General features: G+C 67.1%; 43 protein-coding genes and 3 pseudogenes (1 of these 46 running past the window's edge). 28 read left to right on the top strand and 18 right to left on the bottom strand.

Translation table 11 applies throughout. The features are described 5' to 3' along the window. On the top strand, window positions 1–1,970 hold the 3' portion of the coding sequence (locus OHA58_RS00230) for a glycogen debranching protein (RefSeq protein WP_405474983.1). The gene continues 88 nt to the left of window position 1, outside the view; the window shows 1,970 of its 2,058 coding nt (coding positions 89–2,058); the start codon falls outside the window, past its left edge; its stop codon occupies window positions 1,968–1,970. A 61-nt stretch (window positions 1,971–2,031) separates the two neighbouring features. Here the strand turns inward: OHA58_RS00230 and OHA58_RS00225 are convergent, their stop codons facing one another. Next, window positions 2,032–2,361 (bottom strand): STAS domain-containing protein, encoded by a 330-nt coding sequence (locus OHA58_RS00225; protein WP_405474980.1) that lies wholly within the window; start codon window positions 2,359–2,361, stop codon window positions 2,032–2,034. A gap of 122 nt (window positions 2,362–2,483) precedes the next feature. On the opposite strand from OHA58_RS00225, the gene OHA58_RS00220 reads away from it, so the two are divergent. From OHA58_RS00220 to OHA58_RS00200, 5 genes are all read left to right on the top strand, one after another. Then, window positions 2,484–3,395 carry a LysR family transcriptional regulator gene (locus OHA58_RS00220; protein WP_405474977.1) on the top strand — a complete coding sequence of 304 codons (912 nt, stop codon included), beginning with the start codon at window positions 2,484–2,486 and terminating at the stop codon, window positions 3,393–3,395. Window positions 3,396–3,651: 256 nt separating this feature from the next. Further along, window positions 3,652–5,127 carry an FAD-dependent monooxygenase gene (locus OHA58_RS00215; protein WP_405474975.1) on the top strand — a complete coding sequence of 492 codons (1,476 nt, stop codon included), beginning with the start codon at window positions 3,652–3,654 and terminating at the stop codon, window positions 5,125–5,127. 32 nt (window positions 5,128–5,159) lie between these two features. Next, window positions 5,160–5,648 carry a VOC family protein gene (locus tag OHA58_RS00210; protein WP_405474974.1) on the top strand — a complete coding sequence of 163 codons (489 nt, stop codon included), beginning with the start codon at window positions 5,160–5,162 and terminating at the stop codon, window positions 5,646–5,648. A gap of 32 nt (window positions 5,649–5,680) precedes the next feature. After that, on the top strand, window positions 5,681–6,757 hold the full coding sequence (locus OHA58_RS00205; protein WP_405474971.1) for an aldo/keto reductase: 1,077 nt from the start codon (window positions 5,681–5,683) through the stop codon (window positions 6,755–6,757). 257 nt (window positions 6,758–7,014) lie between these two features. Further along, window positions 7,015–8,106, top strand: a complete 1,092-nt coding sequence (locus OHA58_RS00200) for an IS701 family transposase (protein ID WP_405474969.1) — start codon at window positions 7,015–7,017, stop codon at window positions 8,104–8,106. A gap of 353 nt (window positions 8,107–8,459) precedes the next feature. Here the strand turns inward: OHA58_RS00200 and OHA58_RS00195 are convergent, their stop codons facing one another. Continuing rightward, window positions 8,460–9,311, bottom strand: coding sequence for an NAD(P)H-binding protein (locus OHA58_RS00195; RefSeq protein ID WP_405474967.1), 852 nt, complete (start codon window positions 9,309–9,311; stop codon window positions 8,460–8,462). A 152-nt stretch (window positions 9,312–9,463) separates the two neighbouring features. Here OHA58_RS00195 and OHA58_RS00190 point away from each other — a divergent pair, with 152 nt between their 5' ends. Then, on the top strand, window positions 9,464–10,657 hold the full coding sequence (locus tag OHA58_RS00190) for an RNA-guided endonuclease InsQ/TnpB family protein (RefSeq protein WP_405474964.1): 1,194 nt from the start codon (window positions 9,464–9,466) through the stop codon (window positions 10,655–10,657). Between the two features lie 55 nt (window positions 10,658–10,712). Here OHA58_RS00190 and OHA58_RS00185 read toward each other — a convergent pair whose 3' ends face one another. Then, window positions 10,713–11,573, bottom strand: coding sequence for a ScbA/BarX family gamma-butyrolactone biosynthesis protein (locus tag OHA58_RS00185; RefSeq protein WP_405474961.1), 861 nt, complete (start codon window positions 11,571–11,573; stop codon window positions 10,713–10,715). Window positions 11,574–11,776: 203 nt separating this feature from the next. On the opposite strand from OHA58_RS00185, the gene OHA58_RS00180 reads away from it, so the two are divergent. After that, the gene (locus tag OHA58_RS00180) at window positions 11,777–12,445 is read left to right on the top strand and encodes a ScbR family autoregulator-binding transcription factor (RefSeq protein WP_405474959.1); all 669 of its coding nucleotides are present in this window, start codon (window positions 11,777–11,779) and stop codon (window positions 12,443–12,445) included. A gap of 35 nt (window positions 12,446–12,480) precedes the next feature. Here OHA58_RS00180 and OHA58_RS00175 read toward each other — a convergent pair whose 3' ends face one another. Both OHA58_RS00175 and OHA58_RS00170 read right to left on the bottom strand, forming a co-directional pair. After that, window positions 12,481–13,953: an FAD-dependent monooxygenase gene (locus OHA58_RS00175; protein WP_405474956.1), complete on the bottom strand. Its 1,473-nt coding sequence runs from the start codon at window positions 13,951–13,953 to the stop codon at window positions 12,481–12,483. Between the two features lie 874 nt (window positions 13,954–14,827). Next, window positions 14,828–16,042 (bottom strand): IS701 family transposase, encoded by a 1,215-nt coding sequence (locus OHA58_RS00170; RefSeq protein ID WP_405474953.1) that lies wholly within the window; start codon window positions 16,040–16,042, stop codon window positions 14,828–14,830. A gap of 309 nt (window positions 16,043–16,351) precedes the next feature. Between OHA58_RS00170 and OHA58_RS00165 the strand changes: the two genes are divergently transcribed. The 4 genes from OHA58_RS00165 (at window position 16,352) to OHA58_RS00150 (ending at window position 21,556) form a co-directional block, all read left to right on the top strand. Then, entirely contained in the window at window positions 16,352–17,842 is a 1,491-nt protein-coding gene (locus OHA58_RS00165; RefSeq protein ID WP_405474951.1) for an ankyrin repeat domain-containing protein, read from the top strand. Window positions 17,843–17,870: 28 nt separating this feature from the next. Beyond that, window positions 17,871–18,179: a muconolactone Delta-isomerase family protein gene (locus tag OHA58_RS00160; RefSeq protein WP_405474948.1), complete on the top strand. Its 309-nt coding sequence runs from the start codon at window positions 17,871–17,873 to the stop codon at window positions 18,177–18,179. Between the two features lie 74 nt (window positions 18,180–18,253). Continuing rightward, a complete protein-coding gene (locus tag OHA58_RS00155; protein ID WP_405474946.1) occupies window positions 18,254–18,907 on the top strand; it encodes an EthD family reductase in 654 nt (217 codons plus the stop codon). 150 nt (window positions 18,908–19,057) lie between these two features. Continuing rightward, window positions 19,058–21,556, top strand: coding sequence for a sugar phosphate nucleotidyltransferase (locus tag OHA58_RS00150; RefSeq protein WP_405474943.1), 2,499 nt, complete (start codon window positions 19,058–19,060; stop codon window positions 21,554–21,556). 405 nt (window positions 21,557–21,961) lie between these two features. Here OHA58_RS00150 and OHA58_RS00145 read toward each other — a convergent pair whose 3' ends face one another. From OHA58_RS00145 to OHA58_RS00135, 3 genes are all read right to left on the bottom strand, one after another. Continuing rightward, window positions 21,962–22,273, bottom strand: a complete 312-nt coding sequence (locus OHA58_RS00145; protein WP_405474941.1) for a helix-turn-helix domain-containing protein — start codon at window positions 22,271–22,273, stop codon at window positions 21,962–21,964. 34 nt (window positions 22,274–22,307) lie between these two features. Beyond that, the gene (locus tag OHA58_RS00140; protein WP_405484653.1) at window positions 22,308–22,898 is read right to left on the bottom strand and encodes a short chain dehydrogenase; all 591 of its coding nucleotides are present in this window, start codon (window positions 22,896–22,898) and stop codon (window positions 22,308–22,310) included. Window positions 22,899–23,151: 253 nt separating this feature from the next. Beyond that, entirely contained in the window at window positions 23,152–23,565 is a 414-nt protein-coding gene (locus OHA58_RS00135) for a nuclear transport factor 2 family protein (RefSeq protein ID WP_405474939.1), read from the bottom strand. A gap of 399 nt (window positions 23,566–23,964) precedes the next feature. On the opposite strand from OHA58_RS00135, the pseudogene OHA58_RS00130 reads away from it, so the two are divergent. Both OHA58_RS00130 and OHA58_RS00125 read left to right on the top strand, forming a co-directional pair. Further along, a pseudogene (locus OHA58_RS00130) lies at window positions 23,965–24,272 on the top strand (transposase); the annotation flags it as partial. A 465-nt stretch (window positions 24,273–24,737) separates the two neighbouring features. Beyond that, complete coding sequence (locus tag OHA58_RS00125; protein WP_405474937.1) at window positions 24,738–25,850, top strand: MBL fold metallo-hydrolase; 1,113 nt, start codon at window positions 24,738–24,740, stop codon at window positions 25,848–25,850. Between the two features lie 334 nt (window positions 25,851–26,184). Here OHA58_RS00125 and OHA58_RS00120 read toward each other — a convergent pair whose 3' ends face one another. After that, window positions 26,185–26,550 (bottom strand): hypothetical protein, encoded by a 366-nt coding sequence (locus OHA58_RS00120; protein WP_405474935.1) that lies wholly within the window; start codon window positions 26,548–26,550, stop codon window positions 26,185–26,187. Window positions 26,551–27,023: 473 nt separating this feature from the next. Here OHA58_RS00120 and OHA58_RS00115 point away from each other — a divergent pair, with 473 nt between their 5' ends. Next, window positions 27,024–27,332, top strand: coding sequence for a hypothetical protein (locus OHA58_RS00115; RefSeq protein ID WP_405474933.1), 309 nt, complete (start codon window positions 27,024–27,026; stop codon window positions 27,330–27,332). Between the two features lie 17 nt (window positions 27,333–27,349). On the opposite strand, the gene OHA58_RS00110 is transcribed toward OHA58_RS00115, so the two are convergent. Further along, window positions 27,350–28,522: a hypothetical protein gene (locus OHA58_RS00110; RefSeq protein WP_405474931.1), complete on the bottom strand. Its 1,173-nt coding sequence runs from the start codon at window positions 28,520–28,522 to the stop codon at window positions 27,350–27,352. An 809-nt stretch (window positions 28,523–29,331) separates the two neighbouring features. Here OHA58_RS00110 and OHA58_RS00105 point away from each other — a divergent pair. The 3 genes and pseudogenes from OHA58_RS00105 (at window position 29,332) to OHA58_RS00095 (ending at window position 31,800) form a co-directional block, all read left to right on the top strand. After that, window positions 29,332–31,017 carry a hypothetical protein gene (locus OHA58_RS00105; protein ID WP_405474929.1) on the top strand — a complete coding sequence of 562 codons (1,686 nt, stop codon included), beginning with the start codon at window positions 29,332–29,334 and terminating at the stop codon, window positions 31,015–31,017. A 229-nt stretch (window positions 31,018–31,246) separates the two neighbouring features. Continuing rightward, window positions 31,247–31,360: pseudogene (locus OHA58_RS00100) on the top strand (transposase); the annotation flags it as partial. Between the two features lie 26 nt (window positions 31,361–31,386). Further along, window positions 31,387–31,800, top strand: coding sequence for a transposase (locus OHA58_RS00095; RefSeq protein WP_405474927.1), 414 nt, complete (start codon window positions 31,387–31,389; stop codon window positions 31,798–31,800). Here the strand turns inward: OHA58_RS00095 and OHA58_RS00090 are convergent. Then, complete coding sequence (locus tag OHA58_RS00090) at window positions 31,777–32,394, bottom strand: transposase (RefSeq protein ID WP_405474925.1); 618 nt, start codon at window positions 32,392–32,394, stop codon at window positions 31,777–31,779. The two genes, OHA58_RS00095 and OHA58_RS00090, sit on opposite strands and share 24 nt — an antisense overlap. Before the next feature lie 24 nt (window positions 32,395–32,418). On the opposite strand from OHA58_RS00090, the pseudogene OHA58_RS00085 reads away from it, so the two are divergent. Then, window positions 32,419–32,700, top strand: a pseudogene (locus OHA58_RS00085) (transposase); the annotation flags it as partial. 7 nt (window positions 32,701–32,707) lie between these two features. On the opposite strand, the gene OHA58_RS00080 reads toward OHA58_RS00085, so the two are convergent. Next, window positions 32,708–33,139 (bottom strand): DUF6281 family protein, encoded by a 432-nt coding sequence (locus tag OHA58_RS00080; RefSeq protein ID WP_405474922.1) that lies wholly within the window; start codon window positions 33,137–33,139, stop codon window positions 32,708–32,710. A 177-nt stretch (window positions 33,140–33,316) separates the two neighbouring features. Continuing rightward, window positions 33,317–34,927, bottom strand: a complete 1,611-nt coding sequence (locus OHA58_RS00075; RefSeq protein ID WP_405474920.1) for a hypothetical protein — start codon at window positions 34,925–34,927, stop codon at window positions 33,317–33,319. Between the two features lie 720 nt (window positions 34,928–35,647). On the opposite strand from OHA58_RS00075, the gene OHA58_RS00070 reads away from it, so the two are divergent. Further along, window positions 35,648–38,080 (top strand): AAA family ATPase, encoded by a 2,433-nt coding sequence (locus tag OHA58_RS00070; RefSeq protein WP_405474917.1) that lies wholly within the window; start codon window positions 35,648–35,650, stop codon window positions 38,078–38,080. On the opposite strand, the gene OHA58_RS00065 is transcribed toward OHA58_RS00070, so the two are convergent. Continuing rightward, complete coding sequence (locus OHA58_RS00065) at window positions 38,063–39,016, bottom strand: IS481 family transposase (RefSeq protein ID WP_405474915.1); 954 nt, start codon at window positions 39,014–39,016, stop codon at window positions 38,063–38,065. The two genes, OHA58_RS00070 and OHA58_RS00065, sit on opposite strands and share 18 nt — an antisense overlap. A 155-nt stretch (window positions 39,017–39,171) precedes the next feature. Here OHA58_RS00065 and OHA58_RS00060 point away from each other — a divergent pair, with 155 nt between their 5' ends. Further along, window positions 39,172–40,488: an ATP-binding domain-containing protein gene (locus OHA58_RS00060; RefSeq protein WP_405474912.1), complete on the top strand. Its 1,317-nt coding sequence runs from the start codon at window positions 39,172–39,174 to the stop codon at window positions 40,486–40,488. 546 nt (window positions 40,489–41,034) lie between these two features. On the opposite strand, the gene OHA58_RS00055 is transcribed toward OHA58_RS00060, so the two are convergent. Both OHA58_RS00055 and OHA58_RS00050 read right to left on the bottom strand, forming a co-directional pair. Continuing rightward, window positions 41,035–42,981, bottom strand: coding sequence for a hypothetical protein (locus tag OHA58_RS00055; RefSeq protein ID WP_405474909.1), 1,947 nt, complete (start codon window positions 42,979–42,981; stop codon window positions 41,035–41,037). Window positions 42,982–43,259: 278 nt separating this feature from the next. Next, the gene (locus OHA58_RS00050; protein ID WP_405474907.1) at window positions 43,260–44,261 is read right to left on the bottom strand and encodes a YecA family protein; all 1,002 of its coding nucleotides are present in this window, start codon (window positions 44,259–44,261) and stop codon (window positions 43,260–43,262) included. 836 nt (window positions 44,262–45,097) lie between these two features. Here OHA58_RS00050 and OHA58_RS00045 point away from each other — a divergent pair. From OHA58_RS00045 to OHA58_RS00015, 7 genes are all read left to right on the top strand, one after another. Further along, entirely contained in the window at window positions 45,098–46,999 is a 1,902-nt protein-coding gene (locus OHA58_RS00045; RefSeq protein ID WP_405474904.1) for an ATP-binding protein, read from the top strand. A 74-nt stretch (window positions 47,000–47,073) separates the two neighbouring features. Beyond that, window positions 47,074–48,243 (top strand): exonuclease SbcCD subunit D, encoded by a 1,170-nt coding sequence (locus OHA58_RS00040; RefSeq protein ID WP_405474901.1) that lies wholly within the window; start codon window positions 47,074–47,076, stop codon window positions 48,241–48,243. 37 nt (window positions 48,244–48,280) lie between these two features. After that, window positions 48,281–51,634, top strand: coding sequence for an AAA family ATPase (locus tag OHA58_RS00035; RefSeq protein ID WP_405474900.1), 3,354 nt, complete (start codon window positions 48,281–48,283; stop codon window positions 51,632–51,634). Between the two features lie 23 nt (window positions 51,635–51,657). Beyond that, complete coding sequence (locus OHA58_RS00030; RefSeq protein WP_405474898.1) at window positions 51,658–52,665, top strand: hypothetical protein; 1,008 nt, start codon at window positions 51,658–51,660, stop codon at window positions 52,663–52,665. Between the two features lie 161 nt (window positions 52,666–52,826). Beyond that, on the top strand, window positions 52,827–53,054 hold the full coding sequence (locus OHA58_RS00025) for a DEAD/DEAH box helicase family protein (protein WP_405484651.1): 228 nt from the start codon (window positions 52,827–52,829) through the stop codon (window positions 53,052–53,054). Between the two features lie 150 nt (window positions 53,055–53,204). Continuing rightward, the gene (locus OHA58_RS00020; protein ID WP_405474895.1) at window positions 53,205–53,585 is read left to right on the top strand and encodes a hypothetical protein; all 381 of its coding nucleotides are present in this window, start codon (window positions 53,205–53,207) and stop codon (window positions 53,583–53,585) included. Continuing rightward, the gene (locus tag OHA58_RS00015; RefSeq protein WP_405484649.1) at window positions 53,489–53,791 is read left to right on the top strand and encodes a helicase associated domain-containing protein; all 303 of its coding nucleotides are present in this window, start codon (window positions 53,489–53,491) and stop codon (window positions 53,789–53,791) included. The genes OHA58_RS00020 and OHA58_RS00015 overlap by 97 nt, the downstream gene beginning before the upstream one ends. Window positions 53,792–53,858: 67 nt before the next feature. On the opposite strand, the gene OHA58_RS00010 is transcribed toward OHA58_RS00015, so the two are convergent. Continuing rightward, the gene (locus tag OHA58_RS00010) at window positions 53,859–56,510 is read right to left on the bottom strand and encodes a Helicase associated domain protein (protein WP_405474893.1); all 2,652 of its coding nucleotides are present in this window, start codon (window positions 56,508–56,510) and stop codon (window positions 53,859–53,861) included. Continuing rightward, entirely contained in the window at window positions 56,507–57,070 is a 564-nt protein-coding gene (locus tag OHA58_RS00005) for a hypothetical protein (RefSeq protein ID WP_405474891.1), read from the bottom strand. Before OHA58_RS00005 ends, OHA58_RS00010 begins: the two co-directional genes overlap by 4 nt. Window positions 57,071–57,671 lie beyond the last annotated feature (601 nt).

The raw sequence follows: 57,671 nt of genomic DNA, 5'->3' as shown, positions 1-57,671 counted from the left end.
TCCCCGACGGCATCAACTTCGCCGTCAACTCCTCGACCGCCACCGGCATGCAACTCGTCCTCATGGATGCAGCCGACGGTGCAATCGTCGCTGAGATCGACTTCCCCGACCACCTGCGGGTCGGGACGGTCTTCGCGATGACCGTGCACGGCATCGATCCGGCCCGGTTCCACTACGGATACCGGGTCGCAACCGGCGATCACCTGTCACCTGTGATCCTCGACCCGTACGCCCACGAGCTGGGCGGCAGGGGTGCCTGGGGTGAGCGGCCCTCCTACCGCTCAGCCATCCCCTCAGACACCTTCGACTGGCACGGCGAGAACAGACCACACATCGCGGCAGACGATCTCGTCGTCTACGAACTGCATGTCCGCGGCTACACCCGGCACGCATCGGCCGCCGTGGCCCATCCGGGAACCTACGCAGCACTCACCGAGAAGATCCCCTACCTGACCGCACTCGGCGTCAACTGCATCGAACTGCTCCCCGTGTTCGAGTTCGACGAATCCGACAACACCTACACCTCACCCGACACCGGCGAACCCCTTCGCAACTTCTGGGGGTACAACAGCGTCGCCTTCTTCGCCCCCAAAGCCGGTTACGCCGGCGACCAGCAGCTGGGCGGGGCGCAGAAGGAACTCAAAGCCATGATCAAGGAGTTTCACCGCGCCGGGATCGAAGTCATCCTGGATGTCGTCTTCAACCACACCGCTGAAGGCGATCACCGCGGGCCCACGCTGTCGCTGCGAGCCCTGGACGAACAGGCCTACTACCTGCTCACCCCCGACGGTGCCCCGAAAAACCTCACCCGCACGGGCAATACCGTCAACTGCAACCACCCACTGACCAGGGCATTCATACTCCACTGCCTCCGTCACTGGGCGACTGCCTATCACGTCGACGGCTTCCGGTTCGACATGGCATCCATCCTGACGCGCGGCACCGACGCAGAGATCCTCCCCAACCCTCCTCTCGTCGAGGCCATCGCCAACGACCCCGTCCTGGCCCACTGCAAACTCATCGCGGAGGCCACCGACGCGGCCGGCACCTACCAGGTCGGGACCTTCCCGCACCACAACCGGTGGGGTGAGTGGAACATGCGCTATCGCGACGCAATCCGTCGCTTCCTGCTCGGACGCCCAGGATCCGCAGCCGAGTTCGCGACCCGGCTCGTCGGCTCACCCGACCTGTACGCCGGCCGCACAGCGGCCCCATCCATCAACTACATCACCTGCCACGACGGCCTCACCCTGGCCGACTGGACCGCCTACGACCAACGCCACAACGAGGCCAACGGAGAAGGAGGCCTCGACGGCATCCCCGACGAGGAGAGCTGGAACTGCGGAGCGGAAGGCCCCACGACCGACCCCACCGTGCAGCAACTGCGCGAGCGACAAGCCCGCAACGCGCTCCTCCTTCTCTCCTGCAGCCAGGGCATCCCCATGCTCCTGGGCGGGGACGAGTTCGGCCGCACCCAACACGGCAACAACAACACCTACAGCCAGGACACACCACTGGGCTGGGTCGACTGGCAACGTGCCGACACCCACGCCGACCGCCTCCGTTTCACCAAGGCGTGCCTGGCACTTCGCAAACGCCACCCCGTCCTGCGCCGGCTCGAACACCCCGACAGCGAGCCCCGCGCCGGCTGGCACTACCCCCAGGTGAGCTGGCACGGCACCGACGTGGACGAGCCCGACTGGAGCGAGGACTCCACCCTGCTCGCTGCGCTGCTGTACGAGCAGGACCCGCAGAAAAACACCGACTGCATCTACCTCGCCGTCAACTCAGGCACCGCTGAGCAGTGTCTTCGACTGCCGAAACCGCCACCGGGCATGCACTGGCGGACCTTCACCGATACCGGAACGGGCGAGTTCCATCAGCCAGGACACGAGCCTGTCGTCCCGGCGGGCGAACGGCGTCTGGCAGCGCACGCGGCGCTCCTTCTCGTGGCCGGTCCCACGAGCTGACCCCCATCCCCGCCCCGCCCCGGCCCGGTACCGGGCGGGGCGATACCGCCAACACTTCGGCTCACACGCCGGCAGGCACAGGAGCATCGATGATCGTCATCGAGCGATCCAGACCAGCAAGCCCGAGACGGGAACGCAGCCCTGCAGAGGCCCCATCCACGGCGATCTCCGTCGTCGCCGGCAGCTGCTGCTGGGCAAAAGCCAGGCAGCGCAGCGCCGCAGGAGCCAGCGCCGTCGTGTCGTTGACGTCGATCACCAGGCGGCGTGGCGCCTGGGCCACAGCGGCATCAATCGCCCCGCGCAGTTCCGATACGTTGCGGTCCTCGGCCTGCCCGGCCAGCCGGATCACAGCGGTGGTGCCCTGAATACCAAAGGAGGCGTTGAAAGACATGAGGCCAATTCCTTTTCATGGAGAGGGTCCGACCCCGCCAAAGAGCGAGGGCCTGCCTGCCGATAAAAGGATCCTGCCCACCCTGCCCTTCCGTCCAATACCTCTTTCCATAGCCTGATTTCATGGATATCGACACGCGACTTCTTCGCTACTTCATGGCCGTTGCCGAGGAAGGGCACCTCACCAGAGCTGCTGAGCGGCTCTTCATCGCGCAGCCGTCCCTGACCAAGCAGATCAAGATCCTCGAAACCCAGTTGGGCGTGGACCTCTTCACCCGCAGCCGATCAGGCATGCAACTGACACAGGCGGGGACAGCCCTGCAGCACGAGACCCCACGGATCGTCGCTTCATGGGAGGAAGCGCTGCGCACGCTGCGCAGCGCTGCCCATCGTGCCGCGAGCGTGCTGCGCGTCGGGTTCGTGGCCAGCGCCGCGAACGAAAGCACCCCACGCATCATCGCGGAGTTCGCCCGCGCCCGCCCCGGCTGGCGCGTCGAGATGCGCCAGACCGAGTGGACCGACCCGACCGCGGGACTCGCGGCCGCAGACGTCGACGCGGGACTGCTGCGCCTGCCCTTTCCCGGACAGGAGGAACTGCAGGTCGAGACGCTCATCACGGAGCCGCGCTGGGTTGCCTTGTCCTCCTCGCACCCGCTGGCCGGCAAGGACGTCATCGACTTCACCGAACTGTTCGACGAACCGTTCGTGGCCACCCCGGAGGAGTCCGGCTGGTGGCGTGAGTACTGGCTTGCGTCGGACGAGCGCCAAGGCCACCCGGTCAGGATCGGCACGATCGCTCACAACCCGGACGAGTGGCTGACCGCCATCGCCAACGGATACGGCGTCAGTCTCACTCCCGAAGCGACCGCCCGCTTCTACCAGCGGCCGGACGTCACCTACCGACCCGTCTGCGGCGTGAGCCCCAGCCAGGTCGGTGTCGCCTGGGCGCCGGACAGAGCCAGCAGTCCCGCGCTCCAGGACTTCATCCGATCCTGCATCAAGATCTGCTCACCGGACGGCGGCGAGAATGGTTAGTCAACGCAGTCGGTGCGGGAATGTTTGTTTCTCTCGCGTAAGGGGAGCGAAGCGGCACTCCGCTGCTACTCGAAAGTAGGCAGACTGCGCGAAGCGACTTCGTGCATTCGGCATTGAGTACCACGCTACCGCCCGCTCATACTTACACCGTTCGCAATTAGCCCGCGAATATTTCAGACCCCCGAAACCGTGCCCTGTGCGCGCTCACGGCAGCCGAGGCTCGGTGGGTTGCTGCTGCCCATACTGGAGTGACTAAATGCCGAATGACCGCGGTAAATCCGTCCTGCCGAGCCGTACCGACGTCCTGATCGTCGGAGCCGGCCCGTCGGGGCTGGCCCTGGCCGCAGCCCTTCGCAGCCAGGGAATCGACCACGTCATCATCGACCGCGCGGCGAGCAACGCCGTCCACTCACGGGCTGCGGCCGTCCACGCCCGCACCCTCGAGTCCCTCGCCACGATCGGCGCGGCCGACCCGCTGATCGCAAAAGGGCGGCCGGGCCGCTCCTTCACCGTCCGCGACGGCGAACGCCAGGTGCTCACCACGCCGTTCAACGAGCTCGACACCCCGTACCCGTTCGTACTGGCCGTCCCCCAGCAGACCACCGAGGAAGTCCTCGAGCGTCGTCTGCAGGAACTGGGCAGCCGCGTGTACCGCCAGCACACCCTCCTGGACCTCAGCGAACTCTTTCCGGGAATGAACGCCCTGGTCAGCGACGACACGACCGGTGAAGTTCGTGCCATCCAGGCGCGCTACGTCGTCGGATGCGACGGCCTGCACAGTACGGTCCGCACACAGACGGGCATCCCCTTCGTCGGACACGACCGCCCGCAGAACTTCGCTCTCATCGAGTTCAGCATGCAGTGGGACGGACCCGAGGGAGAGATCTCCTTCTTCTTCTCCCCGGCAGGGTTGCTCGCTGTCTCCCACCTACAAGGGGAGACCTACCGCATCGTGGCGCTCGTCGACGACGACACACCCACGCCGGACCTCGCCGACGTGCAGCACCTCCTCGACACGCGGGGCCCGACCGCCGCCGGCGCCAAGGTCAAGAAGCTGGAGATGGCATCAACCTGGCGGGTGCTCCACCGCCTGGCCGACACCTTCAGCAAGGGCCCGGTGTTCCTGGTCGGGGATGCCGCCCACGTGCACAGCCCCGTCGGAGCGCAGGGGATGAACACAGGTCTCCAGGACGCCTTCAACCTGGCATGGAAGCTCGCAGCCGTCCTGAAGGGCGAAGCCGCCCCCGAACTGCTCGACACCTACAACGCCGAACGGCGCCCGATGGCGCAGGGACTGCTGGCCTTCGCCGCCCAGCTGCACGACATCTCGACCATGAGCGATCCGGTGTCCATGCGCATGCGCAACGACGTCCTGGCCGCCGCCGGACAGATACCCGAGGTCCGCACCTGGCTGGCGCGCCGTCTGGCGCAGCTGGCCGTGGCCTACGGGAACCCCGAGGGCCCCAAGCCGGCGGTCGGTGAACGCATGGCCCCCCGCCCCGGCATGGCCGGCGGCCTTGCCTGGTCGCTGGTCCTGCCCACCGACGCCGACGCTCTCGCGGTCAAGGAGGCCGTCGAGTCCACCGGCCTCGACATCGCCGTAGCCGCCGACGACGAGCTGCCGCATGCCGTGCTCGTCCGGCCCGACGGACACATCGCCCTCACCGCTCCCTCCGAGCAGGCCGCCCAGCTGCCCGCTCAGCTGACGCAGTGGCTCAACCGCACCCAATAGCCGTCCCGTTCACCACTGTCCAAGGAGAAGACATGTCGCCCCCGTACGCTCGCCCGCAGGGTTCCGCCACGCTGATGCACGTCGCGATCAACTGCCCAGACGTCGACGAGTCCCTGCGCTTCTACAGCGAGGGCCTCGGATTTACACGTCGCTACGAGTGGACCAAGTCCTCCAAGGCGGCCTGCCCCGGGCACGCCGTCTACACCGGCCGAGGCGTCTACATCGAGCTGGAGGGCGAGACCTACATCGAGCTCTTCCCGGGCGGCACCCGAGGAGTCGACTCCTCGGCCGGACCGATCCAGCACATCGCTCTCATCGTGCCGAGCGTTGACGAGGCATACACCAAGTGCCTCGCCTCGGGCGGGCGCCCCTACGCCCTTGAGGACTGGGACGGCGCCCCGGAGACCGTCGTCCTCAACGGCACTCCGGAGATGGAAGTCCGTGTGGCCTTCATCGCGGGTCCCGCCGGCGAGCTGATCGAGCTCTACGAGCAGTACAGCCCGGTTGTCGCCCGCCAGTGAAGCCAGCACGCACTGATCCAAGGAGAGACCACATGCGATACACGGTGCTCGGCAAGTCGGGTCTGCGGGTCTCGGAACTCGCCCTGGGAACCGTCACATTCGGCGAGGACTGGGGCTGGGGAGCCCCCAAGGAGACGAGCGCACAGATACTCGATCTCTACGCCGAGGCAGGCGGAAACCTCATCGACACCGCAGACCACTACACCGGCGGTACATCGGAGAGCTTTCTGGGCGAGCTTCTGGAAGGACGCCGTGAACACTTCGTCCTGACCACGAAGTACACCCTCCAGACCGACGCGGGCAACATCAACTCGGCGGGCAACCACCGCAAGAACCTCGTCTCCTCCATCGATGCGAGCCTGCGCCGACTGCGCACCGACTACATCGACCTGCTGTGGGTGCACGCACACGACACCCTCACCCCGATTCCGGAGGTCATGCGCACACTGGACGACCAGGTACGGGCAGGAAAGATCCACCATGTGGGGATCGCGAACTGGCCGGCCTGGGAGGTGGCCCAGGCCAACACCCTGGCCGAGCTGCGGGGCTGGTCCCCCTTCGTCGGCATGCAGATCCGCTACAACCTGCTCGAACGTGCACCTGAGCGTGACCTCCTGCCCATGGCCCGCCAGTTCGACCTGCCGGTGCTCGCCTGGGGCGCTCTCGCCGAGGGCCGCCTGACGGGCAAGTACCTCACCGGAGGGACCGGTCGGCTCACCGTGGCCCCCCGCGACCACAACCGCGCAGGCAGCGAAGAGCTGGTCCGCGAAGTGGTGGCCATCGCCGAAGAGGGAGGCTGGACCGCGGCGCAGGTCGCCCTGGCCTGGATCCGCAGCCGCCCCGGCACGATCATTCCCATCCTGGGAGCCACCAAGGAGCACCAGATCAAGGACACACTGGGCTGCGTCGCCGTCGACCTCACCGACGACCACCTCGCCCGGCTGGACGCGGTCAGCCGCATCGAACTGGGCTACCCCCACGACCTGCTCCGCGACCCCGTCACGATCAACGACATGTACGGATCCAACTGGGCTGACATCGACGACCGGCGCACCACGGCCCGTCGCGGAGTCAGTGACGACGTCTTCACGCCTCTTCCGCGCGGGTAGCTCCCGGCTGGGGACGGCAGCAGCCCTGCCGTCCCCAGCCGCGGCATCCCGGGCTCAATCGTCGTCCTTGCCCGTGAGGACCCGGCTCCTGCGTAGCGCACGCCTCTCAAGAATCAGCGTCCCCCCGACTCGGCTCAGCAAGCGGGGGGAGCGAGGACTCCTCTCACGGTCGAAACGGGGATGCAATGCTCATGCTGGCTGACAACGTTCTTGTGCGCGATGCGATCTCATCCTTCGCGGGTGAGATCTTTCGCTCCATGCCTCGTGTGGATCAACGACGATGGGCCGAGGTGTATCTCAAAGGCCTGCTCCTGGTCCAGGGCAAGAAGACGGTGCGCAAGATCTCGGACGACGTGCTGTCGATCCCGGCGCATCAGTCGCTGCAGCAGTTCATCAACCAGAGCCCGTGGAGCTGGGAGCCGGTGCGGGCGCACATCGTCGAGTACACCGAGAAGGCGGAACCCCCGCGCGCCTGGGTCCTGGACCGTGTGGCGATCCCCAAACGGGGGGAACGCTCTGTCGGAGTGGGACGCCACTATCTCCCGGAAGCCGGACGCGTGGTGAACTCCCAGATCGGCCTGACCACCGTCCTCGCCACGGACAGAGGAGGCATCCCGGTCAACTGGCGCCTGCTCATGCCCGAGAAATGGACCTCCGACCGCGAGCTGCGCGAGGCAGCCTATGTACCGGAGGAGGTACAGCCCAACCCTGAGTGGGCCGAGTACCTCGACATGGTCGACGAACTCGACATGAGCTGGGATTCGGCGCGGGCACCTGTGGTGGCGGACCTGCGACAGGTGCAGGACTCGGGAAAGCTCGTGGCCGGACTGGCCGAGCGGGGCCTGGAGTTCGTCACCGAGATAGACGGCTCTCTGGAGATGTGCACCGGAGCGCATGCCCGGGAGAACGTCAAGACCCACGGTCGCAAGGGCGCGCTGGGCCGCGCCATGACCGCACTCGACTTCTCGTTCCTCAGCACGCGCCGGCGCCGCGTCCCGCAAGACGCCTCAGGTCACCTCAAGGTTGTCTCCCACGCGGTGAGCGTCCCTGTCGGCGATGAAGGCGGCTTCCGGGAAGCCCGGCTGCTCAGCGAGGTGGCTCGCAACGGGATGCCCAAGCGCTTCTGGGTGACCAGCCTTACCGGCGAATCCGTCGGTGATGTCCTGGATCTGGCGCGCTTGGCCAAGCGTACGCGCGAGGAGCTGCCGACCCTCGATGCCTTCGGACTCCGTGACTTCGAGGGTCGGTCCTTCAGGGGGTGGCATCACCACGCCACGATGGTCTCCGCGGCCTATGCCCTGGACCGGCTGGGCTGGCAGCCGGAAGGGGATGCTGACACCGACCATTGACATCTCCCCCAGCTGAAGCAGGGGGATTCATTCCTCGCGGAGTGAACTTTCTGCTTCATCGACAGCCGCTGCCCCGAATGAACGGCGAGGGACGTTGGTACGCCCAGCAGTCTTACGCCAGCTCCACAGACCTGACATCCCGCCAGCCCGGCGGTAGACCCGGCCAGCTTGGTTATCGCCAGCCGGGCAAGGGCGAGCATACAAGTCGCGGACGGTGCGTGGGACGGGTATCCGCCCACAGGGCGAATACCCGCTCGCTGCCCTGCTCCGCAGGAGTCCGTTTCCTCTCCCCCCTGAAGGGCGGAGTATCCACGGAGGAATCTCGATGAATCCGGAAGGCAGCCGGCCGACGGTCACCGGGTTTCGCTGAACGTGTGCCGGTGCTCACCGCACCAGGCGGCGAACGTGTTCGCCGCCCTGCCCGTGACATCCCGGACCGTGCTGGTCACCTGTGTTTTCGCACCGTCCTGCTGACGTAGAGCGCTGTCCAGGAGGGCGTCGACCACCGGCTCGGGGTAGCGACTGCTCCACTGCGAACGCGCCTGCGCCACGGTGAGCTCCTCGAACGTCACAGGGCGAGCGAGCACGCGTGAGAGCTCCTCGGTCTGGCGCTGAGCTGACAGGGCCTGAGGTCCCGTCAGGGTGTAGGTCGCCCCGTTGTGCCCGGGCTCTGTGAGCGCGTGCATGGCGACTGCGGCGACATCACCTGGGTCGATACACGCATTGGGCGCCGTCCCGAACAGGGCGCGCACCACGCCCTCGGACCTGACGGAGTGGGACCAGGACAGCGTGTTCGACATGAAGGCACGTGGACGCAACAGCGTCCACGACAGCCCGCTGTCTCGCAGCAGGCTTTCATTCCTGCGTTGCCATCGGCGAATGAGGTCATGTGCCTGCTCGTCTTCGACCGCGGCAGCGGACATCTTGACGACGTGGCGTATACCGCCGTTCCTGCAGGCTCTCAGGAAGGCGCTGTCATCGTCTCTCAGGGGATTGTTCGTGATCAGGAGGGCGGCATCCACCCCCTTCACCGCTACGTCGAGCGACGAACGGTCGTGGTAGTCGCCGCGGATCACTTCTGACGACAGACCGATGGCCTGCACACGCTCAGGACTGCGCGTCATCAGGCGCAGCGGCCAAGCCGGGGACATCCGCTTGACAACTTCGCTGCCGATGGTGCCTGTTGCTCCCGTAATGAGGATCATCGGATGCCTCCGTGGATACTCCGCCCTTCAGGGCGGTAAGGAATCGGACTCCTGCGGAGCAGGGCAGCGGGCTGGGATTCGCCGCCAGGGCGGATCCCAGTGCTCTGACCCGCGGGTTTGAACGGGACCTGTGGCGGCGCTAGTTTGCGAGCGTGACCACGAGCCATGTGAAGCGGGCGTTCAAGTACCGCTTCTATCCGACGGATGCGCAGGCAGCGGAGCTGTCGCGCACGTTCGGATGCGTGCGGAAGGTCTACAACATGGCGCTCGCCGCCCGTACGCAGGCATGGGCGTGGCAGGAGCGGATCAACTACAACCAGAGTTCCGCGATGCTGACGGCGTGGAAGAAGACCGAGGAACTGGCGTACCTGAACGAGGTGTCGTCGGTCCCGCTCCAGCAGGCCCTGCGGCATCTGCAAGTGGCGTTCACGAACTTCTTCGGCAAGCGGGCCAGATACCCGCGCTTCAAGAGCCGGAAGAAGTCGCGGAAGTCCGCCGAGTACACCACCTCGGCGTTCCGTTTCAGGGACGGTGAGTTGAGACTCGCGAAGATGAGTGAGTCCCTGCGCATCGCGTGGTCGAGACCGTTGCCGGACGGCGTGAGCCCTTCCATGGTGACCGTGTCGCAGGACGCGGCCGGACGCTGGTTCGTCTCCCTGTTGTGCGACGACCCCGGCATCAAGCACCTGCCCACCACTGATGCCGCCATCGGCGTCGATGCCGGTCTCGACCACCTCCTGACCCTCTCGACGGGCGAGAAGATCGCCAACCCGAGGCACGAGCGCCGCGACCGGGTCGCCCTTGCGAAAGCTCAGCGCAGGCTGGCGAAGAAGGCCAAAGGCTCGGCGAACCGGGCCAAGGCCCGGCGCAAGGTCGCCAAGATCCACGCCCGGATCGCAGACCGCCGCCGCGACACCCTGCACAAGATCACCACTCGGCTCGTGCGTGACAACCAAACGCTCGTGATCGAGGACCTGACCGTGCGCAACATGGTCAAGAACCGGAAACTGGCCCGCGCCATCAGCGATGCCGCGTGGTCTCAGTTCCGGAGCATGCTGGAGTACAAAGCCGCCTGGTACGGGCGTGAGGTGATCGCCGTGGACCGGTGGTTCCCCTCGTCCAAACTGTGCTCCACCTGCGGCACCTTGGCTGACAAGATGCCGCTCAGCGTCCGCACGTGGACGTGTGACTGCGGCACGACCCATGACCGGGACGTGAACGCAGCGAAGAACCTTCTGGCCGCCGGGCGGGCGGTTGCAGCCTGCGGAGCTGGTGTAAGACCTCAACGGAGTTCTCCGAGCGGGCAGTCGGCGATGAAACAGGAAATCTCACGGCGCGAGCCGTAAGAATCCCCTTCCTTCAGGGAGGGGAGCGTCAACGGTGTGGGGGTCTCCTCGCTGCTCAGCCGGTGAAGGTGGTCACGAAGACCGGCGCGTCCTTCTGCGTCCCGGTGACCTGGACCGCCGTCGTGTCCGGTACCAGAGACGGAACGCGGACCGCCCGGATGCGGCAGGGTTCGTCGAGTTCCACGTATCCGTAGAAGGCCGTTTCGGCGCTTCCGGGATAGAAGGGCGCCGAGTCCGCATGGGTGAGCTCCACAGAGGCCTGACGTGCGGCTTCCAGCAGCAGCATGCCTGGTACGTGGTCCTTGGGGGACTGGAAGAGCGTGGAGTGGTTGGTGTCGACACTCAGGTGCCAGGTGTGGGCATGAGCGGTCGGTTCCAGGAGCACGTCGGCAGGGGTGGACCGGCCGACCGTGGACGGATGTGCCAGGGTGCTCGCCGGCATGGACGTGCGGGGTTCGGTCCGGCCGTCCCGCAGCCGCGTATAGGCACGGGGGCTGGTGATTCTTGCGGCGAGCGCGCCATGGGCGACCACGGTGTTCCCCTGCCGTATCACCATGTCCAGTCGCAGGCTTCCCGGGTGCGGGCCGCGCATCTTGATCTCCGACCCAGTGACCTCGACGAGCACGTCTGTGACGGGAGCGCTGTTGTCGATGAGCGGAGCCACGCACTTGAAGTCGAGGGCGGCCAGGAGGAGCTGGTAGTCGAGCGGTACCCCGTACAGCCCGTGAAGCGCGACCAGAGCGGACTGCCTGATCGTCTCGGCCACGAGTACCGGATCGTGCAGCCGTCCCTGCACAGGGGCGAAGAAGGCGTGATCGTGCGGCAACCGGGCCTGGACGGCCAGACGGTCCTGACCGGTCTGAGCCCATCCGGTCGCGAAGGCGTCGACGTTCCTGCTGCGGTGAACGAGTGTCAACGGAACGCTCAGAGCAGCGGACTTGGTGGGCGAATCGGTAGAAAGAGTGGCACGAGACACGAAAGTTCCCTCCATGGGTGGTGCAGCGTGATACCTGCTTTGAGCCAGGGCTGGTAAAATACAAACTAGGCGGTTTGTTTAAGGGGTAGGGATCACCTCGTCAGGGCGGGGGAGTGATCTACCGAGAGGGCTAGAGGGGCATCATGGCTATCCAGGACAGGGCCATCCGGACTCGACGGACCATCGTTGAAGCTGCAGCCAAGGTCTTCGAAGAGCGGGGTTACCAGGCGGCGACCATCGCCGAGATCCTCAGCGTCGGCAAGGTCACCAAGGGGGCGCTGTACTTCCACTTCGACTCCAAAGAGGCCCTCGCACGCGGACTCCTCGTCGAGCAGGACGTTGCGTCCATGGCGATTCCTCCCCGGGCCTGCAAGCTGCAGGAACTCGTCGACACCGTGGCCGTCCAGGCTTACCGGCTTCGCACCGACGCCGTGGTCAGAGCCGCTGTCCGGCTGACCATGGACCATCGCGCACAGGGGCTCGACCGCGGGAACGCCTTCATGCGCTGGATCGAAGTTCTCACCGAAATCCTGGAACAAGCCGCTCAGCAGAGCGAGGTGTTGCCCCAGGTGAATCCCGCTGAGACGGCCGAGCTCATCGTCGGGGCCTTCGCCGGCGTACAGGCGATGTCCCAGGCCCTGACGGGGTATCAGGACGTCGGTGAGCGAGCCGAGATCCTGCTGCGCCACGTTCTTCCCTCCGTTGCCGTCTCCTCTGTCCTGGCCTCGCTGGACCTGTCCTCGGACCGCGGCCGCCGCGTCGCCAACGAGCTTGAAACCGCCCCGAAACTCCGTGAACAGCGACTCGCATAGCCGGCCGGCGACCGGGGAGGCTGGTGCCGGGATTCTCATGCCCCCGGCCCGAGCCAGGCGAGGAGGGACGTGCCGAGCGGCGTGGCCCCATCCTGTGACCAGGCGATGTAGCCGTCGGGCCGGACCAGCAGAGCTCTGTCGCCGAGGTCCGATTGCGGCATGACCTGAACGGTGTTCAGCAGGGCGGCCCAGGGCTGCGCCTGCGGCAGATAGCGATCGGCAGTCGAGACCGGCAACAGCAGCAGCATCCGTCCGTCGTTCAGCAGCGAGACAAGATCGCCGTGACCGGCTGCCGTCACCAGCGCCGCGTTGGCCAGGAACTGACCCTCTGCGCCGCAATCGCCCACGCCCCTGGGCGGGTAACGGGTGTTCTGCGCGCTCACGATCCCCGCCAGATGAGCTCCACCCTGGTCGTCCTGCATCAGCCCCTCGAAGCAGGAGCGCAGCGCATCGAACGACTCGTCCGGGCGCATGAGGCTCAGCTGCGCTCGGGTGTTCTCGATGACCCGCATGGCCGCGGGACGACGCTCCAGGTCGTAGGTGTCCAGGACGCCATTGCCGGCATGCCCGCGAACCGCGTGGGCGAGCTTCCAGCCCAGGTTCAAGGCATCCTGAATCCCCGTGCTCAGGCCCTGGCCGCCGATCGGGAAGTGCACGTGCGCCGCGTCGCCGACCAGGAAGACCCGACGGTCACGGAACTTCGAGGCCAGGGTGGTCACGTCGCTGAACCGGGTCAGGTGGAGCGGTTCCGTCATGGCGACGTGCCGACCGACGATGTACGAGGCCTCGTCCTGCAGCTCCTCGAGAGTGAGCGGAGCATGGCGATCGGCGTGCGGACCCGAGGTATTGACCGTGCGGATCAGGCTGTGGCCGTCAAGGTAGGGGCGGGTGACTGTCCAGCCGCGCCGGGTGCGCTGCCATCCCGAGGGGGCTGTGCCGGCGTGAGTGAACCGGACGACCCCCATCATGGCTGACAGACTCGGAGGACTGGTCTCGATGGGAACCGCGAGCTGCTTGCGCACGGTGCTGTGAGCTCCGTCGGCACCGACGAGATAGTCGGCGCGCAGCCGGCGGCGTCCCTGCGTGCCCTCCACCGTCAGCTCGACCTGATCGGTGCTCTGATCCACTGCAACCAAGCGGTGGCCGCGGAGTATGTCGACGCCCGTCGCCCGGGCACGTGCCTCGAAGGCCAACTGCAGCTCGGTCTGGGGGCACTTGACGATGGGCTGAGGTTCGAAGTCCGGTGCTGTGATGGTCAGGCCCGGCATCCCCGCGAAGTGAAAGGATGCGGCTGAGCTTCGCCGTCTGACCTCGGGTAATGCGTTGAGATATCCGCATCGGGCCAGTGACTGAACGGCGCGTGCATGAAGGGTGTTGGCCTTCGGCTGGTCGGATAACCCCTCTGCAGCCTCCAGTACGACCGTATCGATCCCGTACCGACCCATCTCCGCCGCGACGAGCATTCCGACAGGTCCGCCGCCGGCGATGACAACCGATGTATGCCTCATGGCAATTACTCCCCCGCGTCGCGATCCTGCTGCGAGGATCACGACCTTGAGCTGAAGTCGCGCCGATCTGTGGCGGCGACCTGACTGTGACAGTCTCCTGACGTGGAGCTGGCTGAACGGACGTGCACCGCGGGCACCACGGTCAGGGGTATCGACCGTCGGCCGACCTGGGACGGGGTGTGCCCCCGGCCAACCGGCTCCCAAGATACAGACCGAGCGGTTTTCTTTTCAACGCGTCTTCGGTCCGCGTCTGAAAGATGGCGGTAGGTACCTGGTGCGAAGGTGGGTAAATGGGGCGCAGCTGGACTGCGGACTTCACCCGGCGTTCTGTGCTGGTCATCCAGTCCATCGCGTTGACGAATCTTCCTGAACTGCGGATATGTCATTCGGGGTGGTCATCTGGTGGAGATTCGACCTCTGGCCCAGAGCATGTCTCAGCGTGACCGGAGGGGTCGCGTTTCGGAAGCGCCGGCCCGCGTCTGCGAGGGCTGTGCGGTTGCACCTGGGTCCGTCAGGGTGCGGCACGGGAGAGGGAAACCGACGGGGCGAGGTGAGGGAGTGGGCGGTGCGGGACGCGAGTCCTGTCGCGCACGCCTGGCCCGCCCTGCCGGCAGTGAGGCAAAGGGGAGCGGGTTGCCGTCCTGAGGGCCTCGACTGAACGGCCGTCGGCCTGGTTTTGCAGGTGCGGCTTGCCTCGACGCGGCGGGCAGTGCGGGCGTCTCGAGCCCACGCCGCCACGAGGGGCGGCGGGTGCGCTGAGGGGGAGAAGCCGGTATGCGGTCGCGTTGCCGGCCGGACGGCGTGAGGCTGGACGGTCGCGTTGCGGGCACGGGTATCCGCCATTATAAAACCGCATAGATGGTTTGTTTTTTGGTTATGCGGGAACAGGCACACGCAGGGCGGAGTGGCCGGCATCCGGCTCGGAGCCGGGGAAAGGCATGGTGTACACGCGGCTGTACGCGTACGCGGCAGAGACGAGCGTCATGTGGTGGTGCCAGCCCGGGAACGAGCGCCCTTCGAAGTCGAGCATGCCGAACTCCTCGGACAGATCCTGCATCGCGTCTTCCACGCCTGCGCGCAAGCGCAGGAGGGGCAGTACTTCGTCGGCTCCGCGGTCCGCGACGTTCGTCAGCCAGTACCGGGTCGGGCGACGCCGCGAGGGCGACCACTCGGCCAGGAGGCGGTACGGACGCCCGTTCCCCGGGCGTCCGTGGGGTGCTGCCGGCAGGTGTACCGTCGCGGCCAGCATCGTGACAGTGCGGCGAGCGGGGCCGTGTGGACTGAGCGCGCTCACGTACGGCCGCGCCGAGCTCTGTCGAATCACCTCTCGGGCGGTCATCGGCCTCAGGGAGGCCGGCTTGTCGTTCTGGGCGAACACGGGCTGCGAGCCGTCGATTTCGAACACGAAGTCCAGTCCGAAGCCGGCGGTCCCCGTTGCCAGCCGGGAGATGTCCCGCATGCCACGCAACTCGGCGACGAGGGGCATCGGCGACAGGGACCAACGGGACGACGCGTGCGCGACCATGTCGAGGATGTGTGCCCACTCCGGCACCGCGTCGACGTGGTCCGGGATGCGCACGCGCTGCCTGCGCTCCTCGTCGTCGCACCAGGCTGAGTCCAGTGCGAGCCGCCAGTCGATGGGAACGCTCGTGTCCTTCGACGTCAGGAACAGGCCCAGCCCGATCTGACAGTTGATGGTGCGTCCTGCCTTGGGGAAGTAGCGACGCTGAACGCCGACCGAATGCTGCCCGCGCTTGGGGATGACGGCCTGCCCTATCACCCAGGCCTTCGGCGTTACTTCGGGTTCGGCGATCCGGGCGAGAGCATGGCGTGCCGGCATCCAGTCCCAGGGGCTCTGGTTGACGAACTGTTGCAGGGACTGGGGGGTGGTCGGCGAGTTGGAGATCGCGTCCGCCAGTCTGCGGATGGACTTGCGGCCCGGCGTGGTGAGCAGGGCGCGCAGGTACGCCTCGGCCCAGCGCCGCTGATCTGCGCGCGGAAGGTGCCCGAAGAGGTCATCGGCCACGCGGGAAACGGAGTTGAGGTCGACGTAGCGCGAAGGGGCGGAGTCGATGATGGGCGCAGACATGCGATCCTCCGGTTCGGGCCAGGGGCCTGGGTGCGCGTGGTGGTGGTGACGATGACGGCCAGAACCATACCGCACGGGCGGTTTCTTGGGCTACGGGTTGATCTGCTGTCGCTGTGAGTAACGGTTCTGGGCTGCGGCCAGAGCAGCAGGACTCACCCATGACGAACGTGTCCGGGTGCCCTTCAGGCTTACTCCGTCAACTTGCACAGACCTCAGCGGGTAACCCGGCAGGCCTTTTCCGAGGCTAATTGGATCGGTTAACTCGAGTACAGCCACCGGCGCGTGGTGGCACTCGGCCCTGGAGCGACCATGACTCTCCTGATGCCGAGACCCGATATCTCCCGGAGGGCTGCTGTGGTTAGCTCTGACCGTACTCGCGAAATTGTCTCGACCCTCTTTGCCGACGTCGCAAGCGGCAACGTCGGTGGAGTTCTTGACGCCATCTCGCCGGACATCGTATTCGATCTGCCCGCCAGCGAATTCACCACCGCCATTCCCAACCTGGGAACCTGGCGAGGCAAGGAGGGCGTCACCGAGGCCTTCCGGCTGCGCGGTGCGTTTGCCGATGTCACGGAATTCGAGCAGCGCGAAATGATCGTTGACGGAAACCGTGCCTTCGTCGTCAACTTTCAGCGGATCCGGCACAAGACGACGGGCTTCGAGGTCGCCTTCGAGTTCTCCATGCTGCTGACGGTCGGCGACGACGAGAAGATCGTTCACTGGAAGGCGTTCTTCGACGCGTCCGCCGAGGTCGCGATGTTCCGCTCCGACATCAACGACCGGATGCTCGCAGCCGTGAGCGGCCGCGACACGGCCGAGGTCACCACACTCCTGCAGCAGGGCGCCAACCCGAACCACAGGGATGCCGCCACCGGGCTCACCACCCTGCAGACGGCCGCCGGACTCGGCGACGCCGACACGGTACGCGCGCTGATCGCGGCGGGCGCCGACATCTACTCGGCCGACAGCCGGGCCGGCGGCACCGCTCTGCACAAGGCGGTCCAGCACGGAAACCTGGAAACCGTGCAGGTGCTCGTGGAGGCCGGCGCGTTCGTGGACGCAGTCGCCCCGACCACCGGGCACACACCTCTCATGGACGCGCTCTGGTACAAGTGGACCGACATCGTCGGCTACCTGCTGAGCCAGAACGCAGGCATGGGCCTGTCCACCCACTACGGGTTTTCCCTGCGCGAGCACTTCGAGTACGAGCTCAACGTCAACACCACCGGCAAGGACAAGCTGCTGGTCGCCGAGCAGCTGCTGAAGGAGCGTACGCAGTCCGACGAGCAGAAGGCCGAGGCACACCTGCTCATCGGCGCCGTCGCCCACGGTGACCACGACGAGGTGAAGTCCCTCCTGGCCTCCGGCACGCCCGTCGATGCCCGGTTCCCCGTCGTCAACGGCTTCAACGACGCCCACACGGCGCTCCTGGTGGCCTCCCGCGACGGCCAGGGCGACATCGTACGGTCCCTGCTCGCAGCGGGCGCCGATGTCAACGCCACCGAGCCGACCTTCGGTGCCGTCCCGCTGCACAAGGCCGTCTACAACGGCCACGCCGACATCACGCAGACCCTCGTCGACGCGCAGGGCACCGACCTCAACTACCAGGGCGCGACGAACGGATACACCCCGCTCCACGACGCCCTGTGGCACGGATACGAGCGGTGCGCCGACATCCTGATCGCCGCCGGCGCCCGCACCGATCTGGTGGGACACGACGGAAAGACCCCCTACGACATCGCCGTCGAGAGCTTCGGCTCCGATCACCCGCTCGCGCAGCGCCTGTCCCCCAAGCAGTAGCGGCCCTTCCTTACACCGGAGTCGAATCATGCTCTTTTACGTCCAGATGAAATGGAACCACGAGGGCCGAATCAGCCTCGACGATCTGTGGGAGGTCGAGCAGGAGGAAGCCGAGCACGCACAGGAGACCGTGGACTCCGGTTTCTGCGTGGGCATTTGGAAGGTCGCCGCGCAAAAGCGCGTCATCGCCATCATCGATTCGCCCGATGCGGAAGAGCTTGACCGCGCGGCCCTCGGGCGCCTCCCGATGCGCGAATACCTCGAGTTCGAAGTGGTCTGGCCGCTTCGCGACTACCTGGGCTTCGCAGACGACGTCAAGGCACGCTACAAGGTCTGAAACCCTCCAGGCTCAAACCGGAGAAAGGGAACACAGTGATCCATCAGCTCATCTTCGCTGCACCGAAGCCCGGCATGACCGACGAGGAATTCCACCGCTACTGGGTGGAGGAGCACGCCGTCCGGTATGCCAGCAAGATCCCGCAGATCAAGAAGTACGCGGTCGACACCACGGTCCAGCCGCAGTCGGCCGACGAGCCGCTGTGGAAGGGCATCGCCGAGATCTGGCTGGAGAACGAGGAGGAGCAGCTGGCCTCCCTGCAGACGCCCGAGTTTCTTGAGGGCGCGCGCCTGGACGAGCCGCGCTGGGCCGCGTTCTGGCAGTCCGTCGTGCTCGACACCGACACCGAGGTGGTTCTCCAGGGCGAGCCCGACAACGACGTCCAGCCCGGCGTCAAGCTGGTGATCCTGGCCAAGCGCAAGGAAGGCCTCAGCCGCGACGACTTCCGCGCCTACAACCGCCAGGTCCATGCCCCTCTGGTCACTCAGATTCCGGGCGTCACGCGCTACTACCAGTCCTTCACCCGCGACTCCTGGTACGGCATCAGCGAACCGCCGTTCGACGTCGCCTACCACATCTGGTTCGACAGCCTGGCCGATCTCGAGGCCGCGCAGAAGTCCGGCCAGCAGGCCACCGTCGAAGCCGACTACGCGAATTTCGTCAACAAGCAGTACCTGCACACCGTTCCGGTCCAGGAGAACTGGATCCTCGGCCCCCAGCCCCGCTGACCGCCGCACAGCGCGCGGCACCACGCCTCTGCCTTCGGCCCTTTGACCGCAGGCAGAGGCGCGCAGCGTTCTCTCCACACCTGCACTTCCGACAGCACGTGGTCGCACGATCCGACCGCAGGCGACCTTCACCCATAAGGAGTCAGCGCCGTGAAAGCCGTTGTGATGGCCGGCGGCGAAGGCACCCGCCTTCGTCCCATGACCTCCAACCTTCCCAAACCCCTTCTGCCCGTGGTCGACCGGCCCGTCATGGAGCACGTGCTGCACCTGGTGAAGCGCCACGGAATCACCGATGTCGTGGTCACCGTGCAGTTCCTCGCCTCGCTCATCAAAAACCACTTCGGCGACGGCGACGAACTCGGCCTCAAGCTGACCTACGCCCACGAAGAGCAGCCTCTCGGTACCGCGGGCAGCGTCAAGAACGCCGAAGAGACACTGAGGGGAGACCCCTTCGTCGTCATCTCCGGGGACGCGCTGACCGACCTCGACCTCACGGACGCCATCCGCTTCCACCGCGAGAAGGGGGCCCTGGTCACCGTCTGCCTCACACGAGTCCCAGACCCCCTGGAGTTCGGGATCACCGTGGTCGACGCAGAGGGACGCATCGAACGCTTCCTCGAGAAGCCGACCTGGGGGCAGGTGTTCACCGACACCGTCAACACAGGCATCTACATCATGGAGCCAGAGATCCTCGACTACGTCGCCGCAGACAAACAGGTCGACTGGTCGGGCGATGTCTTTCCCCAGCTCCTCGCCGAAGGCAAACCCCTCTACGGATACGTCGCCGACGGCTACTGGGAGGACATCGGAAGCCACAACAGCTACGCCCAGGCGCAACTGGACGTGCTGGACGGCAAGGTCCAGGTCGAAGACCTTGGATTCGAACTCTCGCCCGGCATCTGGATCGGCGAAGGCGCAGAGATCCACCCCGACGCGGTCCTGACTGCCCCGCTGTACATCGGCGCCAACGCAAAGATCGAGGCCAAGGCCGAAGTCCGCAGCCGCACGGTGGTCGGACGCGGTGCAGTGGTCCAAAGCCGGGCAGTACTGGATGAGGCAGTCCTCCACGAGAACGTCTTCATCGCCCCCGACACACACGTGCAGGCCGCCGTCATCGGCAAGAACACCGACGTCATGCACGCCGCCCGCATCGAACCCGGCGTCGTCATCGGCGACGACTGCAGGATCGGAGCGGCATCCATCGTCGCCGGCGGGGTCCGCATCTACCCCTCCAAGCACATCGAGGACGCAGCCTGCGTGAACGCCTCAGTCGTCTGGCAGACGCGTGGACAGGCCCAACTCTTCGGTCAACGCGGCGTGGACGGCATCCTCAACGTCGACATCACCCCAGAACTCGCCGTTCGACTCACTGCCGCGTACGCCTCAACCCTGAAGAAGGGCGACACCGTCGCTCTCGGCAGCGACCACTCCCGCGGTGCCCGCGCACTCACACACTGCATAGCCTCCGCACTCCAGACCAGCGCCATCAACGTGCTTGCCCTCGACACAGTCCCCATGCCCGTGGCACGCCAGCAGACCCACATCACGGCCGTCGGCGGAATCTACGTCCGCACCATGCACGCCGAACCGGACTCCGTCGAGATCCTCTTCCTCGACAGCGACGGCGCCGACCTGAGCGAGGCCGCCAAGCGAAAGCTCGACCGCGTCTACGCACGCCAGGAGTACAGGCGCGCCTTCCCCGGCGAGATCGGCGACATCACCCGGCCTCCCTCCGCGCTCGACACCTACGCCGACTCGCTCACCACTCAGATCACCGTCGGCAAACTCACCAACTCCGCAGTGAAGGCAGTCATCGACGCAGCCCACGGCTCCGTCAGCCACTCCCTGCCTGACCTGATCGGAAAACTCGGCATCGACGCCCTCGTCCTCAACACCGGTGTCACGGACGCCCGTCCCACCGAGACAGACACCGAACACGCCGAAGCCCTGACTCGGCTCGGCGACATGGTCCGCTCGTCAAAGGCATCCATCGGAGTGCGCTTCGACCCCGTCGGCGAACGGCTCACCCTGGTCGATGACCAAGGCAGCGTCATCGACGACCGCCGAGCGATCCTGCTCCAGGTCGCACTTGCCGCTCGCCATCATGAAGGCGGCCGCATCGTTTTGCCCGTCACCATCTCCCGGACCGCAGAGGACCTGGCAGCCAGATACGGGGCTCGTGTTCAATGGGTCGGCACGTCTCCTGCAGACCTCGCGCAAGCGGCGACCCGGCCAGACACCATTCTCGCCGGTGACGGCAGCGGCGGGTACATCGTGCCGGGGGTCGGCGCACCCTTCGACGGGATGGCAGCCTTCACCACCATGATCAACCACCTGGCAGAGTCAAGTCTGACCCTGAGCGAGCTCGACGCTCTGCTGCCCGAAGATCGGCTCATACAGCGCGAAGTACCCACACCATGGTCCGCAAAGGGGATCGTCATGCGTAGCATCGCCGAAGCAGACGGTGACCACGTGGTGGACACCACCTCCGACGGCGTCCGCATCGTCGAACCCGACGGAAGCTGGGCTCTGGTTCTCCCTGACGCCAGCCTCGCAGTCACGCGAGTGTGGGCCGAGGCCCCCACCCTGGCCAACTCCCAAAAGCTCCTGGACAAATGGGCCGGCCGCGTTGCGGAAGCCACTGTGTGAGCAGGAGCCTGGCACCTCGTCCAGAGCGAGAGGTGCCAGGCTTGCCACCAGGCGTGGGGGATGACGCTGATGTGCGCGGCGCTCGGGCATACCCGGCATCATCGGCAACACCGGCTGAGAGCGGTCCAGGGCCTGGATCTGGGACTTCTCGTCCACCGACAACACCACCGCGCCTTCGGGCGGGTTGAAATACAGCCCCACCACGTCGTAGACCTTCCCCACGAACAACGGGTCCGTCGACAGCTTGAAGGTGTCGGTCAGATGCGGCTTGAGCTGGAACTTTCGCCAGATCCGGCCCACCGCCGACTCGACAGACCCCTACAGTCGGCCATCGATGAACGCGACTCGTGGGTGGCGCCCTTCGGAATCTCCTTCAGCGTGCTGACCACGACTGCTTCCACCTGCTCAACGCTGATGGTGGGCGGCCGGGCCCGGCCGGGGCTCGTCCACCAACCCGTCCAGCCGGCCGGCCAGGAACCGGCGACGCCACGTGCGGACCGTGTCCGCCGCGATCCGCAACTCCCGCGCCACCGCAACGATCGGTGGGACATCAGCCCTGGCACACGCCAGCACGATGCGCGCCCGCAAAGCCACTGCCTGCGCAGATGACGCCCGCCGGGCCCAACGTCCCAAGACCACACGCTCATCAGCGGACAGCAACAACGGCTCCGACTTCGGGCCACGACGTGGCACCTGCGCATCTGAAGAAGCAGTCATACACAAACTGACGACGGATCTCCGGCGCGGGACACTAGCGGCTGATCGACACCACCTGTCCCTGCTCACCGCCCTCGACGAGGCGCACATAAGCGCGTGCGACGTCGGCGGCGGGCATGCCGTCGAGTTCGTCCTGACCCATGCTCGCGAGCGTCTCAGAAACCCACCCGGGGCTGACCGCGTTGATGCGAGTCCCGCGCGGCATCTCCTGTGCAGCTGCGACCACAAAGGCGGACAGCCCGCTATTGACCAGGGCGCCGAACGTTATGCCCGGAGCAGCTACCCGGCCGGGACCAGAGGTCAGTGTCACTGACCCCTGGTCCGACAGGTGCATCAGAGCACGTCGGACCAGATGAACCTGCCCGAGCAGTTTGCCCTCGAGTCCCCGGAAGAACTCCTGGTCGTCGGGCTCCTCAAGACCGGCCAGGCAACCGCTCGCAGCGCAACAAATGACGGCATCCACCTCGCCCACCGAGGTCAACATTGCATCAATTGATGCGCTATCTGTCATATCGACGTGCACGGGCCCCCGGCGTGAGGCGCGGACCACCTGATGCCTGTCCTCGAGAGCCGAGGAGACGGCTGAGCCGATAGTTCCGCTGGCGCCGATAACGATGATCTTCAGAGTGGCTCTCCATTGCGATGAGGTGCAAGTTCGCAGCTGTCGAGATAATTCGCTCTGCAGATCTATCCGCGATTCCAAGGGGGAAAGAGTACTGTTCTGCGAAAAATCGCGGGCACGTGCCGCTCCTGCGAACCGCAATGCAATATAAGCAGAAACGCGCGATGAGTCAATTCGTCTAATATGGAAATACTAACTACAACTCGGCGGTCGGCCGATACTCTCGCCGGCCACCTGGGTTCTGGGCCGAGCCTGATCAGGTGAACCCTCGGAAGAACTGATCTGCCAAAGCCTGCTCTGTCGGGATGTGGCGACCCTCGACGATTCGGCCATCCTGGAAGCGATAAGACACGAGCCAGGTCATCACCGTTCCACAGCCGCCAACCCCGGCTGCCTGCACGCGCTGTAGTTCGATCGCCCAGTTCTCATCGGCTTGACTGACGAGGGTCTCGACCCGCAGATCCGCAAACGCCAGACATTCGTAATAGTGGATAATCTGGGTCAGGCCCACATGGACACCCGACAGCGGATGGTTCCCCGGGACGATCCACGCGGCCCCCTCTGAAAGAACCTCGCTCCGCAGGGCTTCGTGGTTGCTGGTGGCGTAATACTCGAAGAATTTCTGCACCGTCGCGAGATTTATTTCGACGCTACCCGTATGTATGTCCATGCGTCCGCTCCGATCGCTCGTCCACCTCCGTCCAAGTCTCGCCAGCCCCGAAGTCCCCGTCCAATAGCCGCACCCATAGGCAAGCGGCATGCCCAGCCGTGCCTGACCACCCCTCTGCTGCTCTAGAGATCTTCAACGGCTGAGGTTTCGGCGGTTGGAAGTCGAGGCCGGTCTTGGCGATGAGGCCGTCGATGAGGCCGGGTCGGTACTGCATCCGTTTGACCGGATCTTCACCAGCGCGGTGAGCTTGTCGAGGCTCTGTTTGGTGAGGTTGGCCAGCGACCGTTTCAGGTGTGACCAGACGCCCTCGACCGGGTTGAACTCGGGCCCCGCTTGGCGCTCATAGTGGGGTTGCACCGCGGGTCACAGACCTAACGGTGTTGGTGGAAATACCTGTGACGGGCCGTCGACACCGACGGCGCGGTCCTGGACATCCTCGTCCAGAACAGGCGGGACAAGGCTGCCGCCAGGCGTTTCTTCCGCCGGCTGATGAAGACCACCGGCCAGGTGCCGCGAGTGATCGTGACGGGCAAGCTGGCCTCCTATGGTGCCGCGCACCGGGAGGTGATGCCCTCGGCCGAGCACCGCTCCCACAAGGGACTCAACAACCGGGCGGAGAACTCCCACCAGCCCACCCGGCAGCAGGAACGCGCGATGAAAGGGATTCCGCTCCGCCAGCGGAGCGCAGCGCTTCCTGTCCGCGTTCACCGGGATCTCACCCCACTTCAGACCCAAGCGTAATCTCATGACCGCCCGCCGCTACCGCTTCGAAATGATGATCCGCTTCACCATCTGGAACCACATCACCGGCACCACCGGCATGCCCACCACAGCCTGAGCAGCAGGCAGCCGACGCCCCCTCCCGCCCTGACGCAGCATCAGCCGATCGCGCAACCGACAACGTGACAGTGTCCCCAAACGGGCGGCGCGGTCCTGTTGGCGGTCGTCGTCCGCTTCCTCCTCGGCAGGGTGCCGTCCGAACGATGTGGTTGATCCGCATTGCTGCACAGGTTGGAAAACTGGCTCAGCGTGGCTCATCGATGAAGCGCGGTGCAGCACCTAGATTTGCCCCGCCCTTCCAGTTTGCGTCGGCTACGGGTTGCAGTGGGCTGCTCTGACGGCAGGAGGGCTGCCACACCCGTCGATTCGGACGCACACCTCTGGGAGAGGCCATGACGACAACTCCTGGCGGGGAACCCGTTCCCTCCGTCGCTCACGACCCGGCCAGCCGTCGCAGCTTCCTGAAGTACTCGGCACTGGCAGCGTCGGTACCCGCGCTGCAATCCGTACTCGCAGACCCCGCTGCGGCCGCTGCCGCACCGGGCGCGTACGCGCCCGTTCCGCCCACCGCAATCGGTCCGCAGATCCCCGCGAAGGGTTATCTGGTCCAGGAGATCGGCAAGCGGCTGTACTGGCTGACGGACGGCTTTTACCAGATCATGTTCCTGGTGACCAAACGTCACCACCACGAGGGGCAGCGTGTCATCGTCGTGGACGCTCCCCCGACGCTGGGGGGCAACATCCTCCGCGCGATCGAGGAGGTGGCACCGGGTGCCCGTATCAGCCACCTGGTGTACTCCCACTACCACGCGGACCACATCGGCGCGGCGGACAAGCTCCGCGACGCGAGCCTCCCGAAGCTAGTGATCATCGCCCACGAGCAGACCGCCCACCTGCTGAAGCAGGTACCCGAGTCCAGCCGGCCGCCGATGCCGAACCGCTCTGTCTCCAGCAGCTACCGTCTGGAGGTGGACGACCAGGTCCTGGAGCTCCACTACAAGGGCCCCAACCACAGCCAGGACAACCTGTTCATCTACGCGCCGCGGCAGAGGGTCCTGAACGTCGTGGACATCGTCTACCCCGGCTGGGTCCCGTTCAGGAACCTCGTCGTGTCCACCAACATCCCCGGCTGGCTCAACGCGCACAACCAGCTCCTGGAGTTCGACTTCAAGACCTACATCGGCGGGCACCTGACCCGTCTGGGTACCCGGCAGGACGTCGAGATCCAGCAAGAGTACCTGCGCGACCTGGAGCACTACGGCAGGAAGGCCATCACCGAATTCGTCAACGTGGGCCCCCTCTTCGCCAAGTACCCGGGCAACCCCTGGGCCGTGTTCAAGGAGTACCTCGACATCCTCACCCAGACTACGGCCGACGCCGTCACCCCGGCCTGGACCAGCCGGCTCGGCGGCGCCGACGTCTTCACCTTCGACAATGCCTGGACCATGGTCGAATCCCTGCGGCTCGACCACAAAGTCCTCGGCCCCTTCGGCACCCTCCCCTGAGCCCGGCTCTGCCAGGGATCGCGGCGTTCCCCGGTGCGACAGCGTGATCAGCGGGCATGCTCGGGGCTGTTCCGCAGGCCGAGTGCAGCTGTCGAGGTGCCCGTTGTCGCTCCGTCCTCGTTCCGGTGAGCAAGTCACGTCTTTGACCGAGCAGATCACGCCGGCGAGCAACCCCGGATCCGGCCCGCCTGCCCGTCGGGTGCTTCGCCAGTACCTCGGCCACCGTCTCACTAGACTCGGCCAGCCGCTTGAAGCGCGGCTTCCGCTGCTTCAAGCAGAGCTCATGCCCGACCAGCACAAATCCGGCGATCACGTGCGGAAAGCGGAAACCTCCTCACCCACATCGCCGCCGTACCAGCCTCAGATCCCGCAACGTCGGCGCCTCGGACACCGTCTCGGGGGACACGGCCGTCGGGGGTGCAGGTCCCTGTCCAACGTCCCCACCACAGGGAGCTGCCTCAGCAGCGATCTCCACTTGAACGCCGCCCGCGCCAGCGTCCGGCCCCAGCAGGGGCTGCTTGTTGTTCTGCAAGCCCACCAGCCAGGCCTGGCCGTCCTCGAGGAGGCGCAACTGGTCCTGCAAAGCGGCGATATCGATTTGGATCCGCTCACGCTCTTTCGTGATGAGCTCCAAGTCGTCCTTCACCACGGCCGCGTACCTGGCGCGGATAGACAGGAGATCAGCGACAGATTCATTCATGGGACTGCCTTCCAACACGCTGCTCGGCAGCGGCCACGCTACGCACATCGGTGATGTCGGCCTGCCCAAACGTGCTTACAAGAACGATTGCGACCGGCTTCTGCTCAACCCAGACCGCAATTCTTCACGGCCCGCCTGGGGCTGAAGGAGCCGACAACCTCGGCCAGTTCACTCCGACACCGCAGCAAATGCCGCATGGCCTCAATCGATCGGCGTGTGGAGCCCCGGCACGCTGCTGAGCACGGAGAAGCCCCCGGCCCGCAGGCCGACGGCGCCGGCGGTGTACAGCGCCAGATGTGAGAGGGGGCAGGGCGGTGTCCCGCGGACGGTTCGGACAGCTCCAGTGTCGGCTGCGCCAAGGTGCTCGCGGTGCACCTCCCCATGCATTGATGCGGTACCCAGAACGTGACCCGCAGGGCACGGCTGCACCGTAGAGGAAGAGCCTGGCGAAGCTGGAGTCCGCCTACCTGCGGGTGCCCGGCCACAACGTCGCCCGCCACCTGCTGCAGCGTCTCAACGGCAAGGCCGCGGCACCCGAATCGAGTTCCAACCCCTCAACCAGACCCAGTCACCTGCCCCTCCAGCGCGACGTCTCCCTCCGCACCCTGAACGTCCGGCAGTGGGACCGGATGATCGACGTGTGGGCGACCGATGACGATCAGGCCATGGACACGGCCTGGTTCGACGACATCACCGCCGACCTCGGCTCCGAGTACGGCGCCTACGAACACGTCATGAAATCGGCTTCTCCGCCTGAACAGCCGCCTGAGCACTGGGCGTGACCGCCACGGAGCAGCGATCACGCCCTTTCCCCCGCCCGCTGCTCGTCCAGGTCGAACCCGAGCCTCTCGGTCAACGTCGCCACGTCCGTCCACAGCGCCACTGGCGTCAGAAGCGACCAAGGCTGACCGCGCGCCGGGTCCTCGAGCAGCACTGTCTCCGTGTAGCCGTCGCTCCACTGTTCGCCGCGAGCCGCGCCGTTCTTCCAGGCGCGCTCACCGAACCACAGCCGTTTGACCGCTGCTTCCACCAGCCGGGCGTGCAGCCCGACTCGAAACTCGCGGGTGTAGACGACCTCCCAGCCGTTGTGGCGGTGGATCCGCAGCCTGGTGTTGCGGTCCGAGTCCTCGCAGATTCCGATCTTCGCCATGGCCGGACCGGACGTCCGCTGCAGGAGGTAGACGATGCCCGGCTCGCTGTCCTTGAAGCCGGTCACCTTGCAGACGCGGGAGTTGCAGGCGCCCTGGCCGCGGTAGAGATTGCCGAGCGCCGGATTAACCGGTCCGTCGCAGTTCAAACAGGTGCCCGCCCACGAGGCGTTGGTGTTCTTGAACCCCTCAGGATCGTCGGGGCGGAACCGATACGCGATCGCGCGCGCCCACGCCTGCTCGAGGGACAGGGGAGTGTTCGGCGCGCAGTACATGCAGGCGCCCTGCCCCTGCATCACGTCGTGCAGTCGTGGCTTGACCGCGCGCTGGCAGCGCAGGCATGTGCCCGGCCACGGCACGTCCACACGCGCATAGACAGTACTGGGCTCCACACACCCCTTGTCGCGCATGACAGTGACGGCGACGTCCGGGTCGATGGCCCGCCGGGCGCAGTACTTGCAGGCCATGGCACCCTGCCGGACCGTCTTGATGGATACCTTGATCGGCTTGCCGGCACGCGGACACCCCTCATTGAGGCACAGGCTCCCAACAGAGGTTCTGTTGTTCGTGTACGGCTCCAGCAGCTGGATGTTGGCCTTGGCGATCGTCCTGGCCAGTTCGTCCTCGCCCAGTCTGAACTTCTCGGCGCGTTCACGATCCGCGCACGGGCGGCACCCACGGGGTGCGTCCCCCCAGCGCCGGGCCTTGGTGGCGATGCTGTCGTAGGTTGGTTTGATGGGGCCCTTGCAGCGGTCACAGATGCTCGGCCAGGGCGCCGTGGCCTTCTGGAACACGGTCGTCGGCAGGCATCCGTTGCGCACCATCAACTGCCGGGCCTCCTCTGGGTCGACAGCTTGTCCCGAGACCAATGTGCCCGCCGAAGAGACAGACGATGAGAATCGCGTGGGAACGCACCCCACTGCCAGGCCACCGCGCTGTTCGGCGGCTGTGAGGCCGCCGATGAGGGCCATGGCGTTCGTGGTAGCAGCCTAGGGAGAACAGCTGGCGATGCACGTCGTTTGTGGGAACGCAAGGCGGACATGACGATCCGTCAGCCCTGCCGGGGCGCCGCCAGGAAGCGAGCGACCGTCCCCCAGCCAGTGCGGTGGCGGTCGACGGCTTTGGACTTGAGGGCCGGGAGCACGACGAACCGGAGATACCAGTGGGACGGCGACGAGGGATCGGACTGAATTGCGCTCTTGCGACGTGCAATCCGCGCGTATAGACCGGCTCTTCGAGCGCGTGAGTTTTCCGCTTCCTGCCCCGAGCCTGGAGGGCGGGGTGGACCGTCTACCGCAGCAAGCGCGGCCAGTGCTGCCGCAACTCACGCAGAAGGCAGGCCGTCCCTGGGATGTGAGAGGCCGCACATGGTCCCAAGCCTGGCGGAGATGCGTGGCAGTCTCGAGTCAGCGGAAGCATGCTGCAGGGATGTGCGCAGTTATACCGCTTGTGGCTCAGCCATGGGAGCGAAAAAGTCCCACAGTCTCGTTTCCGCACCTCGCCAGCCCATGCTGTCAGAGGGCGGGATTATTCTCCGCATGTGACGATTCCTGCACCTTCACCAGCTGACCTCGATGCTGCCAAAGCTCTGGCCTTACGCGAGGGCCGCCCCGCAAACATGCACAGCTCCGGGGTGACTGAACTGGCCGCGGCACTGGGCGTGCTGCGCCGCACTGAGACCGGCCAGAGCGTCGCGGACGCCGTGCTGCTGGCCGCCCACGACCTGCTGTACGCGCAGGTGCCGCGCCATCTCGGTGACAGCAGCATGCGGCGGCTGGCGGAAGTCCTCGTCGGCAGGGGAGTGGTGCCTAAGCCCGGCGACTACGAAGGCCAGTGGTGGCTGTGGTGGCCCAAGAGCGGGCACGGCCCGTGCCCCGACTGCGGCAAGACGCGCTCCCTGACCCGCTATTCGGCGCGCTTCGGCCACGAGTACCGCTATCTGTGCGCACGCTGCCGCTCCGCCGAACGCCAGCAGATCGCCGAGCAGGCCAGCAGGCTCCGCGAGATGATCGCCCCACGGACCGGACTTCACCCGGCGCACGTACCTGCGCCAGCCGCCGGCAGCCACCCCACCGAGGCGGCACCGTCAGACAGTGCGGCCGTTGCCGTGTCCCCTCCCTCAGGCCGCGACTGGGAGACCTACGTGGCGCGGTTGGAGGAGCTGCTGGCTGCGCTGGAGTGGGCAGGTTTCGACCTGCCGCAGGAGTGGGACAGCGACTTCGATGAGCAGGAGGGCGCGCTGTTGTTCGCCGCCCTGTGGCGCGGCGACGGCGGCGTGGGCGTCGAATACCACCCCCACCGGGGCGTGTTGGCCCTGCAGCCCTTCGACGACGTGACGGGAGAGTGGCCCGAGTCCTATTCCCTGCTGGAGGACAGCATCGAGATCCCCGTCGCCGCCTCCGGGGAGCAGGCCGTCACCGCCGTCGAGGCCGCCGCCGGAGAAGCCGGGCTGCTGGATGCCGCTCACGTCCTTGTCGCTGACACGGCACCGCCGGAGGCCAAGCAGGAGTTCGCCCTGCGCAGAGTCCGCCGGATCTTCCAGCCGGCTGCGGACTTTCGGCGGTTGCCGCTGGCCGATCTGCTCCAGGAGGTCACCGAGAACGAATGGTTGAGCGCCTACCTGGACTGGGTGGTCGGCATGGACGGCCGGAACGTCGAGCCCGACATTGTGCCGGACGCGGCAGCGCTGGGGGTGGCCGCCTGGTGCTGGCGCAACAACACCGCGGTGGAAGACCACCACCTGGACACCGACGTGCTGATGGCCCGTGTCAACATCGCCGTCACTCGCGTCACCCAACAGCACATCTGCCCCGCGGAGGGCATCGACTGGCACAGCATCAAGGATGCTCTGATGGATCCGCAGTGGGCCCTTGCCGACGGCACCCCGGTCCATTCCCTGTTCGGCCCGGGCTGGAAGCAGGTAGCCGCCACCGTCACCGCAGAACTCGACCGCTGGCGCCAGCTCGACCACGAGGTCCTCGGCCCCCAGACCACGTTGATCCTGATGAGCATCGGCGGTTCCACCAGCTACACCGACTCCTGGTGGGGACAGGGCCGCTGGCACAGCATCTGCCGCCGCATCATTGACGACGCCGTGGCCGCGGGCCTGACCCTGCCATCGCCCTACGACGAGCGCGGTCCGGATGCCCTCCTGGCCGACCTCGATGCCCCAGACCAGGTCCCCGACCCCATCCTCGACTGGCTTATCGACCTTCCAGACGCCGGCGTCCACGGACCCCGCGGCCTGCGCATGCACCTCGTCACCCGACCGCCTCAGTCGTGTTGGGACCCGTACTGGCTCACCGACAGCACCCCCTGACCGCGCAGCACGGGGCACGACAGAAGCTAGGCAGTGGCAGACGGCCAGTGATCGGTGGACGACAGGAGAGCGGACCAGGCATCGTCGCTCACCACGCGCGTCCTGCCACACCGGCCCTGCGCGGGGCGGCAGGCCTAGGCGGTTTCGTTTGGATCAGTCGGTCGTTGGTCCGGGTGTGCCGTTGACTGATGCGCAGTGGGCGCGGATCGAGCCGTTACTTCCGGACCGGATGCCGAAGCGGGGTGGCCGGTGGCGAGATCACCGTGAGGTGATTGACGCGATCGCCTTCAAGTTTCAGACCGGGACCCAGTGGGTGCACCTGCCGGAGAAGTACGGCAACTGGCGGGGCGTCTACAACCGGCTGCGGATGTGGGCCGTCGACGGCACCTGGGAGCGGGTGTTCACCGCCCTGGTGACCAGGCCGACGCGGGCGAGGACCTGGCCTGGGCCGTCTCGGTGGACTCCACGATCGTGCGCGCTCACCAGCTCACAGTCCGGAGCCCGCAAAAAGGGGCTCCGGACTGTGAGCCGGACAACCACGCCATCGGCCGCTCCCGCGGCAGACTGACCACGAAGATCCACCTCGCGGCCGACGGCCGTTGCCGGCCACTCGCGTTCGTCCTCACCGCCGGACAGGCCGGGGACGCACCCGCATTCACGGACGTCATGGCCCGCCTGCGCGTTCCCCGCCGCCGTGGACGGCCCCGCACCAGGCCGGACATGGTCCTGGCCGACAAGACACCCCATGCAGCTATCGGGTCAAGCAGCTGCGGTGAGTGGTGATGGTTTCGGTGGGGCGAATGCGAGCGCCTCGTTGAACCTCTGGCGGGTGGTCAGGCAGTGGTGGAGCTGGCCGAGCATGCGGTTGAAAAGGTTTCGGAGAGCCGCGTAGTAGCGATCGCCGGTCTCCCTTCGGCGGTTGTAGTGGTCGTGGGCGCCGATTGAGGCAGTGAGTGCGGCGAAAGCCCAGTGCCGGCCGGTTGCGGCCAGGCGGCTGTTCTTGATCCGGCGGTGGCTGACGCGGCGGCTTTTGCCGGACTCGCGCGTCACGGGGGCACTTCCGGCGTAAGCCTTCAGATCGCGGGCTGTGTCGAACCGGGTGCGGTCGTCGCCAATTTCGGCGAGGAGCCGGGCGCCGGTCAGCGCGGCGAGACCCGGGAAGCTCGTGATGATCGCCGCGTCGGGGTGCTGCAGGAAGAGCTCCTCGGTGGCGCTCGCCAGCTCGTCGCAGGCCTTGCAGGCGGCTTCGAGCTGGGCGAGCAAGGCAAGTGTTTGGTGTCCCATCGCCGTTTCCACCAAAGCCGGCTGACGAAGCCAGGTCCGGCGGAACACTTCGAGCAGGCGGTCGGTCTCGACCCCTGCCCAGAGCTGATCCAACTCCCAGTCCTCAACGCCTATTAGGCGTACTCCTCCCGCGAGATCCGGGACCATCTGCGCAGACGCGGTATCCGCGCAGTGATCCCGGAACGGGCCGACCAGCGGGCCAACCGGATGCGGCGCGGACGGGCCGGTGGCAGATTGTCTGCCTTCGACCGGGAGGCATACAAGCAGCGCAACACTGTCGAGCGGTGCATCAACCGCCTGAAGCAGTGGCGAGGCATCGCCACCCGCTACGAGAAGACCGCGACCATCTACCTGGCCGGACTCCACATCGCAGGCATCTTCCTCTGGTCCACACGCTGATCCAACCCTAGCCTCGTGTCAGGGTCTTGACCTCCGGAGGCAGGCTGCCACCGGGTTGGACGGCAAGGAGCATGACCTCGTGCGAGGTGTACCGCATCGCAATGGCGATACGTGGATTCAAGCCGTCGACGGCATAGGCCGTGGTCGGTTCGGGCCCTGCGGCATCGTCGTCGTGGCCCGGCGTGTCATCGCAGGGCGGGAACTCGGCAGGGCCGAGTGCTTCGCCAACGGTGAAGTCGACGTTGGCCACCTGCGTGTAGGTGCGGCCCCCGTACATGGCAGCGATCGCGCATGACCCTTCGGCCTCTCCGCCACCGCCCTGCGCCGTGCAGGCGGTCGTCAGCGCGGCCACGACCATGATCATGCCCGAGTACCACGGCAGCCGCCGCGACCGCGTCGACATGGCGGCGTTGCGTCGGCTTGAGCTGCTGATTCGCATCGGTGGGCTCCTTCTGGAGCGTGCGCGCTCCGTCTCACCGGGTACCGCATGACGCATGGGGAGTTCGGACCCCGGGCGCGGCTCCCGATCCATTCATGACCATGACGGAGCTCGAGGCGAACTGGTTCGTTCCGCTTTGGGTGACTCGCCCTTCTCGCATGATCCAAACGAGAGACCCTAGAGCGGGGGACAGGTGTGGGCTCCACGGGCTGCGGGTCGGGTGACGATCTGATCGGTGCGCACGCGCAGCGCCCGCTTCGTGAGGTCGCCTGTGCCTTTGGCCCGCTGTGGATCCCACAGCCAGGTCTCGTCGCCGGTGACGTCGAATGCGAGGACCGGGTGGCCGGTGGGCAACGGCCCTGGCTGTACGGCCGTGTGTGCTGCATCGAGCGGACTCACGCAGACCAGACGGGCGCTGATGCCGAAGAATGACGAAGGGTCATGCCCGGCCGCAGACTGTGCGGCGGTGCGATGTGCCGCCGCGGTGGCTGAGGACAGCCCCACGATCAAGGCCACCACCATCGTCAGCAGGGTGAATGTGCTGACCACGACGATGCAGTACGCCTTCGAGCCGCTGATCCAGTAGAAGTGCCGAACCCAGCCGAGCACGCCCAGCCCGCACAGCGCGGCCGCGATGCACAGGCCCGCCGGTTTCACGCCGGCCAGATACATCCACAGGGGATCGACGTTGGCGGCTGTGAGAGGGACACCAAGGCACACAGTCAGGTAGACACCCTGCACAAGCCGTCCCATCCAGGGCAGCACCCACGCCAGGGGGAGAACGGCGATCGGCAGCAGGGCAGCAACGTTGCGGGAGAACCAGCTCTGGCGCAGCGCGTAAGTACAGCCACGCAGCACCAGCAGCCCGCACAGTAGTACCCCTGGCGGCCGCAGAACGCCCACGCTTCCTAGCGCCGGGGAAAGCAGCTGGATCATGAAGCCGCAGGAGCTGGTACTGCCGACGAGTGTCAGCCCGCACAGCCAGACGATCATTCGGGAGTGCCGTTCCCGGTCGGCGATCCATGCGCCCACCCACCACGCCGACAGAGGCAGCAGCGGCGTCAGCACGACTTGCCACCACAGGCCCAATCCTGCCAGCACCCAGCCAAAGATCATGGCGGCGGCGCCAACTGCCATGCCGGCAAGCCCCCAGGCCCGGGCGTACCAGGGAGTGGGCTCCTGCGGACGCAGGGCATGGGCTGAGGCGATTCCGGGACGCAGGTCATGACGGTCCTCGTCAAATTCCACACCCCCCAAGTCCGGCTGCAGGCGAAGAGCCGCTAAAGCCTCCTCGCGCGTGCCCGGACCGTCCAAACGCACCCGCCGGTGCACGTCCGCTGCCCCCACCGACACCCACAGCCGTGTGGCCCAGCCCGGTCCCCAGGCAGCCTTCCGGTGCACGTGCCAGGTACTGGAAGCCGTTCGTGCCTCCTCGGGCTCCAGCAGTGTGGCGTCTCCGATATGTGCCGTCACCCGGCCTGCGAGCGCCGCCATGACGCGGCGTTCAGCCTCGCTCAACGCGCCCCATCGGCTTCCCTGCAGACGCACCTCCACCCGGTAGAGCGCCGTCGCCTCATCCTGCCGGGCATCGTCCACGCGGGAGAACAACAGCCCGCACCGCTCCCACTGCTCACGGGCGGTGTCCTCCTCCCCGCCGCGTACACGGACCAGCACCGCGGCACGAATGGTGAAGGCTTGCGGCGGAGCCTCGCGGGGACCGTCACCATCACTGCCAGACGGGGCCGTTGTGCGGCGGGAGCGGATCGGAGCGATAAGCGCGCTTGCCATGGTGCGAACCTCCTGCACGGATCTGGCGGACCATACGGGGGCACCGCCAGCGCGGCCGTCACGACACCTGGGTCGGGAGTCGCAGACCCGAAACTGCGGTACGCGACGGTGGTCCAGTGGTGCTGCGCCATTCCAGGACTGCAGCGTCGCGCCTATTCTGTCGTCGCCCACTGACAACCGCCCTGCGCCTCCCGACTCTGGGCCATTCTCGTCCAGCGGCCCCCAGTCGCTTCGCAGTTGGCGCTGTTCGTGCCCCCTTGCGCAACGACATACCCGCAAGCCTGCACCCCGCCGACGATCCGCTGCAGATCGGTTGCGAGCGTCATCTCCCTCTACTTGCAAGAGAGTTCGCCCTACTCGGCCTTTTCGCCGTGGTGACAGCCGCCTTGCGACGCATCCCCTGACCCATTGCCGGAGCGGAGCCCGCTGACCTACGGTTGCTCTCCCTCGCTCCCACCGCGAGAAGACCGCCGACGTCCTGCGGCGGCACCTCACCGGCGACCAACTCGCCAGCCTCGCCGTCCTGCTGACCCGCGAGTACTCCGCAGACCAGGGTCCCCGCTAACGGCAGACACGCCCCCACTGCCCGCGCCAGCCTGCAGGAACGAGCGGATCCGCCCGCCCCCACCGGTACCGGGCACGTGGTCCGCAATTCCAGTGAGGCCCCAGGGAACCGGCGGCTAGGGTGGGTTGACTGGCTCAGCACCGGGGGAGGCCGCCATGCCATACGTTCAGCATCTGTCCGCACGGGTCCCCTGGCACGACGCAGGATGGGCGGGAACGGTCTGCGCCGACCCGGCCGCCAACCACGCCTGCATGCTGCTGGACTCGATCGGCAGGAAACGCGACGACCAGTTCGAGGCGGACCACCGCGGCCAGGACTGGAACACCTTGGGCGGCCGGATCCCCCCATGCGCGCTCGAACGCGGCGCCTTCATGAGCGAGCGCGCCCACGTGGCCGTGCGAGAACACCCCTACGCCTGGAGCCTGAAGGAACTGCAGCCGGCCCGCCTCGCCTTGCCAGCCCACTCGGTCCATGGCATCCCGTACTTCTGGCTGCACCGCGACAACCTCGAGCAGACCGTGCTCGATGAACGGCCCGTCCCCGGATACCAGCCCGACGCCGAAGATCGGGTCGCCGAGCATTTCAGTCAGCGCCAGATGACCTGGGTCATGAACGGCGACAACCAGCAGGCAGTCATCGAGGCGTTCTTCCAAGACGTCGTCGCCGACCAGTCACTGATCTTCTTCTACCTCAAGCACAGCCCCTTCGAGGGCCAGCCGAGGCGCCTGCTTGTGGGAGCCGCGCTCGTCACCAGCCGCACTCCGCCACCGACCTGGCCGGGATCAGAGAGCAGCGCTTTCCCCAGCCATATGTGGGAGACCACCCTGCAACACAGCCTGCGTGCCGACGGCAGCGGCGGGATTCTCCTGCCCCTACAGGCCCTGGCCACCCTCGCCGCCCAGGGCACAGATGTGACCGAAGCCCTGGCCGCCGCGCCAGAGAACGGCCGCAACTTCTCCTACGCCACCGAACACATCTCCCCCGATGCCGCCGTGGCCTCCCTGATGGAACTCAACCGAGCAGCCCGGGCAGCCATCGCCCTGGAAGAAGACAGCGTCACCATCCCGGAAGCCTCCCTGACCTGGCTGGACGAACAGCTCTCCCACGCCTGGAAACGCCGCGGACCCGCACCCGGCCTGCCCGCCGTGCTGGAACGACTGGGATTCCTCCACCCCACCTTCTGCGCCCACCAGCTCATCTCCGCAACCAGCAACGGCGACGACCCCTGGCCGCTGCTGGAAAACCTGCTCGAACAGCGCCCCGTACCCGCCGCTGTGAAGGCCCTGGCTACCGACACGCGCCGGACCATCTGGGCCAACACCCCCGCCGAGGAACGCCAAGCGCTGCGGGTCCTGTCCCGCTTCGACCTCACCGCCGACACGGTGACCCGCGTCCTGGACGGCACCACCGCAGTGGAGACCGGTGCCGCCCTGCTGCTGGACAACCCCTACGAACTTGTCACCTGCACCGTCGACGACGGCGACCCCGTCGCGTTCGAGACCATCGACCGCGGCGTCTTCCCCGACCGGCAAACCACCCTGCGCCACCCGCTGCCGCTCACCACTCCCTTCGACGACCCGCACGACCGCCGCCGCGCGGACGCCGCCATCACGACCGTGCTCGCCCGTGCCCAAGACACCGAGGGGCACACCCTGCTGCCCCAGGAACAGGTCATCGAACGCCTCGAGCAAATGACCCTGACCTTCCCGCTCCCCACCCGCCCCTCGATGCTCCAAGCCCTCGGACTCCTGCCAGCAGCACTGCCGCCCGCCACCGAGAACACCCCTGACCCCTTCACCCAGCTGCGCCGAGCCGACCTCCACGACAACAAGCCCGCCTACAAGCTCGCGTCCGCGGCCATGCGCCGCACCTTCATCCGCGACCGGCTCAACCAGATGCGTGAAGGCGGCCCGCACTCAGTGCCCGCCGACGTCGCCAGCTCCCTGGACACCGTGCTGGACTCCCTGCCCGCGGCCTCCCCTTCCGCCCCCCAGGACGAGACACTGGCTGAGCAGCGGGCCCGCGAGGAAAAAGCCGCGGCGCTCGAGATGATCTACCGCTCCCGTGTCATGCTCCTCAACGGGCCCGCCGGCACGGGAAAGACCACCCTGATCCGCGCTCTGGCACAACGCAGCGAAGTCCGCAGAGACGGGCTCCTGCTCCTGGCACCGACCGGGAAGGCGCGTGTGCAGCTCGAGCAGAAAGTGCGGCATCCGGCCTTCACCCTCGCCCAGTACCTGCGCCAACTCCGCCGTTACGACGACCGCAGCGCCCGCTATCTGACCAACCCCGACGCCGACCGCATCACCGTGGGGACGGTGGTGGTCGATGAAGCGTCCATGCTGACCGAGGACATGCTTGCCGCGCTCCTGGACAGTACAGACATCACCCACCGACTGGTCCTGGTGGGCGACCCCCGACAACTGCCGCCCATCGGTGCCGGACGGCCGTTCGTTGACCTCGAACAGAGCCGCCGGCCAGACACCCCGCCCTGGCCCCGTGTCGCGCCGGGCTGGGCCGAACTGACCATCCTGCGCCGCCAACAAGGCCACGCACGCGATGACTTGGCCCTAGCTGTGTTGTTCTGACACGTTGGTGACGCGGCTGGCTGGGGTGTGGCCGCTGATTCCGGTGTGGGGTCGGTGGTAGTTGTACCAGTCGAGCCAGTCGCCAAACGCTGCCTGGCGTTCAGCATCGGTGGTGTAGGGCCGCTGGTAGGCCCATTCTTCGAGCAGGGTGCGGTGGAAGCGCTCGACCTTGCCGTTGGTCTGCGGCCGCCAGGGCCGGGTCCAGCGCGGCTGGATGCCCAGCTGCCGGCAGGTCTCGCGCCAGGTGGTCTTGCTGTAGGCCCAGGCGTTGTCGGTCAGCACGCGTTCGATGGTGATGCCGTGGTCGGCGAACCAGGCGGTGGCCCGCTGGAGGAAGCCGGCGCAGGTCATGGCGGTCTCGTCGGGCAGGTCTTCGGTGTAGGCGAGGCGGGAGTGGTCGTCCAACGCCGTGTGCAGATAGGCCAGTCCGGCGCGGTCGCGGTTCTTGCGGCCTGCGGCCCGGCCCAGCATCTTGTGGCCACCGCCGTTGGGGATGCGGCCGAGTTTTTTGACGTCGATATGGAGCAGTTCGCCGGGCCGGCTGCGTTCGTAGCGGCGGATGGGCCGGCCGGTGGCCCGGTCCAGCGTGGCCAGCGGGGGCAGGCGGTGGTCACGCAGGATGCGGTGAACGGTCGAGGCGGCGACGCCACTGCGGACCGCGATCCGCTGGGGGCCGATCCGGTGTTCCTGGCGTAGCCGCACGACCAGTTCCTCGACGTCGGCGGGGGTCTTGTGCGGGCAGTGGTGCGGGCGGCTGGAGCGGTCGTTCATGCCCGCCCAGCCCCGTTGCCGGTAGCGGTCGGCCCAGCGTTTGGCGGTGGTGTGACTGACCTGGAACCGCTCCGCGGCCCGCCGCAGCGGCCAGCCGTCCTCAACGATGCACCAGGCCAGGCGCAGCCTGCCGGTGGGAGTCAGAGGAGCGTTACGGTGGCACATGAGGGCCTCCTGCACTCGGCGGTAGATGTCGCAATCACCACCGAAACCAGAAGGCCCTCACCCACGCAAGACCACCCTGCCGTCACCAACGTGCCCGAACAGAACACCTAGCGCGCTGGTTCAGCGGAGACGGACGACCCGACGACGCCGAAGAGGTGTGGCAGAAACTGCTGGGCGGACAGGACACGCCGACCCTGCGCGCCGAGCACTGGGGCGGCCGTCCACCCGCCCAAGTCCTGCGCGACATCCTGGCCCGTGAGTTCGACGTTCGCGACGACCTCACCTTTGCCCAGTCCTACGGTGCCGGAGTGTGGCACAGCGCGAACGGCACCCCATATCCCGACTACAGCACGGCCCCGGAACAGTGCGAGCGTTGGCAGGTACTCTCACCCGTTCGCGGTCACCCCCACGGCACCACCCACCTCAACCGGCGCCTGAAGCAGACCTACCGGCGCACAGCCCTGGACCTGGCGCTGAAGTCCCGATTCCGCCGCACACCCAAGCCATTCGGCCCGGAACAGATCGTTGTGGGAGACAAAGTCGTCAACACTCGCAACCAGAGCCTGACCGCCTACAACACGGCCACCCGCACCACAGCATCGCAGTATGTCGCCAACGGAGAAGTCGGAGTAGTCACCGGGCAGCTCAAGTCCAAGGGCAGCAAAGCGGCCCCCCGCTACACCCAGATCGAATTTCCCTCCCAGCCGGGCCTGAGAATCACAGCCGACCGTGCGGGAACCGACACCGATCCGGCACTAGAACTGGCGTGGGCCCTGACGGTCCACAAGAGTCAGGGCAGCGAATTCGGCACGGTCATCCTCATGCTGCCCGCAGGCCTGCAGAGTATCTCCCGTGAGCTGCTCTACACCGCAATGACCCGCCAGACCGACAAGATCATCGTCTGTCATGAAGGCCCACTGGAAACCCTGCGCGAGCGCGCCAACCCCACGGCATCAGAGACAGCCCGCCGACTGACTGACCTCACCCGGGCCCCCAAACCCGTTCCAGTCCAGGATGCACAAGGGCAACGGCGACTCTTCGACGGCCACCTGGTCCACATCACACACTTCGGCCTCACTGTGCGCTCCAAGAATGAGCTCATCATCGCGGACCTCCTCAAACGCCTGGCCGACGGCCGCTTCACCTACGAAAGGCCACTACGCGGAAGCGACGGACGCCGCCGCTTTCCCGACTTCACCGTCACCACCGATGACCCTGGCCGCCCGATCTACTGGGAACACCTGGGCATGCTCGACGACGCGAGCTACGCCGCGAAATGGAACGAGAAGAAGGCCTGGTACGCCGCCCAGGGAATCCTGCCCGGCCCCAAGGGCGGCCCTCACGGCACCCTGCTGACCACCGATGACCGCGGCGGCGTCAAAGAGGGCGACTGGGAAAGGAAGTTCAAGGAACTCTTCGGGACGTCCGTCACTATCCGGCCTGGGAAGATCACCCGCCGCGGTAGAACCTGAACTGCTCCGATCCGACGGGGAGTGCGCGGCCTGCGGGACAGGTGGGCGTCGCTGTGGTCCGCACCAACCCGTGCGGACCACAGCGACGCCCACCGAGGAGGCCGCGCCCAGTCGGACGCCGCTTCGAAAGAGACCACGATGCGGCATGGTGCTACTTGCCCTCGTCGTCAGCCAGCCAGTGCTGCTCCAGGGGGACGCCGCCGGCCCGGTGACGTGGGGCGGCGGTGTCGTCTGGGTCAGGTGGCCGGAGGCTGCTGCACCTCATTGCGTAGACGGTCCGTGATCCGCCGCCACTGGCGGGCTTGTCCCATCGATGGGAACCACGCCTCAGCCGTGGGGGTATCCAGGTCGCCGAGTTCATCGAGAGTCCGGGTGAACTTTTCAGTATCGACCGCCCGCTGCCGAGGAGTTGCGCGGATGAGCCGTGCGAGGTCGTGCAGCCGGTGCGCGGCACGGTAGTAGGCGACCTGAGCGTCGGTGAGGCGGCGTACCGCGTACCCGCCGCACTTGCTGCACGGGTCGAACTCCTTGTTGCCCAGCAGCTCTTCAATGGTGACGATCTCGTCGTGGTGGCCGAACCCCGGGCTGCGGGCGTCGGTGCGCGCAGTCGGGGGAGTGGGCTCGGCCCTGAAAACGGCCGGCCGCGTCCGTGGTGTAGGCCTGTACCGAAGCGAGCACCCCCAGGGGAAGACCCGAGCCGCGGGGCCAGTCGCCGTCCAAGCCGGACCCGAAGGGCTCCAGGTCCAGTTGTTCCATCGCCAGCAGGCCGTCCCAGACGGCCGGTGCGAACGGGCTGCGTGGGTGTCCTTGGTCGTCGTATCCGGCGGCCTCGAGATCACGCAGGTCTGCCACCGAGCGGGCCAGGGCCAGGGACTTCAGCGCCTGGCCGGCGTTGCGGCGTCCCTCGCACAGCCGCACGAGCACCCGCTCGCCCTCTGCCGCGCCCAGGCTGCGGCCGAACGCCTCGTCGTGTGGGTCGTACACACGAGGAGTCCACACGCCTGCGCCCTCAGACGCGCCTTCGGGCATGGCCAGCAGGCCGGTCTCGAACAGTGCATCGGGCAGGTCCCTGGCGCCGGCGAGGATGACACCCTGCCAGCCGGAGCCGCACCGCTGCTCCAGAGCACTCAGCGCCACCACCTCCACGCCGGTGCCGACACCGAGCACCACATACAACTGTTCCGCATCCGCCATCGTGCTGCGCAGCGCCCGCAGATGCTCCACGGTCACCAGGCGGCGACCGTTGACCGGAGTGTCGTCGAACACCCCGGGCCGCAAGGACTCGTCAGCCCCGGCCGTAGGTTCCGCAACGGCCACGGATGCCGGCGTCTGGTGGGCTGGCGCGTCGTAGGCGAGCGCGGACTGCCCTGACAGCAGGCAGGTCGCCACCGGTTGGGGAACCCGCACGGTGACGGCCGGCTGCCCCCAGTCCACGGCGACCGTGTACGAGGCGAGCACTGCTCGCTCCCATTCGCTCAGCCGGTCGATGACCGGCTCACGGCTGCCATGCTGTGCCAGAGCAGTGTCGGGAACGCGCCCGACCAGGACACACTCTTCGCGCTCGTCCGCTGCGGTCGACTGCGCAGCCCGCTCCCAGGTACTCACCAGCTCCTGGGCACGCTCCATCAGCAGGTCGTATCCCTTGCGCCGGCTGCTCATTCCGCTCGCCAGGTGGTGGACGAGGTACTGCTGCTCACGCGGGTGATCCCAGCTGTCCTCTACCTTGCTGCGCCACTGCCGCCACAATGACGTCAACTGCGCTGCCACCTCAGCAGGATTGCCCAGCAGGGCGAAAGCCGGATCGTCGGAGGGGAGGTCCGGTTTCTCCGAGACCGATACCGCTGCCGCCAGCACGAGTGAGTCCGGCGCTACCAGCCGTGCGGCCTGGGCCCGCAGTACTTCCAGGTGGTCGGCTTTGAGCTGCACGCCTGCCCGGGCCCAGGACCTCAGCCAGGGAAAGTGGTCCAGGACCTGGGACACGCGGGTCAGGCTGGTCAGCGCGTCGAGCCATTCAGCGAAGACGGTCTCACGCACGTGCCGGGCTTCCTGCAGCTCCTCCCAGCTCTCATCCTCAGCGTCGTCTTCGGCTTCGCCCTCAACGTTGCCAGGAGTACCCTCCTCGCTGCCAGCCGCGGCCCGGATGAGTATGGAGGCCGCCTGGCCCACTTCTTCGTCGCTGTATGTGTCCTCGTCCGCCTCGTGATAGCGGTCCATTTCATACAGCAGCCCCAGACCAGTCACCGCATCCAGGAAAATGGCCAGTCCCGTCCCGGGACGTGCCCAGGATCCGTATGCCGTGCACTGCGGGCATAACCGGCCGACCGTCGCGGCATCCAACCGCACCTCCCGCTCGGTGAAGCGGGCGGAACGCAAGTAGGAGCACGAGGGCTTGGCATGCAGTTTCGCTTGCTTGCCCTGCGCCGACCACACGGTGACACGGGAGCCCTCGAACGGACCGAGCGGCACATCCGGCGTCAGTAGACCGTACGTCACACAACCTCCCCCATAACGGTGCTTGTTGAGCCTAGCGGTGGCCACTGACACAGACAGGAGACTGCTGGCCGACCGGGCGATGATCTGAAGTCCGTCGTGCATACCGGGAGCGGCGGGTCAGTTTGGGTGAACAGTTTTGAAAAGTCTTGGCAGTGGTGCGGCATGCTCCGCAGCACTGTTCGGTCGCGACATTTCAAGGCGGACAGCGAGGCCCGGCCGCTGTGGTCGGTTGTTGCAGGGCGGCCCCAGTCGAACCAGGGCCCTACGCGTCTCCCCGTCTACTGGGACGCAACGCCCGCGGGGTGGCACCGCCGTGCCTTGCGTCCGGACCCGCAGGGGCACGGGGCGTTCTTTGAGACGCTGCGCCCGGGGCCGTCAGTCTGCTGGACCGGACGGCGCACCATGCTGTTGCCGCGGGTGCGCCAGCGAGTAAGCGGAGTTGGAAGCGCGTCGGTGCGCTCCAGAAGCCAGGGTCCCACCGCGCTGAACGCTTCGTCGCGCGCCTGGGCCGAGAATTCACGGATCTCCTGGGGAGTGCCTCTCAAGAGCAGTGCGGCGCCGTTGGGGTAGGTGTCTGTCCGGAACGCCTTCAGGCCTTGCAAGCGGAAGATGTCCTTGGCGAAGGCGGCCCCTGCGATTAGGGCCGCGCCCGTCACCACATCGCCGTCGTCATGGTCGTCCACACGGTTGAACAGCCGCACGAGTGCGGCTTCCGCATCGCTCAGCGGCAGTTCTCCTTCTTCCGCCAGGGCTTTGGCGAACCGCTCCTGGATGTCCGTCGGGGTGCGATACGAGAAGTCGTCCGCCCGCTCCGACTGTTCGAAGTGCAGCGTGTGGATGCCCGGCTGCAGCCCGGACTCATGCGCGAACACGGCACGGGTGTCGCGGAATCCCGCGAACCGCACCACCTCCACGCGGGTGGCCCCCTTCCTGGCCTCGTCCCCCAGCCGGGAGTTGGGGGAGAACAGGAATGGGCATACCTGCGCCGCGTACAGCGCACACACCTCGTGGACGGGGGCTTCACCGCTGAGCGCAGTGGTCGGCAGCGGTCCGTCCTGCGGGATCATCTGCCAGCGCAGCTCGCCCTCGAACGGCAGGCCGCACACGGCGCACCAGTCAAAGGTCGCCAGCGCCAGCTTGCGCCGCTCGTTGATTGCCCCGAAGTTCACTCCCTCGACGCTGCGTTCCACCGTCGCGATCACCGGATAGCCGCGTCGGTCGCGCTCCAGGTGCTGCATGCGGCGCGGCAGTGCAACCGTCTCCTGCGGTGCATGGACCATGATCGTTCCCCCCTGTTGCCAGCTGACGTGAGGCGCCGGCTTTGCGTTCCTGCTGTGCTTGGAGCTCTTTCCCCTCGGTCTGCAGACCGTCGGCGGCCTGCAATCGTGAGATCGGCGTGGCGCCCCCGCGCCCGCCGATAACACGAATTGAACACAACTTCTTCACCTCTTGTCTACTTTCGCGCATCATGCCCAACCAGTACATCCGGACCGCGGGGCAAGACATGCGCCGCATCGTCGGCACCACAACAACAGCGCTCGTACTGGCGGCTTTTGTCCTGGCTGCTCCAGTACGGACAACGACCCGGCCGAAGCCGAGCACAAGCCGTCAAAGCCCACCAAGTCGGAGCGCTTCCTCGACTCCGCCCACACGGCGCACACTTCACCAGCTGGGGCACCAGTCGAGCGACGGCGAGTTGACCGACTTGCCTCCGCAATGGTGCGAAGAATTCGGAGCCGGACACGGCGTGGCTACCTTCAACGAAGGCGGCCTGTATACCCGTACGGGCAGGACTGGGGAACGCGCAAGCAGGAAGCCAACGAGCTGCTCGTCATGGGAGTGAAGGCGCTCGCTCTTTGACGGGGTGCCAGCTCGGGGTGTGCTAGCGGAAGTCGTCCGCCGGCGCGAGTGTCTCCGGGCCCTTGCGCTGTGCACAGCCCTCGGGGGCTGCCCTGATTTCCCGCTGTTATCGGGAAAACCGCCCGCACCGTGCGGCCCGTTGATTACGGTTTGTGCTCATAGAGCTGCCCAGGAGTTTCGACGCCCCGGCGTACGGCGTCCACCGTCGGTCGGCAGGGTTGCCTCGACACCGTAGGACCGACACAGGGAACGGCCGATGACCAACACCGCCTCCGAGCCCCCCAGCGCTGACAGCACCGTATTCGGCCGTGGTTCCGCACCCGTGACCAGCCGTCAGCCGTCTGCAGGCCTCCTCGCCGGTGGCGACGCCGAAGACGAGGTGGGGAAGATAGCAGGCACCGAGGACTCCACTCCTTTGAAGTTCCACGTCGCCCTTTCCTCTGATGCATATCTGCAGCTCGACGACGTGGTCAGCACCCGCCGGGAGATCCCCGGGCGAGGCACGGTCGTTACCTCCGGCGTGGTGACCGAAGTGGTTGCCCGCCACGAGGGGGCCGCGTTCGGCTCAGATGTGTTCCTCATCGCCGACGGAATCCTGCCGGCGAACGTGCAGGAGATCGCCGAGGTCACGACCACCCGTGTCGACCCCGAGTGCTATGTGCCGCCACGTCCTGGCGAGGTCGCGATCCGGGCCGCAGGCGCTGCCCGGGACGCCGCGCTGTACTTCGACCGGATGGACGCGCGCGTCCCCGCCGGCATCGGCCGGGACGGCGAACCGATCTATCTCAACCTTGAGTTCCTTGATGGCACCCGCGGCGCCCACGTATCGATCTCGGGTATTTCAGGGGTGGCGACCAAGACCAGCTTTGCGCTGTTTTTGATGCACTCGCTGTTCACCTCGGGCGCCCTGGGCGCTCGCGCGGTCAACGCCAAGGCCCTGATCTTCTCGGTCAAGGGAGAGGACCTGCTGTTCGTTGACCAGCCCAATGCCCGCCTTGATGAGAAGCTGCGCGACGACTACGCCCAACTCGGCTTGCCCGCCCGCCCCTTTGCATCGGCCGGCTTCTACGCCCCGCCACTGCCTGGTGACACGACGGGCCGCCCCCACGTCACTGGCAGGACCAGTGGCGTCACCGCCTTTTGGTGGACTCTGGCCGAGTTCTGTGAACGCGAGCTCCTCCCGTACGTGTTCGCCGACGTCGAAGACGAGAAGAACCAGTACACGATCGTCGTGCACCAGGTCACAAGCAAGCTGTGCCGCGAAGCCCAGGCTGCTGGGAACGACGGCGCGGTCGTCATCGACGGAACCACCCTCCGTACCTGGGCGGAGATGATTGACTTCATCTCCAGGAAGGTCACCGACGACGGTACTCGCGCGGAGTGGGCGGGCCCGGCCATCGGCCTGGGCACGGTGAATGCGTTCGTGCGGCGGCTGCGGTCGTCCCAGAGGCCGCTCGGGCCTTTGCTGCGCGGAGACCTGAACACGAGCGCCGACCGGCCGGTTGCGCACTCCATCGACACCTCGCAGCAACAGGTCACCGTGGTGGACCTGCACAACCTGCCGGAGCGGGCCCAACGGTTCGTTGTCGGTGTCGTGCTGGCTGCGGAGACCGACCGCAAGGAGCAAGCCGGCCCGGGCGGGCTGCTGTTCACGATGGTCGATGAGCTCAACAAGTACGCGCCTCGCGAGGGCTCCTCCCCGATCAAGGACGTACTGCTGGACATCGCCGAACGCGGCCGCTCGCTCGGCATCATCCTCATCGGCGCCCAGCAGACCGCCTCAGAGGTGGAACGGCGTATCGTGTCGAACTCCTCGATCAAGATCGTCGGCCGGCTCGACGCTGCCGAGGCCGGGCGCCCCGAGTACGGCTTCCTGCCTGCCTCACAGCGCCAGCGCGCCACTCTCGCCAGGCCCGGCACCATGTTCGTCTCCCAACCGGAGATCCCGGTGCCCTTGGCTGTTGAATTCCCCTTCCCTGCCTGGGCCACCCGGCTCTCCGAGGTCGCCGACCCCACCTTCACCACCGGCACCCCCGCAGCCGGCCAGGCCACCGGCAGCGCGGCGCGACCGGACCCGTTCACCAGGCTGCCCGGGCCCGAGAGCGATCCGTGGCCCGACGACACCGACGACGGCGCCATCGACGAGCCGCCCTACTGACGTCTGCCACCTCACTCCTCGGCGCACCAACGCGACACGCTGCTCTGCTTCGGCTACCCGCAAAGGACTCACCCGTGAAGTTCCTTCACACCTCCGACTGGCACATCGGCAAGGTCCTCAAGAGCCGCAACCGGCTCGAGGAGCAGGCGTGCGTCCTGCGGGAGATCACCCAGATCGCTGTCGACAACGACGTCGACGCCGTCCTCATAGCCGGCGACATCTATGAAAACGCCGCGCCGACAGCGGACGCCCAGAAGCTTGTCGTGCGCACCCTGCTGCACCTGGCCAGGCAGAACATCGAGGTCATCCTCATCGCCGGCAACCACGACCACGGCGCCACGTTCGAGGCCTACAAGCCGCTGATGGACGTCGCCGGCATCCACGTCTATGGCCAGGCCAGACCAGCCGCGAAGGGAGGCGTGCACACCTTTCGCGCCAAGTCCACCAACGAGCGCGTCAACGTCGCCGTCCTGCCGTTTCTCTCCCAGCGCTACGCCGTCCGTGCCGCGGAGATCATCGCCAACACCCCGTCGCAGAACGTCGGTGCCTACGACCAGCTCGTCCGTGATGTCCTGGCCAATCTGACGGGAGCTTTCACCCCGGACGCCGTCAACATCATCATGGCCCATCTGACCTGCACCGGCGGCGCCTTCGGCGGCGGCGAGAGGTCCGCCCAATCGATCATGGAATACCACGTGCCCGCCGCGATCTTCCCCGTCGAGACGCACTACGTGGCCCTGGGACACCTGCACCGCCGGCAGCAGATCCCGGCCGCCTGCCCGGTGCACTACAGCGGCTCTCCCTACGCCATCGACTTCGGCGAGCAGAACAACACCCACGTCGTCTGCCTCGTCGAGGCATCTTCCGGCACCCCGGCAAAGATCACCGACATTCCCGTCACCGCCGGCCGCAGACTGCGCACCGTCGAAGGCACCGTCGCCCAGCTCACCGCCGACCCCGCTGGCTACGGCGAGGACTACCTCAGACTCGTGGTCACCCAGCCCGGCTACGCCGGAATGAGGGATGACCTGTACGAAGCCCTCCCCAACGCCCTCCGGATCCTGATTCACCCCGATCATGCGGACACCGGCGCCACAGCAGGGATCAGCGTCGATCAGCCCGTCAAGACGCCTGCGCAGCTGTTTACCGACTACTGCCACAGCGTCGGCGTCAGCGACGGCCGGGTCACCGCCTTGTTCAACCAGCTCCACGACGACCTGACCCGCTCCACCCCCCGTCCCTGAAGCCCAGGCCTACACCCCGCCCAAAGGAGGGCAGCAGATGCGTCCCGTACGTCTGGAGCTCAACGGCTTCGCCGGCTTCCGCGCCCCCACCGTGGTCGACTTCACCGACACCGACTACTTCGCCCTTATCGGCCCCACCGGGTCAGGCAAGTCCACCGTCCTCGACGCGCTGACCTTCGCCCTGTACGGGTCGGCCTACCGGTGGGGACGCAGCAACGCCATCTCCTACGCACTCGCCCCCACGAGTAACCGCTGCACGGTCTCGCTCACCTTCGACGTCGGGTCGCAGCGCTACCAGGTCGCCCGCGAGGTCCGCCGCATCGGGCAGCAGATCCAGCAGAAGTCCGTCAGCCTGGTGAAGTTCACCGACCCCACCGCCGTCGCGGTCGAGGCAGACGGGCCGCAGCCGGAAGTACTGGCCGGGGAGATCAAGGAACTCAACACCACTATCGAGCAGTTGCTCGGGCTGTCCTTCGACGACTTCTGCCAGTGCGTCGTCCTGCCCCAAGGCGACTTCGCCCGGTTCCTGTCCGCCAACGCCAGTGCCCGGCAGCAGATCCTCCTCAAACTCCTCGGCGCCGCCCAATACGAAGGCATCGGCAAGCGCGCCGGCGCCCAGGCGGACGAAGCGGCCAAGGAGATCGAGGTCCTCAACGACCAGCTAGGCCGGCACACCGATGCCACCCTCGAAGCCGAGACTGCCGCGCAGGCCCGTGTCTCCGCACTCAAGCAACTGGCCGTCACCGTCGACCAACTCGTGCCCGAAATCAACCAAGCACGCACCCGCGCACACGAGGCCGACGCTCGAGCCGACAAGCTGCGCAGCGAGGCCGATCTGCTGACCGCCATCCGCATCCCCGACGGCGTCGAAGAGCTGCAACATCAGGCCACACAGGCACAGATAGCTGCCCGGCAGGCTCGTGACGCCGCCGACGAAGCCGCTCAGACCCTCTCCGACGCCGCCAAAGAGGCTCAGTCCGGCCCCCAGCGCACTGACCTGACCGTCACCCGCGACCGGTACACCGAGAAGGCAGCCCTGGCTGGGCGCCGCGACGGCGTCATCGCCGATGCGGAGCGCGCCCAAGGGGAGTTGACGCAGCGCGAAGAACGGCTGAAAGCATCGAAGGACGCCGTCGCCAAGGCCCGGCGCAGCGCCGAGGAGACCCGTGAGCGCCGTGACCAAGCCCGGCAGATGGACGAAAAACTGCAGCGTCGCCGACAACTGCTGGATGCCGTCCGCACCCCCGACGGCATCACCGACCTGACCAGCCGCGCAGCAGTTCAATCCAACGAGGTCGAAGCCGCCGCTGGGCAGCTGGCCACGGCCCGCGACCGGCTCGAACAGGCCTCTCGTGCGGTTACCGCCGCCGGCGATGGCAGCCGGCTCACGGACGCGTACCAGACACTCGACCAACTCCTCGACGTCATCGGTGTGCTCACGGACGCCACTGGCGAACTGGAAAGCTCTGTCGAGACAACCAATCGGTTCGTGGAAGCGGTGGCCGACGCGCAAGTGCGCCTGAACACGGCCACGTCCACGGTCGATGAGGCCCGCGCCCTCGCCGGTGCCGCACAGCTGCGCCCTCAACTTCAGGTGGGACACGCCTGCCCGGTCTGCGAGCAGAACGTCACCACCCTCCCGCCGCCGCTGTCCGACCCCGCTCTTCACGCAGCCGAGACGGCGCGGGCCGCTGCCGCAGAAGAACACCGTGACCTGCTGGCCCAATATGAGGACGCCAAGACGACGGTCGCCGACAAACAGCGAGCCGTGGACCAACTCACCACACAGCGCTCCCTGCTCGATAAGAGGCTGGGCACGCTGCTGCCCGACCGCCCCGCCGGTGCCGACCGCGACTGCAACGCCGACCGCGCTCAACTCGACGAACTCACCGCATCCCGCGAACAGTTGACCGCTGATGAGCAGCAGGCCCGCGACGCGGTGCAGAATGCCCAAATTGTCCATGATTCCGCCACGTCGGCGGCGGCCGCACTGCAGCGAGAACTCGACCGGGCCCGCAGTACCCTGCACTCGACGCTGGGCACGGTGGCCGCTCTTGATCCGCCGGCCGTCGACACCGACGACCTGACCGCGGCCTGGGCCGACCTGGAGGCCTGGGCCCGCACCCAGACCTCCACCGCAGAACGCGACCTCGCAGCCGCCACAGCCGAAACAGCCGACGCCGAAAAGGCCCACTCGGGCGCGACCATTGCGCTGGATGCAGCCGACCGCGCGCACGCCGACGCCCAGGCTGCCCACACCACAGCCGTCCGGGACGCCGCCACCGCCGACCTAGACAAGACGACCCTGACCGACCGCCTGAGCGAACTCGAGACACTCCTGGACCAGGCGCCGCCGGAAGACGACCTGGCGGCCCTCTTCGAGGAATGCGCCCGCCTCGAGGCAGCCAGGGAGACAGCCACCGCTGACGCCAACCACACACGAAAGACAGCCAAGGTCGCGGCGGCCGAGCAGGAGCAGTGGCACGACCGCACCGCGAAGGCTCGATCCGTGTTGACAGCCAGCCGGGATGCGGTGGCGGCGCTGAATCCACCGAGCCTCGACACCGACGACCTCGCAGCCGCCTGGTCCATCCTGACCGGTTGGGCCAGCCGCGGGGTCAGCGACCGGCAGGCCACCACCGTGCACGCAGATTCCGACGCCCAGACCGCCCACGACGAAGCCAGCCAGCTCCTGGGCCACCTGGAGGCACTCCTGCGCGACAACGACCTGGATCCTCACGACCTCGGCGACGGCCCGGGGCGTGCCGCACAGGCCCCACAGATGGTGGCGGTCGCAGCCGAACGCGCCCGGGGCCAGATAGAAATGATCCAACGCAGCCGTGCCGACGCCGCCTCGATACGAGACAAGATCGACGCCGCTCGCACCCGGCAACAGGTGGCCGCCGAACTGGCCCGGCTGATGCGGTCCAACAAGTTCCCCCAGTGGCTCGCCAACTCAGCCCTCGACACCCTGGTCGCCGGCGCCTCCCAGTCGCTGCGCCAGCTGTCGGACGACCGCTTCGACCTCCACCACCAAAAGGGCGAGTTCTACGTCATCGACCACTTCGACGCCGACTCCTCGCGCTCGGTGCGCACCCTGTCCGGCGGCGAAACATTCCAGGCCAGCCTGGCCCTCGCACTGGCCCTCTCCGACCAACTGGCCGGCCTGGGAGGCGCCACGAAACTGGAGTCCATCTTCCTCGACGAAGGGTTCGGCACACTCGACGCCGATTCGCTCCAGACCGTCGCCGACACCCTGCAAAACCTCTCTCAGGGGGAGCGGATGGTCGGAGTGATCACCCACGTCACCGCACTCGCCGAACAGATCCCCGTCCAGTTCCACGTCCAGCGCGACACCCACACCTCCGTCGTCACCCGGCAGGGCACATGACCAGCGCAGCACAGGCTTCCCGCATGCGGTTCCACGTCGACGGCTGGGACCCCACCTACGGCTCCAGTGTCGAGAACGCCGAAAGCGGCATCGGCGACTCCACAGCCAAGGTCACCCCCCACATCGAACTCGCCCCGGCCGACTGGAAGCCCATCTCGCCCTCCCAGATATCCGCCCCTGGCGCCGTCCTGTTCGTCGACGGCGTGCGCCGCGTCGAGGCCCGCATCTGGATCGAACAGCCCCCATCCGCCGAACCAGCCACACGCCCCAGCAACGAAGCCCGGCACGCCCTGATGGCCCTGTGCGCCTCCTACGCGGCAGGCACCGTCTGCTGCTGCCCCGACCGCGGCGCGCATCTGCTGACCATCGACTACCGGCGCGGCCTGTTCACCACCGCCACCAACGCCATCGACGTGCCCACCACAGCTGGAACCTACAAAGCCCACATCACCCCCGACGACCAGGACCAGAACCTCGCAGTGCTGCTCTCGACGGCACTGCAACGCCAACTCACCGATCTCGAGGTCCTCGTCGCCACCCATGCCCGTACCGCCCTGACTGGCCACGGCGTCCCCGAAGGCTCGGACCTACTGGTCGTGGACGGCCCCCTGCGCGGCCGTACCCACCTGCCGCGCGCACTGGGATTCATCAAGTCCCACCGCACCGCCTACCTGCCACCCGACCTACACGCCATGATCGCCACCCTGGCCCCCAGCGAACGCACCCCGGTGTTCCTGATGGGCACCTCCTGGGACCGCCACGCCTGGTACCTACGGCTACCGTGCACACCCGGCGCCCCGTGGGCCGGGGTAGTACGGCTGGAATGCGCCGCCAGCATCTCTGTCTCCGAGGCGATCGAACTGGCAAACCTCTCCCAGGCCCTCCTGCCGCGGTACGCCAGCATTGAGTACAAAGACACCCGGGCCCCGCAGAACCTGGTGCCGGTCGCCGGACTGGAGAGAGAGCTACGGCGCCGCATGGGCAACCCTGTCCTGCTCAGCCGGGCCCTACGCGTGGCAGCAGCAGGTTGAACCTGCATTCCCAGCAGCTCCACGTCCGCAAGACCCAGCGGCTCCACCCTGCACCCGGTATCCCGCACCGCCCAGTAGCCCTTTCTGCAATGCCACAATGACCGCCTCACCAGCTCACGTCCCGGAGCGGCGTCCCTCCATGGCTACAACACCCCCTCGAACTGCGCCCCCATCAGAAGGACGCCGTCGCGGCCGCCACCCACACACTGGGTCAGCACCCACGCGCGAGCGTGATCGCCGCGTGCGGTACCGGCAAGACCCTCATCGCCGCCCGCACCACCGCCCGCATCGCCCCGCGGGGCCGTGTCTGGCGCTTCTGCCGACATTGGACCTGCTGTCCCAGACGATCCGCTCCTGGCATGAGGCAGGCCGCAAAGGACCGGCAGTAGCGGCGTGTTCGGCCCGGCAGGCTCTCGAACACGAACCCCTCAGCGTCGACCTCCCGATGACCACCGCTCCCGGCGAACTGGCCGCACTCGCCAGCGCAGGCGGCACAGGTCCAGTCACGGTACGCCCGCGTCCTGGGGGAGGGCATCGACGTGCCCGCCATCGACGCCGTCGTTTTCGTCGACCCCAAGAACAGCCCCGTCGACACCGTCCAAGCCGTCGGCCGAGCCCTGCGCCAACAACCCGGCGCCGGTATGAAGGCCACCCTCGTCGTCCCCGTCTACCTCACCCCCGACGAGGACCCCGATGACCTGCTCGGCGCGGATGCCTATACCCTGCTGTGGCCCTGCGCGCCCACGACAACCGCATCGAGGCACGCCTGGCCGACCCGCGTACCCACCGCCCCACCATGCCCTCCGAGGACCCTGAAGCCTGGCTGCGCTTCGAACGCCCCACCCAGGCCGACGAAGTCGCCCTCGCCCCGTCCCTACGCGTCCTGGCCCCCAAGAGCGCCGAATGGCGCCGTGGCCTGACTGCGGCCCGCCGCTATCATCGCGCTCACCGTCACCTCGACGTCCTCCAGACCTATGAGGACGCCACTGGCTACCCCCTGGGCCGCTGGTTGGCCACCCAGCGCACCCGCCCGATCACCTCACCGACCAGCGTGCCGCTGCCCTCACCGTTGCCGCTGCCCAGTCGAGTCCGAGGTTGGCGAGTGCGGCGAGTTTGTCGGTGGTGAGTTTGGCTTGCCTGCTCTTGCAGGACACGCCAGCTTCAGCAACCCCACAATCCTGCGGCTGCTGCGGTTAGGCCCAGTCCATGCCCAGCGCCGCGAGGGCGGAGAGCTGATCGGCGGTGAGTTTGTCGCGCCTCGCGCGGGTGTTGGAGATCCATACGCCCAGTTTCACTGACACCGGGTCCGTCTCGCCGTCGACGGCGATCTCTTCGCTGTGGCCGCGCGGTACGGGCCGGTGGGCGCCTTCGCGTTCCACCCACTGCGCGAGGGCCGCCAGGCCGCGCTGGAACGCCTGCTGCGCCTTGCTCGGGCTCTTCGCCGTACGCTTGGCCGCCGCGGGCGGCGGCACCTCAAGCGGCTGTACGCCCAGCCTGGTCAGCCGCTCCTGCTGCTCGGTGGACAGCACCTTCCAGGTGCTCGGCTGTTTCTGCCACTGGAGCCATCGTCCGATGTCGTCGCCGTCCATCAGCACGCCGGAGGCGATGTCGGGAAGGCTGCCGTCAGCGTCGACCAGGTCCGCGAGGACGCGGTAGTGGCGTTGCCAGTCGAGTGGCCAGGGGCAGTTCCAGTCCGGGTCGATCGCGGCCAGTTGCTGCGCGCGGTCCGCTGCCCGCTCCGGGTCTTTCCCCAGGCCGCCCTTGCGGCGCAGATTGGCCGTGTGCTGGCCTACCGGCACGATCGCCTCGCCTTCGCCCCAGATCGCGTTCTGCCGGGGTGCGAGGTGCCCGGTGGCCTGCCGGTAGGACCGTAGGGCGGCGAGCTTGTTCTCCCAGGCCTCTTCGCCCGGTTCCCAGACCATCCCGGCTTCCGGTGCGTCCAGCAGGGTCTTGCGCCGCTCCTCCAGCTCCCCGGCCCGCAGTGACTTGCGCTGCTGGTGTACCCACCGCCCGAGGGGGAAGTCCTTGGTGACGCCGACCTCGACCTCCACGTCGTAGGGCACGGCGTGCAGGCCGGTGATGTGGTGCTTCTTCCGCCAGCGGATGAGGGCTTGGTAGCCCTCCAGCCATACCAGCGACTCGGGCCGGTAGACCCGGGTGCGCAGGAACGCCGCGATGGTCGCCGCGTCGCGCGGGCTGGAGAAGTGCAGCAGTGCGGACTCGGCAGCGGCGTCGGTGTCGTCCTGCTCCTGGTCCGTCCCCTCGCCGTCGGCCCCGACGATCCGCCCGTCCTCATCACGCTGGACGTGGACCTTGCGCTTACCGCTGGTGAGGGCGCGGGAGGCGAGCTGCTCGACCAAGCGCTCGTCATGGCTGCGCAGGCCTTGGAGGACCGCCACAAGGGGCCGGAAGTTGGCGGAGGCGACCATGTCGGTGGGGTCCTCGCCGGGTTCCAGGAACACCGGCACGATGATCCGCGCGACCTTCGTGCTGCCGTCCTTGTTGAGCCGGAGCGCCCGGCCGATGTTCTGCACGATTTCCACCTGGGAGCCGCGGGTGTCGGCGAAGCAGACGGCTTCCACTCCCCGCTCGCCGGTGATGTCCACGCCCTCCCCGAGCACGCGCACCGAGGCGAGGAAGGCGCGGTGGACCCGTCGCCCGGCTGCGTCGATGCCGCCTGCGAACTGGCGCAGGACCTCGCGCCGTTCGGCTACGAGGTGGTCGCCGCACAGCCATGCCGACCACACGCGGTCCGGGGGTACGTGGCGGCCGGCCTCGAGTTCGTAGAACTCGGCGTCGATCGACGACGCGGGGAGCTTGTCCGCGGCGGCCAGGTCGTCGCCTGTGGCATCGTTGACGTACAGCTCGGCAGCGGTCTGAGGCAGCTTCTCCGCGAACGCGGCGGCCTCCTCCACCTTCTGATGGAACGTCATGACCGTACGCAGGTTGTACGCGGCGGCGTGCTCCAACAGCGCGGTCTGCAACAGGGCCAGGCGCCGGCCGCGCCGCGCCTCCTCCGACTCACCGAGAACCGGTGAGGGGTCGCGGATCTCCAGCACGTCGATCTCGAAACCCGCGAGAATCCCGCGCTCGATCGCCTCCGAGAGCCCGAGCTCCGCGAGCCACGCGCCGTAGGTGCCCTCCGGGTCGTCGGCCATGGTCGCGATCTCCGCCTCCTGGCTCTCCGCGCCCTTCTGCGGCCGGGCCGCGGCGAGGATGCGCGGGGTCGCGGTCAGGTAGAGCCGGAAGTCGGCAGGGATTCGCTGGTTGTCGTGGATCGCTGCCCACGGCCGCCCGAGATCACCGGCGGTTCCGTGGGCCTCGTCCACGATCGCGAGGTCGAAGCCCGCCATCTGCTGCCCGTACAGCCGCTCCCCGCCCGCCAGAGCAGCCTCCAGGGGCCCACGCACCCGCCGCTGGCCCTCAGGTGCGTCGATGTCCTCACGGTCCACCAGGGAGGCGTACGTGGCGAACACGATCACCGGCCCGGACCTGGCCCACAGGGCGAGCTGGATCGGATTGGTGGTGGTGCGCACCCCCAGCGAGCCCAGCACCGGGTCGTTCTCCAGGGAGCACACCGCGACCATGGGGGCCCGGTGGCCCACCAGGCGCCACGCCTGGGCGGTCTGCACGAGCAGGTCCAGGGTCGGCACGGTGACGAGGATCCGGCCACCGGAGAAGGACTCCAACGCGCACGCGGCAGCCGTGATCGTCTTGCCGGATCCGGTCGCGGACACGATCGTGCCCCGCGCACCCAGCGGAGGCACAGACGATCTTGCAGGGAATCTGACCCACTTGCGGAAGCTCGATTTTTGATTGGCCTGGTGTTCTCGGAGCTGGATCAAAAGAGTTCTCCCGGTTCGGGAAGGACCTGTTCGGCGGAAGCGATCCGGTGCTCCCTGCGCTCGTAAAGGCCGTCCTTGCCGCCATGGACTGCCCACGCTCTCAGGGCTGCTTCGGCAGCCGATGAGGCCATCAGGTGGACAACCGGTGCCGGCATGTTCAGGCGGGAGGCTCCACCGGAGGGCCGCGCGTAGATCCGGAAGACCCGATGCCGAGCGATCTCCGGAGCGGCGACACCCGACCGCTCCGCCTCTGTCACCTCCTCCATCAGCCTCTGCAAGCGCTGCTCTTCATAGCGGACGGCACGCACGTCACGAGAGGCCACGTACACGGGCATCCCCTCCAACTCCATGAGACCGGCGATCCGTTCCCACTGCAGACGCCGCAGCTCCGCAATGAACAGCTCACTCAGATGGTGAGGTTCGGCCGGAGCCATGACGGCGTCCCCGGCACGCTCCTGGGCCAGACGCACCTGCGTGGCCACCCGGCCCCGATCGAGCCCCGATGCCTTCGAGAGCACACCCAGCCGGGCGAGTTCATGCGGAAGGTATTCGTAGATCAACCCGCACCCACCTTGCGCATCGCATGTCCCTCAATTTCTCCAATCCTACATGCTGCATCAAAAGAGATGCAGCATACGAGAATCGCCCACAGAGACCTCTCTCTTGACGACCGACCCCCTTCCCCATGCCAGACCCGGCAAGGCGCCGAGACCGAACGCATCATGTCCCCGTACATCCGCGTGCCAACTGCATCGGACCACCCTTCTACGCCACGCGGTCCGACAAGGCAGACACCAGGAAGCTGGCAACAAGTCACCCATAACCATGCTTGCCTGATCACCCGTCAGTTCACTCAAAGAGACCTCCGCCCGTACCCCTACAGCTAGCAGGCCCGCGCCAGCGGGCCCAACGGTCCTGAAGGCGCAGCCGGAAGGGACCGTCAGGCGGGGGAGCGCAGCGGACCCGCCCAGGCTGTAGCGCAGCGGAAGCCTGACAGCGGGACAAAGTCCCGCAGGGCCGGGAGCGCAGCGAACGGCCCGTCAACCTGACTGCGCAGCAGTCAGGTTGAGCGGGTGGCGAAGCCACCCGCCAGCACCCCCGCAAAGCGGGGGTGCAACCACCGTGCGCAGCACGGTGGTTCGCTTGCTTCGCGCGCAGCGC

The organism is Streptomyces sp. NBC_00009, assembly GCF_045040855.1.
Taxonomy (GTDB): domain Bacteria; phylum Actinomycetota; class Actinomycetes; order Streptomycetales; family Streptomycetaceae; genus Streptomyces; species Streptomyces aureus.
The sequence above is the reverse complement of the archived record's forward strand: the minus strand, read 5'-3'. Positions and strand labels throughout refer to the sequence as shown.

What these genes read in the sequence shown, in the direction of transcription:
- OHA58_RS00225 (WP_405474980.1), bottom strand. Translation starts at nt 2,361, where the DNA reads ATGTCTTTCAACGCCTCCTTTGGTATTCAGGGCACCACCGCTGTGATC.
- OHA58_RS00220 (WP_405474977.1), top strand. Translation starts at nt 2,484, where the DNA reads ATGGATATCGACACGCGACTTCTTCGCTACTTCATGGCCGTTGCCGAG.
- OHA58_RS00215 (WP_405474975.1), top strand. Translation starts at nt 3,652, where the DNA reads ATGCCGAATGACCGCGGTAAATCCGTCCTGCCGAGCCGTACCGACGTC.
- OHA58_RS00210 (WP_405474974.1), top strand. Translation starts at nt 5,160, where the DNA reads ATGTCGCCCCCGTACGCTCGCCCGCAGGGTTCCGCCACGCTGATGCAC.
- OHA58_RS00205 (WP_405474971.1), top strand. Translation starts at nt 5,681, where the DNA reads ATGCGATACACGGTGCTCGGCAAGTCGGGTCTGCGGGTCTCGGAACTC.
- OHA58_RS00200 (WP_405474969.1), top strand. Translation starts at nt 7,015, where the DNA reads ATGCCTCGTGTGGATCAACGACGATGGGCCGAGGTGTATCTCAAAGGC.
- OHA58_RS00195 (WP_405474967.1), bottom strand. Translation starts at nt 9,311, where the DNA reads ATGATCCTCATTACGGGAGCAACAGGCACCATCGGCAGCGAAGTTGTC.
- OHA58_RS00180 (WP_405474959.1), top strand. Translation starts at nt 11,777, where the DNA reads ATGGCTATCCAGGACAGGGCCATCCGGACTCGACGGACCATCGTTGAA.
- OHA58_RS00175 (WP_405474956.1), bottom strand. Translation starts at nt 13,953, where the DNA reads ATGAGGCATACATCGGTTGTCATCGCCGGCGGCGGACCTGTCGGAATG.
- OHA58_RS00170 (WP_405474953.1), bottom strand. Translation starts at nt 16,042, where the DNA reads ATGTCTGCGCCCATCATCGACTCCGCCCCTTCGCGCTACGTCGACCTC.
- OHA58_RS00165 (WP_405474951.1), top strand. Translation starts at nt 16,352, where the DNA reads ATGACTCTCCTGATGCCGAGACCCGATATCTCCCGGAGGGCTGCTGTG.
- OHA58_RS00160 (WP_405474948.1), top strand. Translation starts at nt 17,871, where the DNA reads ATGCTCTTTTACGTCCAGATGAAATGGAACCACGAGGGCCGAATCAGC.
- OHA58_RS00155 (WP_405474946.1), top strand. Translation starts at nt 18,254, where the DNA reads ATGACCGACGAGGAATTCCACCGCTACTGGGTGGAGGAGCACGCCGTC.
- OHA58_RS00145 (WP_405474941.1), bottom strand. Translation starts at nt 22,273, where the DNA reads ATGACTGCTTCTTCAGATGCGCAGGTGCCACGTCGTGGCCCGAAGTCG.
- OHA58_RS00135 (WP_405474939.1), bottom strand. Translation starts at nt 23,565, where the DNA reads ATGGACATACATACGGGTAGCGTCGAAATAAATCTCGCGACGGTGCAG.
- OHA58_RS00125 (WP_405474937.1), top strand. Translation starts at nt 24,738, where the DNA reads ATGACGACAACTCCTGGCGGGGAACCCGTTCCCTCCGTCGCTCACGAC.
- OHA58_RS00120 (WP_405474935.1), bottom strand. Translation starts at nt 26,550, where the DNA reads ATGAATGAATCTGTCGCTGATCTCCTGTCTATCCGCGCCAGGTACGCG.
- OHA58_RS00110 (WP_405474931.1), bottom strand. Translation starts at nt 28,522, where the DNA reads ATGGTGCGCAACGGATGCCTGCCGACGACCGTGTTCCAGAAGGCCACG.
- OHA58_RS00080 (WP_405474922.1), bottom strand. Translation starts at nt 33,139, where the DNA reads ATGCGAATCAGCAGCTCAAGCCGACGCAACGCCGCCATGTCGACGCGG.
- OHA58_RS00075 (WP_405474920.1), bottom strand. Translation starts at nt 34,927, where the DNA reads ATGGCAAGCGCGCTTATCGCTCCGATCCGCTCCCGCCGCACAACGGCC.
- OHA58_RS00070 (WP_405474917.1), top strand. Translation starts at nt 35,648, where the DNA reads ATGCCATACGTTCAGCATCTGTCCGCACGGGTCCCCTGGCACGACGCA.
- OHA58_RS00065 (WP_405474915.1), bottom strand. Translation starts at nt 39,016, where the DNA reads ATGTGCCACCGTAACGCTCCTCTGACTCCCACCGGCAGGCTGCGCCTG.
- OHA58_RS00050 (WP_405474907.1), bottom strand. Translation starts at nt 44,261, where the DNA reads ATGGTCCATGCACCGCAGGAGACGGTTGCACTGCCGCGCCGCATGCAG.
- OHA58_RS00045 (WP_405474904.1), top strand. Translation starts at nt 45,098, where the DNA reads ATGACCAACACCGCCTCCGAGCCCCCCAGCGCTGACAGCACCGTATTC.
- OHA58_RS00035 (WP_405474900.1), top strand. Translation starts at nt 48,281, where the DNA reads ATGCGTCCCGTACGTCTGGAGCTCAACGGCTTCGCCGGCTTCCGCGCC.
- OHA58_RS00030 (WP_405474898.1), top strand. Translation starts at nt 51,658, where the DNA reads ATGCGGTTCCACGTCGACGGCTGGGACCCCACCTACGGCTCCAGTGTC.